This is a genomic window from Yoonia vestfoldensis, from assembly GCF_002158905.1.
Classification (GTDB): domain Bacteria; phylum Pseudomonadota; class Alphaproteobacteria; order Rhodobacterales; family Rhodobacteraceae; genus Yoonia; species Yoonia vestfoldensis_B.
On the sequence record NZ_CP021431.1, the window covers coordinates 1,457,320 to 1,512,014 of the forward strand.

57 protein-coding genes and 1 tRNA gene (2 of these 58 only partly in view) are annotated in these 54,695 nt (G+C 61.5%); 28 read left to right on the plus strand and 30 right to left on the minus strand.

All coding sequences use genetic code 11. The features are described from left to right. Positions 1-231: the 3' end of a heme A synthase gene (ctaA, locus tag LOKVESSMR4R_RS07165; RefSeq protein WP_087212784.1), read on the plus strand. The gene continues 906 nt to the left of window position 1, outside the view; 231 of the gene's 1,137 nt are visible here — the last part of the coding sequence; its start codon lies beyond the left edge, outside the window; it ends in the stop codon at positions 229-231. After that, positions 231-1,700, plus strand: a complete 1,470-nt coding sequence (locus LOKVESSMR4R_RS07170) for a carboxypeptidase M32 (protein ID WP_087212786.1) — start codon at positions 231-233, stop codon at positions 1,698-1,700. Before ctaA ends, LOKVESSMR4R_RS07170 begins: the two co-directional genes overlap by 1 nt. 26 nt (positions 1,701-1,726) lie before the next feature. Here the strand turns inward: LOKVESSMR4R_RS07170 and LOKVESSMR4R_RS07175 are convergent, their stop codons facing one another. After that, on the minus strand, positions 1,727-2,518 hold the full coding sequence (locus tag LOKVESSMR4R_RS07175) for an enoyl-CoA hydratase (protein ID WP_087212789.1): 792 nt from the start codon (positions 2,516-2,518) through the stop codon (positions 1,727-1,729). A gap of 60 nt (positions 2,519-2,578) precedes the next feature. Here LOKVESSMR4R_RS07175 and LOKVESSMR4R_RS07180 point away from each other — a divergent pair, with 60 nt between their 5' ends. Continuing rightward, a complete protein-coding gene (locus LOKVESSMR4R_RS07180; protein WP_087212791.1) occupies positions 2,579-2,998 on the plus strand; it encodes a PaaI family thioesterase in 420 nt (139 codons plus the stop codon). A 47-nt stretch (positions 2,999-3,045) separates the two neighbouring features. On the opposite strand, the gene LOKVESSMR4R_RS07185 is transcribed toward LOKVESSMR4R_RS07180, so the two are convergent. Next, positions 3,046-3,273 carry a DUF1127 domain-containing protein gene (locus tag LOKVESSMR4R_RS07185; RefSeq protein ID WP_087207037.1) on the minus strand — a complete coding sequence of 76 codons (228 nt, stop codon included), beginning with the start codon at positions 3,271-3,273 and terminating at the stop codon, positions 3,046-3,048. 87 nt (positions 3,274-3,360) lie between these two features. Here LOKVESSMR4R_RS07185 and LOKVESSMR4R_RS07190 point away from each other — a divergent pair, with 87 nt between their 5' ends. The 6 genes from LOKVESSMR4R_RS07190 (at position 3,361) to LOKVESSMR4R_RS07215 (ending at position 8,807) form a co-directional block, all read left to right on the plus strand. Further along, complete coding sequence (locus LOKVESSMR4R_RS07190; protein ID WP_087207039.1) at positions 3,361-4,785, plus strand: PLP-dependent aminotransferase family protein; 1,425 nt, start codon at positions 3,361-3,363, stop codon at positions 4,783-4,785. 151 nt (positions 4,786-4,936) lie between these two features. Continuing rightward, positions 4,937-5,398 (plus strand): 50S ribosomal protein L13, encoded by a 462-nt coding sequence (rplM, locus tag LOKVESSMR4R_RS07195; protein WP_007204844.1) that lies wholly within the window; start codon positions 4,937-4,939, stop codon positions 5,396-5,398. Beyond that, positions 5,398-5,889, plus strand: a complete 492-nt coding sequence (gene rpsI / locus LOKVESSMR4R_RS07200; RefSeq protein WP_087207041.1) for a 30S ribosomal protein S9 — start codon at positions 5,398-5,400, stop codon at positions 5,887-5,889. Before rplM ends, rpsI begins: the two co-directional genes overlap by 1 nt. 166 nt (positions 5,890-6,055) lie before the next feature. Continuing rightward, positions 6,056-6,928 (plus strand): ABC transporter permease, encoded by an 873-nt coding sequence (locus LOKVESSMR4R_RS07205; protein WP_087207043.1) that lies wholly within the window; start codon positions 6,056-6,058, stop codon positions 6,926-6,928. Continuing rightward, complete coding sequence (locus LOKVESSMR4R_RS07210) at positions 6,925-7,725, plus strand: ABC transporter permease (RefSeq protein ID WP_087207045.1); 801 nt, start codon at positions 6,925-6,927, stop codon at positions 7,723-7,725. Before LOKVESSMR4R_RS07205 ends, LOKVESSMR4R_RS07210 begins: the two co-directional genes overlap by 4 nt. Beyond that, positions 7,722-8,807 (plus strand): ABC transporter ATP-binding protein, encoded by a 1,086-nt coding sequence (locus tag LOKVESSMR4R_RS07215; protein ID WP_087207047.1) that lies wholly within the window; start codon positions 7,722-7,724, stop codon positions 8,805-8,807. The genes LOKVESSMR4R_RS07210 and LOKVESSMR4R_RS07215 overlap by 4 nt, the downstream gene beginning before the upstream one ends. Positions 8,808-8,882: 75 nt before the next feature. On the opposite strand, the gene LOKVESSMR4R_RS07220 is transcribed toward LOKVESSMR4R_RS07215, so the two are convergent. The 5 genes from LOKVESSMR4R_RS07220 to LOKVESSMR4R_RS07240 all read right to left on the minus strand — a co-directional run bounded on the left by LOKVESSMR4R_RS07220 (position 8,883) and on the right by LOKVESSMR4R_RS07240 (position 12,990). Then, on the minus strand, positions 8,883-9,398 hold the full coding sequence (locus LOKVESSMR4R_RS07220) for an acyloxyacyl hydrolase (protein WP_087207048.1): 516 nt from the start codon (positions 9,396-9,398) through the stop codon (positions 8,883-8,885). A gap of 9 nt (positions 9,399-9,407) precedes the next feature. Continuing rightward, positions 9,408-10,025, minus strand: coding sequence for a TetR/AcrR family transcriptional regulator (locus LOKVESSMR4R_RS07225; protein WP_087207050.1), 618 nt, complete (start codon positions 10,023-10,025; stop codon positions 9,408-9,410). Between the two features lie 165 nt (positions 10,026-10,190). Continuing rightward, the gene (locus LOKVESSMR4R_RS07230; RefSeq protein ID WP_087207052.1) at positions 10,191-11,183 is read right to left on the minus strand and encodes an alpha/beta fold hydrolase; all 993 of its coding nucleotides are present in this window, start codon (positions 11,181-11,183) and stop codon (positions 10,191-10,193) included. Further along, a complete protein-coding gene (metA, locus tag LOKVESSMR4R_RS07235) occupies positions 11,173-12,090 on the minus strand; it encodes a homoserine O-acetyltransferase MetA (protein ID WP_087207054.1) in 918 nt (305 codons plus the stop codon). Before metA ends, LOKVESSMR4R_RS07230 begins: the two co-directional genes overlap by 11 nt. 36 nt (positions 12,091-12,126) lie before the next feature. Next, entirely contained in the window at positions 12,127-12,990 is an 864-nt protein-coding gene (locus LOKVESSMR4R_RS07240; RefSeq protein ID WP_087207056.1) for an ATPase, read from the minus strand. Between the two features lie 122 nt (positions 12,991-13,112). Here LOKVESSMR4R_RS07240 and LOKVESSMR4R_RS07245 point away from each other — a divergent pair, with 122 nt between their 5' ends. Continuing rightward, positions 13,113-13,460, plus strand: coding sequence for a rhodanese-like domain-containing protein (locus LOKVESSMR4R_RS07245; RefSeq protein ID WP_087207058.1), 348 nt, complete (start codon positions 13,113-13,115; stop codon positions 13,458-13,460). Positions 13,461-13,555: 95 nt separating this feature from the next. Here LOKVESSMR4R_RS07245 and mnmA read toward each other — a convergent pair whose 3' ends face one another. Continuing rightward, positions 13,556-14,695: a tRNA 2-thiouridine(34) synthase MnmA gene (gene mnmA, locus LOKVESSMR4R_RS07250; protein WP_087207060.1), complete on the minus strand. Its 1,140-nt coding sequence runs from the start codon at positions 14,693-14,695 to the stop codon at positions 13,556-13,558. 129 nt (positions 14,696-14,824) lie between these two features. On the opposite strand from mnmA, the gene LOKVESSMR4R_RS07255 reads away from it, so the two are divergent. The 5 genes from LOKVESSMR4R_RS07255 to LOKVESSMR4R_RS20705 all read left to right on the plus strand — a co-directional run bounded on the left by LOKVESSMR4R_RS07255 (position 14,825) and on the right by LOKVESSMR4R_RS20705 (position 20,479). After that, complete coding sequence (locus LOKVESSMR4R_RS07255; RefSeq protein WP_087207062.1) at positions 14,825-15,103, plus strand: DUF1153 domain-containing protein; 279 nt, start codon at positions 14,825-14,827, stop codon at positions 15,101-15,103. An 87-nt stretch (positions 15,104-15,190) separates the two neighbouring features. Continuing rightward, on the plus strand, positions 15,191-15,904 hold the full coding sequence (ctrA, locus tag LOKVESSMR4R_RS07260; protein ID WP_087207064.1) for a response regulator transcription factor CtrA: 714 nt from the start codon (positions 15,191-15,193) through the stop codon (positions 15,902-15,904). A gap of 82 nt (positions 15,905-15,986) precedes the next feature. Next, positions 15,987-18,155, plus strand: coding sequence for an NAD-dependent DNA ligase LigA (ligA, locus tag LOKVESSMR4R_RS07265; protein WP_237331927.1), 2,169 nt, complete (start codon positions 15,987-15,989; stop codon positions 18,153-18,155). Next, positions 18,152-20,242, plus strand: coding sequence for an ATP-dependent DNA helicase RecG (gene recG, locus LOKVESSMR4R_RS07270; protein ID WP_087207066.1), 2,091 nt, complete (start codon positions 18,152-18,154; stop codon positions 20,240-20,242). Before ligA ends, recG begins: the two co-directional genes overlap by 4 nt. Before the next feature lie 114 nt (positions 20,243-20,356). Next, a complete protein-coding gene (locus tag LOKVESSMR4R_RS20705; protein WP_257790137.1) occupies positions 20,357-20,479 on the plus strand; it encodes a hypothetical protein in 123 nt (40 codons plus the stop codon). A gap of 151 nt (positions 20,480-20,630) precedes the next feature. Here LOKVESSMR4R_RS20705 and LOKVESSMR4R_RS07275 read toward each other — a convergent pair whose 3' ends face one another. Continuing rightward, the gene (locus LOKVESSMR4R_RS07275; protein ID WP_087207068.1) at positions 20,631-21,077 is read right to left on the minus strand and encodes an iron-sulfur cluster assembly scaffold protein; all 447 of its coding nucleotides are present in this window, start codon (positions 21,075-21,077) and stop codon (positions 20,631-20,633) included. A gap of 67 nt (positions 21,078-21,144) precedes the next feature. Between LOKVESSMR4R_RS07275 and hisI the strand changes: the two genes are divergently transcribed. After that, positions 21,145-21,522 (plus strand): phosphoribosyl-AMP cyclohydrolase, encoded by a 378-nt coding sequence (gene hisI, locus LOKVESSMR4R_RS07280; RefSeq protein WP_087207070.1) that lies wholly within the window; start codon positions 21,145-21,147, stop codon positions 21,520-21,522. Here the strand turns inward: hisI and gluQRS are convergent. The 5 genes from gluQRS to rocF all read right to left on the minus strand — a co-directional run bounded on the left by gluQRS (position 21,494) and on the right by rocF (position 28,555). Beyond that, complete coding sequence (gene gluQRS / locus LOKVESSMR4R_RS07285) at positions 21,494-22,315, minus strand: tRNA glutamyl-Q(34) synthetase GluQRS (RefSeq protein ID WP_087207072.1); 822 nt, start codon at positions 22,313-22,315, stop codon at positions 21,494-21,496. The two genes, hisI and gluQRS, sit on opposite strands and share 29 nt — an antisense overlap. Next, complete coding sequence (gene trmFO, locus LOKVESSMR4R_RS07290; protein ID WP_087212798.1) at positions 22,312-23,667, minus strand: methylenetetrahydrofolate--tRNA-(uracil(54)-C(5))-methyltransferase (FADH(2)-oxidizing) TrmFO; 1,356 nt, start codon at positions 23,665-23,667, stop codon at positions 22,312-22,314. Before trmFO ends, gluQRS begins: the two co-directional genes overlap by 4 nt. An 85-nt stretch (positions 23,668-23,752) precedes the next feature. After that, positions 23,753-26,479 (minus strand): DNA gyrase subunit A, encoded by a 2,727-nt coding sequence (gyrA, locus tag LOKVESSMR4R_RS07295; protein WP_204248739.1) that lies wholly within the window; start codon positions 26,477-26,479, stop codon positions 23,753-23,755. A gap of 103 nt (positions 26,480-26,582) precedes the next feature. Next, on the minus strand, positions 26,583-27,626 hold the full coding sequence (locus LOKVESSMR4R_RS07300; protein ID WP_087207074.1) for an ornithine cyclodeaminase: 1,044 nt from the start codon (positions 27,624-27,626) through the stop codon (positions 26,583-26,585). Continuing rightward, the gene (gene rocF / locus LOKVESSMR4R_RS07305; protein ID WP_087207076.1) at positions 27,626-28,555 is read right to left on the minus strand and encodes an arginase; all 930 of its coding nucleotides are present in this window, start codon (positions 28,553-28,555) and stop codon (positions 27,626-27,628) included. Before rocF ends, LOKVESSMR4R_RS07300 begins: the two co-directional genes overlap by 1 nt. 85 nt (positions 28,556-28,640) lie before the next feature. Between rocF and LOKVESSMR4R_RS07310 the strand changes: the two genes are divergently transcribed. Continuing rightward, complete coding sequence (locus LOKVESSMR4R_RS07310) at positions 28,641-29,060, plus strand: Lrp/AsnC family transcriptional regulator (RefSeq protein WP_087207078.1); 420 nt, start codon at positions 28,641-28,643, stop codon at positions 29,058-29,060. Here the strand turns inward: LOKVESSMR4R_RS07310 and LOKVESSMR4R_RS07315 are convergent. Together LOKVESSMR4R_RS07315 and LOKVESSMR4R_RS07320 are read right to left on the minus strand one after the other, a co-directional pair. Then, on the minus strand, positions 29,017-29,493 hold the full coding sequence (locus tag LOKVESSMR4R_RS07315) for a disulfide bond formation protein B (RefSeq protein ID WP_087207080.1): 477 nt from the start codon (positions 29,491-29,493) through the stop codon (positions 29,017-29,019). The two genes, LOKVESSMR4R_RS07310 and LOKVESSMR4R_RS07315, sit on opposite strands and share 44 nt — an antisense overlap. Further along, a complete protein-coding gene (locus LOKVESSMR4R_RS07320; RefSeq protein WP_087207082.1) occupies positions 29,490-30,068 on the minus strand; it encodes a YqaA family protein in 579 nt (192 codons plus the stop codon). Before LOKVESSMR4R_RS07320 ends, LOKVESSMR4R_RS07315 begins: the two co-directional genes overlap by 4 nt. Positions 30,069-30,176: 108 nt before the next feature. On the opposite strand from LOKVESSMR4R_RS07320, the gene LOKVESSMR4R_RS07325 reads away from it, so the two are divergent. Then, a tRNA-Leu gene (locus LOKVESSMR4R_RS07325) sits at positions 30,177-30,262 on the plus strand. 341 nt (positions 30,263-30,603) lie between these two features. Beyond that, a complete protein-coding gene (locus tag LOKVESSMR4R_RS07330; protein WP_087207084.1) occupies positions 30,604-31,374 on the plus strand; it encodes a Hint domain-containing protein in 771 nt (256 codons plus the stop codon). Here the strand turns inward: LOKVESSMR4R_RS07330 and LOKVESSMR4R_RS07335 are convergent. The 5 genes from LOKVESSMR4R_RS07335 to hemB all read right to left on the minus strand — a co-directional run bounded on the left by LOKVESSMR4R_RS07335 (position 31,371) and on the right by hemB (position 35,296). Next, a complete protein-coding gene (locus LOKVESSMR4R_RS07335; RefSeq protein WP_087207086.1) occupies positions 31,371-31,961 on the minus strand; it encodes a nucleotidyltransferase family protein in 591 nt (196 codons plus the stop codon). The genes LOKVESSMR4R_RS07330 and LOKVESSMR4R_RS07335 overlap by 4 nt on opposite strands. Further along, the gene (locus LOKVESSMR4R_RS07340) at positions 31,958-32,137 is read right to left on the minus strand and encodes a hypothetical protein (protein WP_087207088.1); all 180 of its coding nucleotides are present in this window, start codon (positions 32,135-32,137) and stop codon (positions 31,958-31,960) included. The genes LOKVESSMR4R_RS07335 and LOKVESSMR4R_RS07340 overlap by 4 nt, the downstream gene beginning before the upstream one ends. Before the next feature lie 81 nt (positions 32,138-32,218). Then, positions 32,219-32,776, minus strand: a complete 558-nt coding sequence (locus LOKVESSMR4R_RS07345) for a YSC84-related protein (RefSeq protein ID WP_241389349.1) — start codon at positions 32,774-32,776, stop codon at positions 32,219-32,221. A 135-nt stretch (positions 32,777-32,911) separates the two neighbouring features. Further along, positions 32,912-34,231 (minus strand): methyl-accepting chemotaxis protein, encoded by a 1,320-nt coding sequence (locus LOKVESSMR4R_RS07355; RefSeq protein ID WP_157898153.1) that lies wholly within the window; start codon positions 34,229-34,231, stop codon positions 32,912-32,914. A 66-nt stretch (positions 34,232-34,297) separates the two neighbouring features. Beyond that, positions 34,298-35,296: a porphobilinogen synthase gene (gene hemB, locus LOKVESSMR4R_RS07360; RefSeq protein ID WP_087207094.1), complete on the minus strand. Its 999-nt coding sequence runs from the start codon at positions 35,294-35,296 to the stop codon at positions 34,298-34,300. Between the two features lie 117 nt (positions 35,297-35,413). Between hemB and LOKVESSMR4R_RS07365 the strand changes: the two genes are divergently transcribed. Continuing rightward, entirely contained in the window at positions 35,414-35,935 is a 522-nt protein-coding gene (locus tag LOKVESSMR4R_RS07365) for a hypothetical protein (RefSeq protein ID WP_087212806.1), read from the plus strand. A gap of 41 nt (positions 35,936-35,976) precedes the next feature. Continuing rightward, the gene (gene mfd / locus LOKVESSMR4R_RS07370; protein WP_087207096.1) at positions 35,977-39,423 is read left to right on the plus strand and encodes a transcription-repair coupling factor; all 3,447 of its coding nucleotides are present in this window, start codon (positions 35,977-35,979) and stop codon (positions 39,421-39,423) included. A 53-nt stretch (positions 39,424-39,476) separates the two neighbouring features. On the opposite strand, the gene LOKVESSMR4R_RS07375 is transcribed toward mfd, so the two are convergent. Both LOKVESSMR4R_RS07375 and LOKVESSMR4R_RS07380 read right to left on the minus strand, forming a co-directional pair. Next, entirely contained in the window at positions 39,477-40,685 is a 1,209-nt protein-coding gene (locus LOKVESSMR4R_RS07375) for a multidrug effflux MFS transporter (RefSeq protein WP_087207097.1), read from the minus strand. Then, a complete protein-coding gene (locus tag LOKVESSMR4R_RS07380; RefSeq protein WP_087207100.1) occupies positions 40,682-41,326 on the minus strand; it encodes a DsbA family oxidoreductase in 645 nt (214 codons plus the stop codon). The genes LOKVESSMR4R_RS07375 and LOKVESSMR4R_RS07380 overlap by 4 nt, the downstream gene beginning before the upstream one ends. Before the next feature lie 98 nt (positions 41,327-41,424). Here LOKVESSMR4R_RS07380 and LOKVESSMR4R_RS07385 point away from each other — a divergent pair, with 98 nt between their 5' ends. Then, positions 41,425-42,048 carry a helix-turn-helix domain-containing protein gene (locus LOKVESSMR4R_RS07385; protein ID WP_087207102.1) on the plus strand — a complete coding sequence of 208 codons (624 nt, stop codon included), beginning with the start codon at positions 41,425-41,427 and terminating at the stop codon, positions 42,046-42,048. 98 nt (positions 42,049-42,146) lie between these two features. On the opposite strand, the gene LOKVESSMR4R_RS07390 is transcribed toward LOKVESSMR4R_RS07385, so the two are convergent. After that, the gene (locus LOKVESSMR4R_RS07390; protein ID WP_087207104.1) at positions 42,147-43,961 is read right to left on the minus strand and encodes an extracellular solute-binding protein; all 1,815 of its coding nucleotides are present in this window, start codon (positions 43,959-43,961) and stop codon (positions 42,147-42,149) included. Between the two features lie 293 nt (positions 43,962-44,254). Here LOKVESSMR4R_RS07390 and LOKVESSMR4R_RS07395 point away from each other — a divergent pair, with 293 nt between their 5' ends. Together LOKVESSMR4R_RS07395 and LOKVESSMR4R_RS07400 are read left to right on the plus strand one after the other, a co-directional pair. Next, positions 44,255-45,028: a 3-hydroxybutyrate dehydrogenase gene (locus LOKVESSMR4R_RS07395; protein WP_087207106.1), complete on the plus strand. Its 774-nt coding sequence runs from the start codon at positions 44,255-44,257 to the stop codon at positions 45,026-45,028. Then, positions 45,025-46,056, plus strand: coding sequence for a patatin-like phospholipase family protein (locus LOKVESSMR4R_RS07400; protein ID WP_087207108.1), 1,032 nt, complete (start codon positions 45,025-45,027; stop codon positions 46,054-46,056). Before LOKVESSMR4R_RS07395 ends, LOKVESSMR4R_RS07400 begins: the two co-directional genes overlap by 4 nt. Here the strand turns inward: LOKVESSMR4R_RS07400 and LOKVESSMR4R_RS07405 are convergent. The 5 genes from LOKVESSMR4R_RS07405 to LOKVESSMR4R_RS07425 all read right to left on the minus strand — a co-directional run bounded on the left by LOKVESSMR4R_RS07405 (position 46,049) and on the right by LOKVESSMR4R_RS07425 (position 50,101). Continuing rightward, the gene (locus LOKVESSMR4R_RS07405) at positions 46,049-46,651 is read right to left on the minus strand and encodes a LysE/ArgO family amino acid transporter (RefSeq protein ID WP_087207110.1); all 603 of its coding nucleotides are present in this window, start codon (positions 46,649-46,651) and stop codon (positions 46,049-46,051) included. The genes LOKVESSMR4R_RS07400 and LOKVESSMR4R_RS07405 overlap by 8 nt on opposite strands. Positions 46,652-46,655: 4 nt before the next feature. After that, positions 46,656-47,384 carry a DUF502 domain-containing protein gene (locus tag LOKVESSMR4R_RS07410; protein WP_087207112.1) on the minus strand — a complete coding sequence of 243 codons (729 nt, stop codon included), beginning with the start codon at positions 47,382-47,384 and terminating at the stop codon, positions 46,656-46,658. An 82-nt stretch (positions 47,385-47,466) separates the two neighbouring features. Beyond that, positions 47,467-48,375 carry a pseudouridine-5'-phosphate glycosidase gene (locus tag LOKVESSMR4R_RS07415; protein WP_087207114.1) on the minus strand — a complete coding sequence of 303 codons (909 nt, stop codon included), beginning with the start codon at positions 48,373-48,375 and terminating at the stop codon, positions 47,467-47,469. Further along, entirely contained in the window at positions 48,372-49,262 is an 891-nt protein-coding gene (locus LOKVESSMR4R_RS07420) for a PfkB family carbohydrate kinase (protein WP_087207116.1), read from the minus strand. The genes LOKVESSMR4R_RS07415 and LOKVESSMR4R_RS07420 overlap by 4 nt, the downstream gene beginning before the upstream one ends. A gap of 38 nt (positions 49,263-49,300) precedes the next feature. Next, on the minus strand, positions 49,301-50,101 hold the full coding sequence (locus LOKVESSMR4R_RS07425; RefSeq protein ID WP_237331928.1) for a DUF4198 domain-containing protein: 801 nt from the start codon (positions 50,099-50,101) through the stop codon (positions 49,301-49,303). Here LOKVESSMR4R_RS07425 and LOKVESSMR4R_RS07430 point away from each other — a divergent pair. From LOKVESSMR4R_RS07430 to tsf, 3 genes are all read left to right on the plus strand, one after another. Continuing rightward, a complete protein-coding gene (locus LOKVESSMR4R_RS07430; RefSeq protein WP_237331929.1) occupies positions 50,100-51,440 on the plus strand; it encodes a HupE/UreJ family protein in 1,341 nt (446 codons plus the stop codon). The two genes, LOKVESSMR4R_RS07425 and LOKVESSMR4R_RS07430, sit on opposite strands and share 2 nt — an antisense overlap. Before the next feature lie 195 nt (positions 51,441-51,635). Further along, positions 51,636-52,421 (plus strand): 30S ribosomal protein S2, encoded by a 786-nt coding sequence (rpsB, locus tag LOKVESSMR4R_RS07435; RefSeq protein WP_087207120.1) that lies wholly within the window; start codon positions 51,636-51,638, stop codon positions 52,419-52,421. A 70-nt stretch (positions 52,422-52,491) separates the two neighbouring features. Further along, positions 52,492-53,364 carry a translation elongation factor Ts gene (gene tsf / locus LOKVESSMR4R_RS07440; RefSeq protein WP_087207122.1) on the plus strand — a complete coding sequence of 291 codons (873 nt, stop codon included), beginning with the start codon at positions 52,492-52,494 and terminating at the stop codon, positions 53,362-53,364. A gap of 72 nt (positions 53,365-53,436) precedes the next feature. On the opposite strand, the gene aroQ is transcribed toward tsf, so the two are convergent. Then, the gene (gene aroQ, locus LOKVESSMR4R_RS07445) at positions 53,437-53,883 is read right to left on the minus strand and encodes a type II 3-dehydroquinate dehydratase (protein ID WP_087207124.1); all 447 of its coding nucleotides are present in this window, start codon (positions 53,881-53,883) and stop codon (positions 53,437-53,439) included. Between the two features lie 179 nt (positions 53,884-54,062). Here aroQ and LOKVESSMR4R_RS07450 point away from each other — a divergent pair, with 179 nt between their 5' ends. Next, a protein-coding gene (locus LOKVESSMR4R_RS07450) for a glycosyltransferase family 2 protein (RefSeq protein WP_237331930.1) crosses the window boundary here: on the plus strand, positions 54,063-54,695 show its 5' portion. It continues 426 nt past the right edge of the window; the window shows 633 of its 1,059 coding nt (coding positions 1-633); it begins with the start codon at positions 54,063-54,065; the stop codon falls past the right edge of the window.

Here is a 54,695-nt window from a genome sequence, read left to right on the forward strand (position 1 = left end):
ATCTGGTGGATCGCGCGTAAATCGGCCAATCGCACTATCCGGGCGTCTTTCAACATGATGATGGCGGTGATGGCTTTGCAGGTCGTGCTGGGGATTGTCACGGTGATCTATTCAGCGCCCGTGCATCTGGCGATCACGCATCAATTTCTGGCCGTGATCCTTTGGGCCAGGATCCTGCGGGCGCGGTTCATGGCGCTTTATCCCAAACCCCAATCTGTCAGGATGACATGATGACCGCCTATACCGATCTGATGGCTTTCCAGCGTGACACCGAGGCGCTGGCGCAGGTGGCGGGCCGTTTGGCCTGGGACCAGGAAACCATGATGCCCGAGGGTGCTGGCCCGCAGCGCGCCGAGGAACATGGCGCGATGGCCGGTATCCTGCATGCCCGCCGCATTGATCCGCGTGTGGGCGACTGGCTGGACAAGGCCGAGGCGGTGGATGATGTCGCCGCCGCCAATCTGCGCCATATCCGCCGCAGTTTCGACCGCGCGACCAAAGTGCCTGCACGGCTGGCCACCGCGCTGGCGCAGACCACGTCGCGCGCGCATCGGATCTGGGCCAAGGCCCGCGCAGAAGAGGATGTCGCAGCCTTTCTGCCCGCGCTGCAACAGGTGCTGGACCTGCGCCGCGAAGAGGCCGCCGCCATCGCGGGCAATGCCGATCGTTATGATGCGCTGCTGGATGATTATGAACCGGGCGCCACGGGCGCAAGCCTGAGCGCGATGTTCGCCGCATTGCGCCCGCGTCTGGTCGATCTGCGCGCCGCCGTGCTGGACCGGCCCAAGCCGCCGGTGCTGACCGGCACATTCGATGAGGCCGGACAGCTGGCGCTGTCGCGCAAATTGGCGCTGGCCTTTGGCTATGATCTGGCGACAGGCCGGATCGACAAGGCGGTGCATCCGTTTTCAAGCGGGTCGGGTCTGGATGTGCGGATCACGATGCGCACCAATCCTGCCGATCCGTTCAATTGTTTTTATGCCACGATCCACGAGGTCGGCCATGCCGCCTATGAACAGGGGATCGACCGCGCCCATCTGCTGACCCCGCTGGGCGCAGGTGTGTCGATGGGCGTGCATGAAAGCCAAAGCCGGATTTACGAAAACCAGCTGGGCCGCAGCCGCGCCTTTACCGGCTGGCTCTATGGGCAGATGCGCGACAGTTTCGGCGATTTCGGCATTGCCGATGAGGATGCGTTTTATGCCTGTGTGAACCGCGTCAGCGACGGCTTTATCCGGACCGAGGCCGATGAATTGCAATATAACCTGCATGTCTTGTTGCGCTTTGATCTGGAACGCGCGCTGGTATCGGGCGATCTGGCGGTGCATGATCTGGAGGCGGCCTGGAACGACCGCTTTGCTGCCGATTTCGGTTTTGCGGTGGACCGGCCATCCAACGGTGTCTTGCAGGATGTGCATTGGTCCGAAGGGCTGTTCGGCTATTTCCCGACCTACAGCTTGGGCAATGTCTATGCGGGCTGTCTGCATCAGTCCTTGCGCGCGGCTGTGCCGGATCTCGATGATGATCTGGCGCGCGGGGATACGTCACGCGCGACAGGCTGGCTGCGCAGCAATCTGCAACAATTCGGAGGCCTCAGGACGCCAGTCGAGACGATCACCCATGCGGCAGGCTTTGCCCCGCAAGAGGGGCCGTTGCTGGATTATCTGGAGACGAAGTTCGGGGCGATCTACGGACTTTGACTTTTATGCCTCCGGCGGGGATATTTTTACTCGGAAGATGACCAATCGGGCGCGCGCTTTTCGAGGAAGGCGCTGATCCCTTCATCGGTGTCGCGCAGCATCATGTTTTCGACCATCACGGCGCTGGTATAGGCGTAAGCCTCGGCTGTGGGCAGTTGCGCTTGGTCATAAAAGGCGGATTTGCCGATCTTGACGGCGACGGGGAGTTTGGCGGCGATGCTCCGGGCCAGCGCGCTTGTTTCATCGGCGAGCGTCGCCAGCGGCACGGCGCGGTTGATCAGGCCTAGCTGGAGCGCCTCGTCCGCATGGATGAAACGGCCCGTTGTCAGCATCTCGAAGGCGGCTTTGCGCGGGATATTGCGGGTCAGCGCCACCATCGGGGTGGAACAGAACAGCCCGATATTGACGCCATTGACGCCAAAGCGCGTGTCATCGGCGGCAATCGCCATATCGCAGGTGGCGACCAGCTGGCAGCCCGCCGCGGTGGCGATCCCATGGACCTGCGCGATCACCGGCTGGGGCAGGGATTGGATGCGCTGCATGACCGCCGCACAGCGCCCGAACAGATCCGCGAAATAGGCGGCCCCGCCATCGGCGGCCTGCCGGCCGGCCTGCATCTCGCGCAGGTCATGGCCCGCGCAGAACGCCTTGCCCTGGCCTGCGATGATGACGGCGCTGATATGTCTATCCGCCGCGATCTGGTCCAGCGTGTCTTGCAAGGCCGCAAGCATCGCATCGGACAGCGCGTTCAGCCGGTCGGGCGCGTTCAGCGTCAGATGGGCGATCTTGTCATGGTCTTGGCGCAGCAGGATATCCATCGGCTTGTCCTTTGTCAGATGTCGCCGCATGCTAGGCCAGCAATGGCGCGAGGGAAAGCGATGACAGTGAAAATGACGGCAGACGATCTGCAGGGGTTTCTGGCAGAAACCTTTCCGCAGGTGCAGGGCGATTTTGTCATTGCCGCGCTGGCAGCGCAGAGCATCACCGTACAAATGCCGGTGGCCGACCGCCATCTGCGCCCCGGCGGCACCGTGTCGGGCCCTGCGATGTTCGCGCTGGCCGATGTCACCGCCTATCTGATCATCCTGGCCAATATCGGCCCCAAGGCGCTGGCGGTCACCACCAATTGCAGCATTGATTTCATGCGCAAACCGGCCGCGGGCCAGATGCTGATCTGCGAGGCGCGGCTGTTGAAACTGGGTCGCGCGCTGGCTGTGGTCGATGCGCTGATCTATAGCGCGGGGCAGGCGGCACCGGTGGCCCGCGCCAGCCTGACCTATGCGATCCCGCCGGGGTGAAAAATGGGCCGGGATAGCCCCGGCCCAGTCAGGAAGAGGCGCGGCCGTCAGGCCCGCCAGAAAGGCTTGGACATTTCGGCAAGGGCCGCGGGGTAGTCCAAGCCAATATCATCAAGCAGATGCAGCGGCAGATTGCGCAGATGTTTCCGCGTGCGCCGCCTCTGGTCCCAAGTGGTCACGATCACCGCGAAACGCAGCGCCAGCCCGGCCATGATTGGCAGATGGGACTGGCGGGCCAGAGCCGCGACTTGCTGGGGCTGGATCGCAATAAACATGGGACAATCCCTTCGCATTGTATTGACACAATATAGCGAAACGCTACAATAAGACGATACAATACCCGCTGCGAAGAGGTCTATAAAATGATTGTATCCGATACAATTTTCACAACAGCGCTTGGCGCGGCGGGGAAATCGAAATTCAAGGCCTTGGCGCAGGCGATCCGCGCGGCGATCATCTCGGGCCAATTGGCACCAGAGACGAAATTGCCCCCGGTGCGTGATCTGGCCTATCAGATCGGCGTGACCCCCGGCACCGTCGCGCGGGCCTATCAGCTGCTGATCGAAGAGGGCCGGCTGGTCGCCATGGTCGGGCGCGGCACTTTTGTCGCAGCCGCCCCGCGCAGCCCCGCCGCCCCCAGCCCCGCAACGCTGGCGGCCGATGACCGGATGGCGCAGGCCGCCGAGGTCGCGCATCTGCTGAGCCCCAAGATGCCCGATATGGGGCAGGGGCAGATGATCCGCGACGCGCTGCATCATCTGGCCGAGACGATGCCGACAGAACAATTGTTGCGCTATCCCGACAGGCAAACCGATCTGGCCGCGCGCCTTGCCGTCGCGGGTTATCTGGATGCCGACCGGATCGGGGCCTTCACGGTCGAGGATATCGTGACCGCCCATGGCGGGCAAAGTGCCGTGGTGATGATCTTGCAGACGATCTTGCATGGTGCGCGCCCCGTGGTGGCGGTTGATGCGCTGAGCTATGGCGGGTTTCGTTATGCCGCTGCGATGTGCCGCGCCGATGTGGTGGGCGTGCCTTGGGATGCGGATGGGCCTGACCCTGCCGCCTTTGAAGCGCTGGTCAAGGCGCAGGGCGTGCAGGTCTTTTGCACCGCATCCGAGGTCTGCAACCCGACCGTGCGCCACACGACCCCCGCCCGCAGGACCCAGATCGCCCAGATCGCGCAGCGATACAATGTGCATGTGCTGGATGACGATTGTTACCGGCTGATGCGGACGGCCCATATCGGGCCAAGCTATCGCGCCTTGCTGCCGGATCTGGGCTGGCATGTGGTCTCGCCTGCGAAATCGATCTCGGCGGCCTTGCGGATCGGGTTTGCGCTGGCCCCGCAAGGCTGGACCTCGGCGCTGGTGCGCACGGCGACTTTCAATTCCTTTGGGGTGACGCGGTTGATGACCGATCTTTATGCGCATCTGCTGGCGCAGCCGGGGATCGATGCGGTGCTGGACGGGGTCAGGGACCGGATCGCGCAGGATATCCGCGCCGCGGTCAATGTGCTGGGCATGTATCGGTTGAACTGGTCCGAGGATGTGCCGTTTCTGTGGCTAGAGCTGCCGATGGGCTGGCGCAGTGGCGAATTTCTGCAAGCGGCCGATGCGGCGGGGGTGCTGATCAAATCCGCCGATGATTTTGCCCTGCGCGACGGGCGCAGCGTGCATGCGGTGCGGATCGCGGTGAACGGGCTGGTGCCGCATGACAGTTTTGTCAGCGCCCTTTATGTGCTGCGCGATCTGCTGGCCCAGCCGCCACAGCGGATTTCGGTGTAGAAATATGGGGTATTATAATACCTAATTTGCAAGGCATTGTTTTTGCAGTGTTATTTCGGAAAGAGGCCGCTTGACGCGGGTGATGCGGCGCTTATAAGCCACCCATCCGAATGACCGTGGCCTTGGGCCACCACAAACCTTCTGGTGAGATATGAAAACCTTTACCGCTACCCCGGCGGATATCGACAAGAAATGGATCCTGATCGACGCTGAAGGCGTTGTTCTGGGCCGTCTTGCCTCGATCATCGCCATGCGCTTGCGCGGCAAGCACAAGCCTTCTTTCACACCGCACATGGATATGGGCGACAATGTGATCGTGATCAATGCCGAGAAAATCCAGATGACCGGTAACAAGCGTGACGAGCGTTATTACTGGCACACGGGCCACCCCGGCGGGATCAAATCCAAGACCAAGGCAGAGATCCTCGAAGGCAAGCACCCAGAGCGTGTCATCGAAAAAGCCGTCCAGCGCATGCTGCCCGGCGGCAAGCTGTCGCGCCAGCAAATGACCCATCTGCGCATCTTCGCAGGTGCGGAACATGGCATGGAAGCCCAGAAGCCCGAAGTTCTGGATGTCAAATCCATGAACCCGAAGAACACGAGGACCGCATAATGGCCGATCAAGTCAATTCGCTCGAAGAGCTGGGGCAGGTCGCAGAAGGCGTAGAGGCTGTTGCAGCCCCCGTTGCCGCCCCCCGTGAACCCGTGCGCGATGCGCTGGGTCGGTCCTATGCCACCGGCAAGCGTAAAGATGCGGTCGCCCGCGTCTGGATTCGCCCCGGTTCCGGCAAGGTCACCGTCAACGGCAAGGAAATGAAGACCTATTTCGCACGCCCCGTGTTGCAGATGATCCTCGCCCAGCCGTTTTCCATTGCCGGCGTTGCCGGTCAGTTCGACGTGGTCGCAACTGTCAAAGGTGGCGGTCTGTCCGGTCAGGCCGGTGCGGTCAAGCATGGCGTGTCCAAAGCGTTGCAGCTTTATGATCCCAGCCTGCGCCCCGCGCTGAAAGCTGCCGGTTTCCTGACCCGCGACAGCCGCGTCGTGGAACGCAAGAAATACGGCAAGGCCAAGGCGCGCAAGAGCTTCCAGTTCTCCAAGCGCTAAGCTTTTCACATCCTGCAAAAGGCCCGCAATCTGCGGGCCTTTTTTGCTGTCAGGGCCCGGCGCAAACCGGCTGAAAAAGCGGCGAATGGTAAAATTTCCGACACCGATCGGGCCGTTGACGCGAGTTTCATATTGATCTTTCCCGCATGACAATGAAGATCGCGTCATGTTCAAGAAACTGACATCCAATGAGGGCGCGCGCGGGCTGTTACTGATCAGCCCGCCGTTTTTCTATGCGCTGCTGTTGATGGCCTTTCCCTTGGGGGCGATCATCCTGTTCAGTTTCTGGACGCAGAATTTCATGGATGTCGATACGACATTCACCCTGAACAATTACCGCCAGATCATCGAGCAGCCGATCTATGGCGCGCTGTTGCAGCGCTCGCTTTATGTCTCGGCGGTGGTGACGGCGGTGACGGTGCTGCTGGCCTTTCCGATTGCCTATTTCGTGTCTTTCCATGTGCGCCCTGACCGCAAATCCTTGTGGCTGTTCCTGATCACGATCCCGTTCTGGACCTCCTATCTGATCCGGGTTTTCCTGTGGAAAGTGATCCTTGGCTATAACGGGGTGATCAATACGGGGCTTTTGAACATCGGTCTGATCGATGAGCCGCTGACCTTTATCCTTTATAACGTCAATGCGGTGATCATCACGCTGGCCCATGCTTTCGCGCCGTTTGCGATCCTGCCGATTTTCGTGGCCTTGGAAAAGATCGACCGGTCCTTGCTGGAAGCCTCGCGCGATCTGGGCGAAAACAAGGTGATGACATTTTTCCGCGTGACCTTGCCATTGGCGATGCCGGGGGTGGTGGCGGCGGTCTTGATCGTGTTCATCCCGACGATTGGCGATTATGTCACGCCGGAATTGATGGGCGGGGCCGGGGGCAAGCTGATTGCCAATATGATCCAGACGCAGTTTCTGGCGCTGAACAACGCGCCTTTGGGGGCGGCGCTGGCGGTGGTGGCGATGCTGTCGGTCACAGCGATCAGCCTGATCTTCGTGTTGCTGAACCGGCGCTGGCTGCGGGGCCGGTCATGAGCCTGCGCATCTATGCCATCGCCTATCTGATCTTTCTTTATGCGCCGATCGTGCTGTTGCCGATCTTTGCCTTCAATGATGCGACGATCATCGCCTTTCCGCTATCGGGTTTTACCACCGATTGGTTCGGCGCGCTGATCACCAACCGGTCTTTGCATACGGCGGTGCAGAATTCGCTGTTCATCGCGGTGATGACGGCGATCCTGTCCACCTTGCTGGGAATATGTGCCGCAAGGGCAGGGGCGATGTATCGCTTTCCGGTCAAGGCGGGGATCATGGGCTTTATCATGCTGCCGCTGGTGCTGCCGGAAATCATCGTCGCGGTGTCCTTGCTGGTCGTGGTGGTGCAGATTTTCGACATGGGCCTGTCAAACTGGACCATCATCGCCGCCCATGTGCTGATCTGCACGCCATTCTGCATCGCTATCCTGAACGGCGCGTTCCAGAACCTTGATCCCAGCATGGAAGAGGCGGCGATGGACCTTGGCGAAAGCCGGTTTTCGGCTTTCCGGCTGGTGACGCTGCCCTTGGTGATGCCGGGGGTGATTTCGAGCATGTTGATCGCTTTCACCATTTCGCTGGATGAATTCATCATCGCCTTCTTTCTGTCCGGCACCAGCCCGACAATGCCGGTCTATATCTGGGGGCTGATGCGCTTTCCCGCCAGCCTGCCGGTCGTCATGGCGCTGGGGACGATTCTGGTCGCGCTGTCGATCATCCTGTTGACCATTGCAGAGCTTTTGCGCCGCCGCGGCATGGCCCGCGCGGGCGTGAAAGACAAAGGGGGCTTTCTTTGACAGCTTTGATCACGCTCAAGGGCGTCAATAAATATTACGGCGATTATCATGCTTTGCGTGACATCGACCTGACGATCAACGCGGGCGAGTTTTTCTCGCTTCTTGGCCCCTCGGGCTGTGGCAAGACCACCTTGCTGCGCACCATCGCGGGGCTGGAGGAGGTGTCGGACGGCGTCGTCATGATCGGCGGCAAGGATATGCGCGGTGTGTCCGCCAATCTGCGCCCGACCAATATGGTGTTCCAATCCTATGCGATCTTTCCGCATCTGAGCGTGGCGGACAACGTGGCCTTTGGCCTGCGCAAACGGGCGGATCTGTCCAAGGACGACAAGGCCAAAATGGTGGACGAGGCGCTGAATATGGTCGGCCTTGCGGGCTATGGCAAACGCGCGTCCCATGCCCTGTCGGGCGGGCAGCGCCAGCGGGTCGCGCTTGCGCGCGCGCTGATCCTGAAACCCAAGGTTTTGTTGCTGGATGAGCCGTTGTCCGCGCTGGATAAAAAGATGCGCGAACAGATGCAGGTCGAGCTGATCCGCCTGCAACGCCATGTCGGGATCACCTTTATTCTGGTCACCCATGATCAGGAAGAAGCGCTGGTCATGTCCGACCGCATCGCCGTGATGTTCGAAGGCGAAATCGGGCAATTGGCAGACCCCGAAACGCTGTACCGTCGCCCCAATTCGCGCCGCGTGGCGGAATTCATCGGCAAGATGAATTTCCTGCGCGCCGATGTGCTGGAGATCGGTGATACGCTGGAGGTGGATGTCGCAGGTCTTGGGCGTGTCACGGTCAATGCCGAACAGGCACCCATGGCGCTGCACAAAGGGGCCGCCGTGGCCGGGGTGCGCCCCGAGACGCTCGCGATCCTGTTCGAGGGGGAAACCACCCAGCGCAAGCTGATCGACGGCGTGGTGGATGAGGTCGTTTATTACGGCGATATGACCTATTACGATGTGCGCATCGCGGGGGTGGACCAGCCTTTGAATATCGCGATGAAAAACCTGATCGGCCGGCCGGTGCTGGAGGTGGGCACGCAGACGCAGGTCGTCTGGGACGAACGGTCGCTGGTTATTCTGGCGTAGGGTGGACTGACGTCCACCTTACTTTTCCGGCTGCGCCGGCGCTCCGCGGGGGATATTTAGGCTCGGAAGATGGGATCAGTCGAGCACCATGGCAAAGCGCAGCCCCAGCGTTTCCAGCCCCGGATTAAGATCTTTCAGATCCCCGTTGGACCGGTGATCCGCCAGCAGGCTGAGTGTGGCGCCATTGTCAAAGGCATAGCCGATCCCCAGCGCGCTGCGAAATTCCAGGGGCAGCCCCAGATCCGGCCCGTCGCCCTGGGCGTAAAGGCCGGGCATGAAAGAAGCCTCGACAAAGAATGGCCCGGCGATGACATCTTGCGTGGTCCATTTCGCGCCCGCCCCGACCCAAAGGCTACCGTCGCCCGTGGCGCTGGCCCCGATCACCGGCTGGAACACGCCGTAGCGGCGCGCCAGATCATAGGAGAAATAGATTTCCTGGCTGATGCTGTCGTCCTGAAAGATCACATCGCTGATCTGCAAAGCCGCCCGCGCGGGCGCATCTTGCCGCTGATAACAGCCCGTGGGGCATGTATTCAGATAGGTATCGGTCAGCCCGGTGATGAAGAAGATAAGTGCGAAAGTGCCATCCATGAGGGGATCCTATTGATCGGGGTCAAGCAGGCCAAGCCCGCGCAGATAGATGCCAATGCCGGTTTCCAGCAGGTCATCGGGGGGAAAGGGGCTGGTGCGTCCGGGATTGCCGCGCGCGAATAATTCCACCACCCCATGCGACATCGCCCAGATATGCGCGCTGAACATCTGCGCGGGCGGGCGTTTTTCCGCCGGGATATGCTGGCTAAGGGCGCTGGCGGCTTTTTCCAGCACGCCCATCGCGCGGGTCGCCACGGCATGCAGATCGGGCGAATGGTTGATCGAGACGCCGGATTCGAACATCGCGATATAATGCCCCGGATAGCGCCGCGCAAAGGCCAGATAGGCCCGCCCCGTCGCGCCGAAAGCCGCCAGCGCCGAGGGTTGCCCATCTGCAAAAGCATGGTCCATCAGATCGGCAAAGATGCCATAGCCTTCCTGGGCCGCCGCGGCGATCAGATCCTCGCGCCCCGCGAAATGCCGATAGACTGCGGCCGGGGTGACGCCTGCTTCGCGCGCGGCCTCTGAAAGGGTGAAACCGGTGGGCCCGCGCATTTCGATCAGCCGCAAACAGGCCTCGATCAAGGCGGCGCGCAGATTGCCGTGGTGATAGCCGCGTTTGGTCATGCCGGGGGGTGCGCCCTTTGGCTGTTGCCGCCTTGGGGGCGATCATCGCGCAGGCAGGTCTGCTGCGGTGCCTTTGGTGTGTAAGGGCGGCTGGGTGTGCCGTCGCATGGCGGTTTCATGAAACTCTCTTCAGCTTTGCCGCCTCACTATGAGGGGGCGGGCGGTCTAGCGCAATCCGGCGCGGGCGGCAGCGCGGTCGATGGCGGCAATGGCGGCGGCGGGGCTTGCGTGATGCGGCTGGTGGCCGATTCCCTCTAGCCGGACCAGATTGGCGGTGGGGGCGATCTTGATCAGCTCTTCGGCATGGACCTGGATCGGCACGCTGGTGTCGGCGGTGCCGTGAATGATCTCTATCGGGAGCGTCAGCTGGGGGTAAAGTTCTGCCATTTCAACGATAAAGGGCCGCAGCCTGTTGACCTGGCGCACATTGGCGCGGAAAGTCGCGGGGCGCAAAGCCAGCTCGCCGCCCAGATAGCGGATATAGCCAGCGGGGGGCGTTTGGGGGTCAAAGGTCACGGCCACGACATTATCCACGGTGCTTTGCGGCACAAAGGCGCTGATCAGCGGGATCACCAGCGCGCCGCCCAAGGCGCTGCCGTTCACCGCGTAATAGCTGCCCAGATCCCCCGGCCACGGCATCGCCACACCCGCAAAGGACACGACAGCGGATGCATTGGTCGGATCCGCGCGCCCCAGACCGGTGGTGGCCCAGGCCAAGGCGACGATGCCGCCATAGCTATGCCCCACCACGATCGGGGCGCGAATGTCGAGCGCGCGCGCCGCCGCGCGTAACATGGCGACCTGATCGGCGGGGCTGGCGCCTTGGGTCGCGAATGGCCCTGTCGCCACGCCGGGCACCCGGTCGCTATGGCCAAGGCCGGGCCGGTCAAAGGCGGTCACCCGGTAGCGCGTGGACAGCTGGTCCATCAGCGCAAAGGTGTAATCGCGCAGATTGCCGCCCGCGCCATGCAGCAAGATCACATCCGGCCCTTGGCCTGCCTGCACATAATGCACCCGCCCGCCTGTGACCGTGACGAAATCGCCCAGAGGCGGAAAGGACGCCGTGATCTGGGCGGCCCGCCACGCCGCAAGGCCGCTGGTCAGCACCGCCCCAAGGCCCAGCGCGATGGCGGCGATGATGATCGCTTTAAGTGCCAATTTTGTTCAGGTCGAAATAGGTGGTCTGATAGATCTCGTTGATCCAATTGCCGTAAAGCAGATGCGCATGGCTGCGCCAGCGGTTTTGCGGTGCCTGCGTCGGATCATCACCCGGATAGTAATTGGCCGGGATATTGATCGGCGTGCCATTGGCGATGTCGCGGTCATATTCCTGTTTCAGCGTGCCGGTGTCATATTCGAAATGGTTGAAGATATAAAGCGCGCGGTGGCCTTGATCCTCGACCAATGCGGGGCCGGCCTCGGGGCTGGTGATCAGCGTTTTCAGCCCCGGCACGGCGTCGATTTCGGCCTGGCGCATTTCGGTCCAGCGGCTGACGGGGATCACGCAATCATCCGAAAAGCCGCGCAGATAGGGCGAATTGGCGGCTGTGTTCTGATGCCGCAGGCAGCCGAACAGCTTTTGATCCAGCAGGTGTTTTTCGACACCGTGGAAATAATTGATCATCGCCATCCCGCCCCAGCAGACGCCAAAGGTGGAATGCACATGGGTCTGGGTCCAGTCAAAGACCTGTGTCAGCTCGTCCCAATAGGTGACATCGTGAAATGGCAGATGTTCGATCGGCGCGCCGGTGATGATCAGCCCGTCGAATTTTTCATCGCGCATTTCGGAAAAGGGTTTGTAGAATTCTTCCATATGTTCGGCGGCGGTATTGCGGGTCTGGTGTTCGCTCATCCGGATCAATGAAAACTCGATCTGCAAGGGCGTCGCCCCGATCAGCCGGGCAAATTGGTTTTCGGTCTGGATCTTTTTGGGCATCAGGTTCAGCAGCGCGATCCGCAAGGGGCGGATGTCCTGCCGTGCGGCGGTGACCTCGTCCAGCACCATGACGCCTTCCTTGGACAGGACATCATAGGCGGGCAGGGCGGCGGGCAATTTGATCGGCATGAATGATATCCTTCGCGAAAGGCGCAGATAGGCCTGTCAGCCCCGCTTCTCAAGGGCCTGGGCGATCATCTCGACAAAGCCTTCGGCATCGCGCACCTGTGCCACATCATCCTGCGCTACGGTGATCCCCCAGCGATCCGCCATCGCCTTGTAGCGGGGCTGGCGATGCGCCAAAGCCTTGGCAAAGGCCCAGCGGATGAAATCATCGGGGTCCACCTGGTCCGGCGCTGCGTTGAATTCCGCCAGATAGGCCTGCCATGTCGCGAGCAGAAAGACCGGATCATAGGACATCGGTTTGGGTTCGCGGTCAAAGCGGCGGATCAATTCGGCGGTATGCGCCTCGGTGCCTTCGATCCAGACCATCAGCGTCTTGGAGGCCAGATCGGTCATGATCGGATCATCGGGGTTGGTCACATCGACCCATTCGCAGATCGACCCGCCGGTATCGCAGACGAAATGCGGATATTGATAAAGCTCATGCGAACGGGTGATGAAATGGCCGGTATCATGCAGCGCCGCCACCTCGGCGCGCTGGAACTGGTCTTGCCTGCGGGTATATTCATCCCAAGGCAGCCCGCCCTTGGCCGGATCACCCGGTTTGCCCAGATAAGACGACATCGGCCGCAGGTCGTTGAAGGAAATATTGGACCCGATATAGATCGAATCGCTGCGCAAAAGGTCGCGCAGAAAGGGCACTTTCATCGCCTCGCGCTTGGCATTATCGGCGATATATTCGCCCATATAGCGGGTGCCGATCCGGTAATCGATGGAATAATGGAACCATTCACCGGTCTGGCGCAGCATGCTGGACAGATAGGTCTTGCCCAGCCCCGACATTGCGAAGAACAGCACACGTTTTTGCGGCGCGGCGCGCCATTGGGGGGCGGATGTATAGATCATCCCCCTTGGGTAATGCTGGCGGCGCTGATCTGCCAGCGGTTTTTGCGGCTTGGTGATAATGTCACTGATCCGCGCTGCGGTGCGCGCTATGGCTGGCGCAGCAATATAAAGGATGCAAGCAGATGCAATATACCAGCAAATTCCAGGCGATGGCCGATGCCGCGCGCGCGCAGATCGACGAAGTGCCCGCAAGCGCGGTTGATCAGATGATCGCGGCGGGGGCGGTTGCGCTGGATATCCGCGACAGCGAGGAACATGCCGCCGATCATATCGCCGGATCGCTGCATCTGAGCCGTGGCAAGCTGGAGATGAATATCGAATCCCTGCTGCCCGATCCCGAGACCACGATCCTATGCTATTGCAACGCCAATAACCGTGGCGCGCTATCGGCGGCCAGTCTTAAGGCGATGGGCTATAAGAATGCCAAATTCATCGCGGGCGGATTGAAAGCCTATCGCGGCAAGGCATAAACGCCGGGCTTTTCAGGGGCGCTGCCCCTCGCCCCGGATCAGATCCGGGGCTCACCCCGGAGTATTTTTGGAAAAAAGAAGGTGGGGGGCGATTTTCAGGCGCCCCGCCAGATCCAACCGCCGCCCAGCACCCGCGTGCTGTCAGTGTCATAGAAAACGCAGGCCTGCCCCGGCGAGACGCCCTGTTCGGCGACCAGCAATTCAACCTCGGCCTCGGTGTCGGAGATCGGGCGCAGGATCGCGTCAGTCGGAGGACGGGTCGAGCGGACACGCACCGCGATCTGGCGTTCGGCCATATCGGTCAGGCGGCCACCGCCGATCCAGTTGATTTCGCGCAAGGGCACGCGGCGGGTGGCGAGCATATCCTTGGGCCCGACGATGACCTGTTTTTTATCTACATCCAGCCGTACGACATAAAGCGGATAGGCCAGACCGCCGATGCCCAGCCCGCGCCGCTGGCCCACGGTGTAATGGATCACACCGTTGTGCTGGCCCAGAACCTGGCCGTTGATATCGACGATCTCGCCGGGGCTGGCGGCACCGGGGCGCAGTTTTTCGATCACGGCGGCATAATCGCCATTGGGGACAAAGCAGATATCTTGGCTGTCGGGCTTATCCGCCACGCTCAGCCCGTATTTGGCGGCCAAAGCGCGGGTTTCATCCTTGCTTTGGTGATGGCCCAGCGGGAAGCGCAGGTAATCTAGCTGGTCCTGCGTGGTCGAGAACAGGAAATAGCTTTGATCCTTGGCCGCATCGGCAGCGCTGTGCAATTCCGCACCCTGCGCGCCCATCTTGCGCTGGATGTAATGGCCCGTCGCCATGCAATCGGCGTCCAGATCGCGGGCGGTTTGCAGCAGATCCTTGAATTTCACCCGTTCATTGCAGCGGATACAGGGCACAGGGGTCGCCCCGCCCAGATAGCTGTCGGCGAATTCATCCATCACCGCTTCGCGGAAGGTGTTTTCGTAATCCAGCACATAATGTGGAAAGCCCATATCCTCGGCCACGCGGCGCGCGTCATGGATATCGCGCCCTGCACAGCAAGCGCCTTTTTTCGCCAGCGCCGCCCCGTGGTCATAAAGCTGCAAGGTCACGCCGACCACGTCATAGCCTTCTTCGGCCAGCTTGGCCGCAACGACAGAGGAATCCACACCGCCCGACATGGCAACAACCACGCGGGTATCGGCGGGCGACTTGGCAAAACCAAGCGAGTTAAGCGGCGTGTCAAGGGGCATGGCGGGTCCGTCGCGGCAGGAACAGGTCGAAATATAGGAAAATGCTATGCATTCTCAAGGTGCGGTTACACCTCTCGTTAAGTCTGGGTTGGCATAGCATCTGCGGGAGTTTCCTGAAAGGGGTGCCAGATGTATTTGCGAAAAATCGAAGGGCGACGTGCTGTCACCCTGCCGGACGGAACAACGATGACCAGGGCCGATCTGCCCGACAAGACCACCAGCCGCTGGGTGGCGTCGCGCAAGGCCGCGGTGGTGCGCGCGGTCACCTATGGGTTGATCACCCGCGCCGAAGCCTTGGAAACCTATGATCTATCCGAAGAGGAAATGACCGCCTGGGAAGACGCTGTCAGCGCCCATGGCGAAGCGGCGCTGAAAACCACCGCCTTGCAGCGGTATAGACAGCCCTAGGGCGAGTTCGTAAAGTAAATACCAGTAACGCGTAATTAACCTTTTTTCGCCAAAGGTGAAATGTGCTTGTAAGTGTGGAGAACCCCTATGCGCGTCTTGCTGATTGAAGATGACCCGACAACGGCGAAAAGCATCGAATTGATGCTGACTCATGCGAATTTGAATGTTTATACGACGGATCTTGGCGAGGAAGGGATCGATCTGGCGAAGTTATATGATTACGATCTGATCCTGCTGGATCTGAACCTGCCGGATATGAACGGGCATGAGGTGTTGCGCCAATTGCGCCTAAGCCGGATTGACACGCCGATCCTGATTCTGACCGGTGATGACGGCACCGAAAGCAAGCTGAAAAGTTTCGGCTTTGGCGCGGATGATTACCTGACCAAACCGTTCCACCGCGAAGAATTGGTCGCGCGGATCCATGCCATCATCCGCCGGTCAAAAGGCCATGCGCAATCCATCATCCGCACCGGCCAGATCGCCGTGAACCTGGATGCCAAGACCGTCGAAGTGGCCGGACAGACCGTGCATCTGACCGGCAAGGAATATCAGATGCTGGAACTATTGTCGCTGCGCAAGGGGACGACGCTGACCAAGGAAATGTTTCTGAACCATCTTTATGGCGGCATGGATGAACCCGAGCTGAAGATCATCGATGTCTTCATCTGCAAATTGCGCAAGAAATTATCCGAGGCTGGCGATGGTGAAAACAATATCGAAACCGTCTGGGGGCGTGGTTATGTGCTGCGTGATCCCGAAACGGTGAAACCGGCGGCCAAACTGGCCATCGGCGCATAGATCCCACACCCGCCCTGGCCCCGGTCCGGTTTGCCGGCTGGACCTTGGCCTTTGGCCTGCGTAACACTATCTGGCGCGCAGCATGGCGCGTGTGAAGTGGGGGCAGGCGGTGAGCCGGGCAAGACAGGATCATGACACTGCAACCATCGCGGTTGCAGATTTGGGCCGGGCAGAGGCGCTGGTCGAATTGGCACGGCTGTCGGATATCCTGGGGCAGGCCAATATCGCCTATCACCGCGATGATGCGCCCCAGATCAGCGATGCCGCTTATGATACGCTCAAACAGCGCAATGCCGCGATCGAGGCGCGGTTTCCCGATCTCAAACGTGCCGATAGCGCCAGCGACCAGATCGGCGCGCCAATGGCCGAAGGATTTGGCAAGGTCCAGCATGTGCAGCGGATGCTGTCGCTGGGCAATGCGTTCAGCGATGCCGATGTCGTCGATTTCGACGCGCGGATCCGCAAATACCTTGGGCTGGGTGCGGATCAGCCTTTGCGCTATACCGCCGAGCCCAAGATCGACGGGCTGTCCTTGTCGCTGCGCTATGAAGACGGGGTCTTGGTGCAGGCCGCAACGCGCGGCGACGGGGCGGTGGGCGAAAATGTCACCGCCAATGCCCGCACTATCGCCGATATCCCCCAGCATCTGACCGGCGCGCCCGCCGTGCTGGAGGTCCGCGGCGAGGTTTACATGAGCCATGATGATTTCGCGGCGCTGAATGCGCGGCAGGCGGACAAAGGTGCCAAGACCTTTGCCAATCCGCGCAATGCCGCCGCCGGATCCTTGCGCCAGCTGGACGCCAGCATCACCGCCGCGCGGCCGCTGCGCTTTTTCGCCTATGCCTGGGGCGCGCTGTCGGCGCCTTTGGCCGCCACCCAATCGGGGGCGATTGCACGGCTGGCGGATCTGGGCTTTGCGACCAATCCGCTGACCGCGACCTGCGACAGCCCCGATGATCTGATCGCGATCTATGCCCAGATCGAGGCGCGGCGCGCCAGTCTGGGCTATGATATCGACGGCGTGGTTTACAAGGTCGATGATCTTGCGCTGCAACAGCGGCTGGGGTTCCGGTCCACGACGCCGCGTTGGGCCATCGCGCATAAATTCCCCGCTGAACTGGCCTGGACCCGGCTGGATGCGATTGACATCCAGGTCGGGCGCACGGGTGCGCTGTCGCCGGTCGCGCGGCTGGTGCCGGTCACGGTGGGCGGGGTCGTGGTGTCCAATGCGACCCTGCATAACGAGGATTATATCGCCGGGCGCGGTGGCGATGGTGCGCCGATCCGCGATGGCCGCGATATCCGCGTGGGTGATCTGGTCCAGGTGTACCGCGCCGGGGACGTGATCCCCAAGATCAAGGATGTCGATCTGGCGCGCCGCCCCGCCAGCGCCAGCCCCTATGACTTTCCGCAGATCTGCCCCGAATGCGGATCACCCGCGATCCGCGATGCGGGCGATGCGGTCCGCCGGTGTAGCGGCGGGTTGATCTGTCCCGCGCAAGCCGTTGAAAGGCTGAAACATTTCGTGTCTCGGGCGGCTTTTGATATCGAAGGGCTGGGCGCCAAACAGGTCGAACAATTTTACGCCGATGGCTGGATCACGACGCCGGTCGATATCTTTACCCTGCGCGCGCGTTACGGGCAGGGGTTGCAGCAGCTGAAAAACCGCGAAGGCTGGGGCGCGAAAAGCGCCGATAACCTCTTTGCCGCCATTGATGACAAACGCGCCATCGGGTTGCACCGGCTGATCTATGCGCTGGGGATCCGCCATGTCGGCGAAAGCTCGGCCGCGCTTTTGGCCAGCCATTACGGGTCTTGGGCCGCTTTCGCCGCCGCCATGCAGGATGCGCAGGTCGGCCAAGGCCCCGCATGGGACGCATTGATCAGCATTGATGGCGTCGGTGCCGTGATGGCCAGATCGCTGATCACGACGCTGCAAAACCCGTCGGAATCGGCCTCTATCGCGGCTTTGGTGGCCCAGCTGGACGTGCAGGACGCGCCCAAGATCGCCAGCGACAGCCCGGTGTCGGGCCTGACCATCGTTTTCACCGGCACGCTGGAAAAGATGACACGCGCAGAGGCCAAGGCGCGTGCGGAATCGCTTGGCGCCAAGGTTGCGGGATCGGTCAGCGCCAAGACCGATATCCTGGTCGCGGGGCCGGGGGCCGGGTCCAAGGCCGCCAAGGCCGAGGCGCTTGGCATCCGCACCATGGACGAGGACGGCTGGCTTGCGCTGATCGGAAGCGCATGACCGGCCGGCCAGAGGCTCTTTTCCCGCTTTTCGGCACGCTGACGCGGCTGGACGGGGTCGGTGCCAAGACCGCGCAGGTGATGATTGATGCGGGTATCGCCAAACCCGCCGATCTGTTGCTGACCTTGCCGGTCTCTGGCGTGGACCGCCGCCGCCGCGGCTCTATTCGCGAGGTGATTGCGCCCTGTATCGTCACGGTCGAGGTGACAATCGGGGCGCATCTGCCGCCCAAGACCAAGGGCAAACCTTACCGTGTGACGGTCGAGGATGAGCAGACATCCTTTCAGTTGGTGTTCTTTCATGCGCGCGGCGATTACCTGCAAAAGCTGTTGCCGACAGGCCAGCGGCGGGTGGTATCCGGCAAGCTGGAACTTTTCGACGGGATCGCGCAGATCGTGCATCCCGATCACATGCTGCCCCCCGCCGAGGCAGAGACGATCCCCGCCTTTGAACCTGTCTATCCGCTGCATGCCGGCCTGACGCAAAAGACAATGTGGAAAGCGACACGCTCCGCCCTGGCGCTGCTGCCTGATCTGCCCGATTGGATTGATCCCGCGCAAAAGGCCCGCGAAGGCTGGCCCGATTGGGCGCAGGCGCTGCATCTGGCGCATAATCCGCAATCATCGGTCGATCTGTCGCCGCATCATCCGGCCCGCGCGCGGCTGGCCTATGATGAATTGATGGCGCATCAGATCACGCTGGCCTTGGCGCGGATCACGGCGCGGCGCGCCAAAGGGGTGGCTTCGGCCGGTGACGGGCATTTGCAGACCCGCGTGCTGGCCGATTTGCCCTATCGCCCGACAGGCGCGCAAACCCGTGCGATTGCCGAAATCGGCAGTGATCTGGCGGCGCCTTTGCGGATGAACCGGCTGTTGCAGGGCGATGTCGGGTCCGGCAAGACGCTGGTGGCGATGATGGCGCTGTGTCAGATCGTGGAATCGGGCGGGCAGGGCGTGATGATGGCCCCCACCGAAATCCTGGCGCGCCAGCATTATGCGGGGCTGGAACCTTTGGCCGCCGCCGCCGGTATAAGGCTAGAGGTGCTGACAGGCCGCGACAAGGGCCATGACCGCGCAACCAAACTGGCCGCGCTGGCGCAGGGCGAGATCCAGATCCTTGTCGGCACCCATGCGGTGTTTCAGAAAGATGTGCATTTTCACGATCTGCGGCTGGCGGTGATCGACGAACAACACCGGTTCGGCGTGGCGCAGCGCATGGAATTGGGGGCCAAGGGCCGCGCGGTTGATGTGCTGGTCATGACGGCCACGCCGATCCCGCGATCCTTGGCGCTGGCGCAATATGGCGACATGGATGTTTCGGTGCTGGATGAAAAACCGCCCGGACGCAAACCGGTGCAGACCGCGCTTGTCTCGGCCGCGCGGATGGATGAAATCGTCGCCAAATTGCGCGCCGCTGTCGCGGAAGGGCGGCAGGCCTATTGGGTCTGCCCCTTGGTCGAGGAAAGCGAGGTCGTGGAAATGACCGCCGCCGAAGACCGGTTCAAACGGCTGCGCGCGGCCTTGGGCGAGGGCGTCGTGGGGCTGGTCCATGGCCAGATGCCCGTCGCCGAAAAAGACGCGGCCATGGCGCGCTTTGTGAGCGGCGAAACCCGCGTGCTGGTGGCGACCACGGTGATCGAGGTGGGCGTGAACGTGCCCAATGCCTCGATCATGATGATCGAAGGCGCGGAAAGTTTCGGGCTCGCGCAGCTCCACCAGCTGCGCGGTCGCGTCGGGCGCGGGGCTGCGGCATCCACCTGTCTGCTGATCTATCAACCGCCATTATCGCAAAACGGCCGCAAGCGGCTGGAAATCCTGCGCGAGACCGAGGATGGGTTCCGCATTTCCGAAGAAGACCTGATGATGCGCGGCGCAGGCGATGTGATCGGCACCGCGCAATCGGGCCTGCCCCGGTTCCGCATCGCCGATCTGGAACGGCAGGCCGGGCTGATGGCGGTGGCGCAATCGGATGCGCGCAAGCTGTTGCATGACGATCCCGACCTGCAAATGCCGCGCGGGCAGGCGGCACGCAGCCTGCTATGGCTATTGGAACAGGATCGCGGGATCCGTTTGATTTCAATAGGTTAACCTGCGCGCCCATCCAGCGCTGCAAAATGTTCCCACAATGTTCTTAAAAAACCCTTTACAGGTCCGGTGCGATATGAGAACAAAGTAGCAACAGAACATTAGGGGAACGCTGATATGGCGAAAGACATTAAAACCATTCTGATCCGTTCGCGTCACACGCTGATCGGGGATGCCTTGGGCATTGTTGCCTTGATGGTGCTGTTGTTTGGTGGATTGGCCTTGCCCGGGCCGATCTGACCTGCTGCGCGGCTCTCTGGCCCCGATCATTGCCTGTCCCACCGCGCAATGACACGATCCCGCCTGACATCCGGATTTGCCTCTGCTGATGCCTTGGACCAGAGACCGCAAAACTTGCCGCCGTCATCCTGCCCCGGATGGCGGCGGTTTTTTATGCTTGGGTCTTGGCGGTTTGCAGCGCGTCCAGCGTGGCATCAAAGGCCAGCATGATCGAGGCATGACGGTTCTTGTAATCGCGCGCGGGTTCCAGCACCGCCAGCCCGTCAAAAGGGGCCGCCGGCACCGGCCCCTGCGCTGTCAGCATCGCCTGCAAAGCATCGCGCCCGGCCTGCACCTGCTGTTCGGTCAGCCCAACAATCGCACCGCCAACAACCGCCGCCGCCGCTTGCCCCAAGGCGCAGGCCTTCACATCCTGGCCGTAATCGGTGATCACCCCGTCCTGCACCACGATATCCACCGTCACATTCGACCCGCAAAGCGGCGCACGCTTTTTGGCGCTGGCCGTGGGGGCGGGCAGGCGCGCATTGCGCGGCATATCGGCCGCCAGCGCCAGGATGCGTGCGGAATAAAGCTTGATCATATCGGTTTCGGCTGACATCGCATTTGCCCTTCGGTGCTCTGTTGTCTAATTAGGGCGCTGCACGCCGCTTGCAAAGGGAAACCCGATGGCTTTCGACCCAATGAGCTTGAAATATAACGACGCAGGGCTGATCCCCGCAATCGCCCAAGATGCCGCATCGGGCGAGGTCTTGATGATGGCCTGGATGAATGCGGATGCCGTGGCGCGCACGCTGGACACAGGCCGCGTCACCTATTGGTCGCGCTCGCGCCAGGCCTTTTGGGTCAAGGGCGACACCAGCGGCCATGTGCAGCATTTGGTGGATTTCCGCGTCGATTGCGACCGCGATTGCCTGTTGGTCAGCGTGAACCAGACCGGACCTGCCTGTCATACCGGACGGCGCAGCTGTTTTTACACCGCCGTGCGCGCGGGCGAAGAGGTCGAATTGATGCAGCCTATGGCGCCAATCCCACCATCTGCCTGATCCCTGCGGGGCTGATCCCTTCGGCGCGGAATTTGGCGATGGATTTGGCGTCGTCACGCTTGGCCAGCCTTTTGCCCGCCGCGTCGCGGATCAGGTCGTGATGGTGATAGCGCGGCGTCGGCAGGCCCAGCACGCGCTGCAGAGCCACATGGATCTGCGTCGCCGCAGCCAGATCTGCGCCGCGCACCACATCGGTAATATCCTGCGCCGCATCATCGATGACCACGCTCAGATGATAGGATGTGCCGCTATCCTTGCGCCCGATCACGAAATCGCCCACATCGCGGCGCAGGTCATCAAGCGTCACATCAACGCGCAGCCCGTTGTTCTGAAAAGATATTGCCTGATCCGTGAATGTATCAAGATCAAACCGCAGCACCGCATCGCGCGGCGGGGTCGCTGCTGTGCTGCGCCGCCCCTTGCAGGTGCCGGGATAGATCGGGCCATCGGGGCCGCCTTCTTGCGGCGCGCTTAACGCGGCGTGAATATCGCGCCGCGTGCAGGTGCAAATGTAAAGATGCCCCTTGCGCCACAGATCGTCGATGACGCCGTAATAAAGGCTCATCCTCTGTGATTGCCGCAGGACCGGCCCGTCCCATGTCAGGCCCAGCCAGGCCAGATCATCGGCAATCTGCGCCTCCCATGCGGGGCGGGCGCGGGTCTGGTCGATATCCTCGATCCGCAGCAAAAACTGCCCGCCCGCCGCGCGCGCCATATCATGCGCCAGGATCGCCGAATAAGCGTGCCCCAGATGCAGCGGCCCCGTAGGCGACGGGGCAAAGCGCGTGATCATTCCGCGGCAAGCGCCTGCGGGGTCAGCCAGCCCTGCCAATCCGCCTTGGCGCGGTCGGTATAGGCTTTATAGCGGTCCTTGCGGCCGCGCCGCCCGCCTTTGACACCATCCAGCGGCGGAAACAGCCCGAAATTCACATTCATCGGCTGGAATGTCTTGGCATCGGCCCCGCCGGTGATATGGCTCACCAAAGCGCCCATCGCGGTGGTATCGGGCACCGGCGACAGGCTGCGCCCTTGCAATTCCGCCGCCGCCATCCGCCCCGCCAACAAGCCCATCGCGGCACTTTCAACATAGCCTTCAACACCGGTGATCTGGCCGGCAAAGCGGATATTGGGGCGCGAGCGCAGGCGCATCTGGTCATCCAGCAGCCTGGGCGCATTGATGAATGTATTGCGATGGATGCCGCCCAGACGCGCGAATTCGGCAGTCTCCAGCCCCGGAATCATCGCAAAAACAGTCTTTTGCGCGCCATATTTCATCTTTGTCTGGAAACCCACGATATTGTAAAGCGTGCCCAAGGCATTGTCGCGGCGCAGCTGGACCACGGCATAGGGTTTATTGGCCGGATCATGCGCATTGGTCAGGCCCACGGGTTTCATCGGGCCAAAGCGCAGGGTTTCGCGGCCGCGTTCGGCCATCACCTCGATCGGCAGGCAGCCGTCGAAATAACCCGCCGTTTCGCCTTCCTTGAATTCGGTTTTCTCGGCGGCCAGCAGCGCATCGATGAAATCCTCATATTGCGCCTTGGTCATCGGGCAATTCAGATAGGCGGTCTGTTCTGCAACCGTCTCGCCCTTGTCATAGCGCGATTGCATCCAGGCGACATCCATATTGACCGTGTCGTGATAGACGATGGGCGCGATGGCATCGAAAAACGCCAGCGCCTCGGTCCCGGTCTCGGCGGCAATCGCCGCGGCCAGCGCGCCCGAGGTCAGCGGGCCGGTCGCGATGATCCAATGGCCATCCTCGGGCAGGGTGGTGATTTCATCATAGCTGACGCTGATATTGGGATGCGCCTTTAACGCGGCGGTCACACTTTCGGCAAATGGGTCGCGGTCCACGGCCAAGGCGCCGCCCGCAGGCAGGCGGTGGCGCTGCGCCATTTGCATGATCAGCCCGCCTGCCGCGCGCATTTCCCAATGCAACAGGCCCACGGCATTCTGTTCGTGATCATCCGACCGAAAGGAATTGGAACAGACCATTTCCCCCAGATGGCCGGTGCGATGCGCAAAAGTGCCGACCTTGGGGCGCATTTCATGGATCGTCACCGCGATCCCGGCATTTGCCGCCTGCCAAGCCGCCTCGGACCCGGCCATCCCGCCACCGATAATATGCAAATGCTGTTTCATCGCCATCCTCTTGTCGTGGCTTCTTTTTTCCCCAAATACTCCGGGGTGAGCCCCGGATCCCATCAGGGGCGAGGGGCAGCGCCCCTTACGCCTCGTCCTCGTCTTCGCCCTGATCGGCGATCCAGGCGACGCTGACCACTGTTTCACCCTTGCCTGTGTCAAAGACCTTGACGCCGCCTGCACTGCGCGAGCGGAAGGAAATCCCCTCGACCGGCACGCGGATCGATTGGCCGGTCGATGTCACCAGCATGATCTGATCGGACATATCGACCGGGAAAGAGGTGACCAGCGGGCCGCCGCGCATCGCCTTGTCCATGGCCGCGACGCCCATGCCGCCGCGCCCGCGCACCGGATAATCATGGCTGGACGACAATTTGCCCGAGCCTTTGGCGCTGATCGTCAGGATCAGGTTTTCCGCCGCCGACATTTCGGCATAGCGTTCGGGGCTGATCTGGCCGGGAGTGGCTTCTTCATCCTCGACCTCGGCATCATCGGCCAAGCCCGCCATCGCACGGCGCATTTTCAGATAGGCGGCGCGTTCCTCGGCCTCGGCCTCGAAATGGCGGATGATGCTCATCGACACGACCTTGTCATCGCCCTGCAACCTGATCCCGCGCACACCGGTGCTGTCGCGGCCTTTGAAGACGCGCACATCGGTGGTCGGAAAGCGGATCGCGCGGCCCGAATTGGTGACCAGCATCACGTCATCTTCGGGCGAACAGATCCGCGCATTGACCAAAAGTGTCTTTTCATCAGGCAGTTTCATGGCGATCTTGCCATTCGACTTGACGTTGGTGAAATCCGACAAAGCATTGCGGCGCACATCGCCCGCCGAGGTCGCAAAGACGATCTGCAGATCATCCCATTCCGTTTCCGGCCGGTCCACGGGCATGATGGCGGCGACAGATACGCCCTGCGGGATCGGCAGGATATTGACGATCGCCTTGCCCTTGGCGGTGCGGCTGCCCAGCGGCAGACGCCATGTTTTCAGCTTATAGGCCATGCCATCGGTGGTGAAGAACAACAGCTGCGTATGGGTATTGGCCACGAAAAGGGTGGTGACGACATCCTCTTCCTTGGTGGCCATGGACGACAGGCCCTTGCCGCCACGCCGCTGCGCGCGGAAATCGGCCAAGGCGGTGCGTTTGATATAGCCGCCGGATGTGACGGTCACGACCATGTCTTCTTGCTCGATCAGATCCTCGTCATCCATATCGCCCGACCAATCGACGATCTGGGTGCGGCGCGGCACGGCGAAAAGATCGCGCACCTCGGTCAGCTCGTCGCGGATGATCTGCAAGATACGGTCGCGCGACCCCAGAATTTCCAGATATTCGCGGATCTTGCCCGCCAATTCCTGCAATTCATCGGTCACTTCTTTGACGCCGATCTGGGTCAGGCGTTGCAGGCGCAATTCAAGGATCGCGCGGGCCTGTGCCTCGGACAGGTTATAGGTGCCATCGTCATTGGCGGTATGGGTCGGATCGTCGATCAGCTTGATATATTCAAGGATCGCCGCCGCAGGCCAGCGCCGCGTCATCAGCTTATGGCGCGCAGCGGCGGCATCGGCGGACCCACGGATCGTGGCCACGACCTCGTCGATATTGGTGACCGCGACAGCCAGACCGCAAAGGATATGCGCGCGTTCGCGGGCCTTGCGCAATTCAAACGCCGTGCGCCGGGCGATCACCTCTTCGCGGAAATCGACAAAGGCGGTCAGGAAGGCGCGCAAAGTCAGCTGTTCGGGCTTGCCGCCGTTCAGCGCCAGCATGTTGCAGCCAAAATAGGTTTGCATCGGGGTGAAACGGAACAGCTGGTTCAGCACCACCTCGGCGGTGGCGTCGCGTTTCAGCTCGACCACCACCCGCACACCGTTGCGGTCGCTTTCGTCCTGCACATGGGCGATGCCTTCGATGCGTTTGTCGCGCGCGGCCTCGGCGATGCGGTCGATCATGACCGATTTATTCACCTGATAGGGAATTTCATTGATCACAATGGCATAGCGGTCTTTCCTGATCTCTTCGACGGCGGTTTTCGCGCGCACGATCACCGATCCGCGCCCTTCAAGATAGGCTTTGCGCGCACCAGACCGGCCAAGGATCAACCCGCCGGTGGGGAAATCGGGGCCGGGGATATAATCGATCATTTCCTCGGATGTCATATCGGGGTTGTCGATCAGCGCCAGCGTGGCGTCGATCACCTCGCCCAGATTATGCGGCGGAATATTGGTGGCCATGCCGACAGCGATCCCGCCCGCACCATTGACCAGCATATTGGGAAAACGCGCAGGCAGCACGGTGGGTTCGCGGTCCTTGCCGTCGTAATTGTCTTGAAAATCAACGGTATCCTTGTCGATATCCATCAGCATATAGGCGGCGGGCTTGTCCATCCGGACCTCGGTATAGCGCATGGCGGCGGCGCGGTCGCCATCCATGGACCCGAAATTGCCCTGCCCATCAAGCAACGGCAGCGACATGGAAAAATCCTGCGCCATCCGCACCAAAGCGTCATAGATCGCGCTATCGCCATGGGGGTGGTATTTGCCCATCACATCCCCGACGGACCGCGCGGATTTGCGATAGCTTTTGTCATGGGTATTGCCGGCCTCATACATGCCGTAAAGAATCCGGCGATGCACCGGTTTCAACCCGTCGCGCAGGTCAGGGATCGCGCGCGAGACGATCACGCTCATCGCGTAATCCAGATAGCTGGTTTTCAGCTCATGTTCGATGGTGACGCTTGGCCCGGCATGAGCCATCCGCGTGATCGGCAAATCATCGTTATTTTCAGGGGTTTCTGGGGTATCGCTCACAAAGGCCGCCTGTCTGCTATCTGCTATATCTGGTTCAAGCGACTATAGCAGACACCCGATCTTGGGTGCAATGGCGCAATCCAAAACAGGCCCGAAACCGCGCCTATCCGGCGCGTTTGAGCATGCCGAACAGGTCGCGCGGATCGTCTGGATCGGCGATCAGGTCCAGATCGACGTAATAGGGCGTATCCTTGATGCTTTCATGGACATAGCGCAGGGCGCTGAAATCCTCGATGGCAAAGCCGACACCGTCGAACAGGGTCACTTCGGCGGCGGATTTGCGCCCCTGCGTCTGGCCGGTGATCACCTGCCAAAGCTCTGTCACCGGATGATCGGCGGGCATCTGCTGGATTTCGCCCTCGATCCGGGTCTGGGGCGGATATTCGACAAAGATATTCGCGCGCGCCACGATATCGCGGTGCAATTCGGTCTTGCCGGGGCAATCGCCGCCAATCGCGTTGATATGCACGCCCGCGCCGACCATATTGTCGGTCAGGATCGTCTGCATATCCTTGTCGGCCGTTGCGGTGGTGATGACCTGCGCGCCCTCGACCGCCTGTTCGGGGCTGGTGCATTGCGTCACATGCAGCCCCAAACCATCCAGATTGCGCGCGCATTTGGCACTGGCGGCAGGGTCCAGATCATAAAGCCGCACATGGCTGATCCCGCAGACGGCCTTGACCGCCAGACATTGGAATTCCGATTGCGCGCCATTGCCGATCATCGCCATCGTGGTCGCACCCGGCGCAGCCAGATGCTTGGTCGCCACCGCCGTCATCGCCGCCGTGCGCAAAGCGGTCAGCAGGGTCATTTCACTCATCAGCCGCGGATAGCCCGAATAGACATCGGACAAGACGCCAAAGGCCGTGACCGTCTGAAGCCCTTCGCCCATGTTCTTGGGATGGCCGTTGACATATTTGAACCCATAGAACACCCCGTCAGAGGTCGGCATCAGCTCGATCACGCCGACATCCGAATGCGAACCGACGCGCGGGGTTTTGTCAAACTGGTCCCATTTGGCGAAATCTTCGGTGATATTGCGGGCAAGATCCGCGATAAAGGTCTCGATCCCGATGTGATGGACCAGCCGCATCATGTTATCGACGCTGACAAAAGGCACCAGCGCGCGCGGGGAAGCTTTGAGCATTACTTGTAACTCCGGGTGGGGCGATCAAACACGCGACGGCCCAGAAGCGATGCGGTCAGATCGACCATCAGATTGGCGGTCTTGCCGCGATCGTCCAGAAACGGGTTCAGTTCCACCAGATCAAGCGAGGTGACCAGCCCGGAATCGGATAGCATTTCCATCACCAGATGGCCTTCGCGCACGGTGGCCCCACCCGGCACGGTGGTGCCCACGGCCGGGGCGACGGACGGATCAAGGAAATCGACGTCCAGCGAGACATGCAGCATCCCACCCACCGCCGCCACCCGGTCAAGGAAGGCCTGCAAGGGCGCGCTGATGCCTTCCTCGTCGATCCGGCGCATATCGACCAATTCCACATCGCCGCGCGCCAGGATTTCATGTTCCGCCGCATCGACCGACCGCAGGCCGATCATGCAGATATTGGCAGGGTCCACGCGCACGGGCAGGGGTGGAAAGGCATCAAAGCCGCGCCGCCCGGTGACGTAACCCACGGGCGTGCCGTGCAAATTCCCGCTGTCACTGGTGTCTGGCGTGTGGATATCGCTATGCGCATCCAGCCAAAGCGCGAAAAACGGCCGCCCCGCAGCCTGCGCATGGGCCGCCATGCCTGCCACACTGCCCGCGGCCAGCGCATGATCGCCACCCATGAAGATGGGAAACCCTTGGGGGGCGGCCTTTTGCGCGGCATCCATCAATGTCTGGGTCCAGCCCACGTTTTCGGCCAGCTTGTAAACCAGCGGATTGCGGGGTTCGGCGACCGTCACCTGCGCCGGGGTCAGGTTGCCCCAATCCGCGACGCTATGGCCCAGGGCGGTGATCGCCTCGGCCAGCCCGGCGGTGCGATAGGCATCCGGCCCCATCAAACAGCCCCGGCGGCGTTTGCCACAATCCACGGGCGCACCGATCAATATGCAATGTTTCTGTGTCATGCCAGCAGATTAGCCAAAACACCGCTTGGCGGAACCGTGCAAAAGGTGCAAAACGGTCAGGAATTGATCAAATTGAGCAGTCATCATGGACGAAACGGATAGCGCCATCATCCGCGCCCTGCGCCAGAACGGGCGGGCGACATTATCCGACCTTGCGGCCATTGTCGGCGTCACGCGGACGACCCTGCGCACAAGGCTGGACCGGCTGATCGCGGGGGGCGAAATCGCAGGTTTCACCGTGCTGACCCGGTCTGACGTGCGCCCCGATGCGGTGCGCGGGCTGATGATGCTGGAAATCGCAGGGCGCGCGGCGGAAAAGGTGATGAAACGCCTGACCGCCATGCCAGAGGTGATCGTGGTCCATTCCACCAATGGCACATGGGATCTGATCGCCGAAATCGGCACCAAAAGCCTGGAAGATTTCGATCAGGCGCTGTTTGCCATCCGCCGGATGGACGGGGTCACACGGTCCGAGACGAATCTTTTGCTGTCATCACGGCGCTGATCCAGACCGCCATCAGGCCAAAGGAGGCCAGCGCATTCCAGCTGGCCATCGACAGCGACAGCAATTCCCAGGACACCTGATCGCACATCACCACACGCGGCCCGGCGATGGATAAAAGATCTGCGCCCGACAGACCCTCTAGGCTGCTGACACCGGAACAGGATGACGGGCCTTCCCACCAGCCGCGTTCAACACCGGTGTGAAACACGCCAATCGCGCCGGTCGTGCCCGCCGCCAAAGCCCCCAGCACCGGCAAGCTGCGCCCGCCGAACCGCAGCGCGAGGGCCGCAATCGCGATTGCTGCGAAATGCGGCCAGCGTTGCCACAGGCACATCGCACAGGGCGGATAGCCCAAAGCCTGAAACAGATAGGCCCCCGCCAGCAGGGCGAAAGACCCCGATCCGGCGAGAAAAACCAATAAATTGCGTGTCACATGACCCCCAAAACGGCGAAACCGCCAATCAACAGAATACAGAACAAGACGAACATCAACCCCAGCCGCCGCTCGATGAAATCACGGATTGGTGCGCCGTATTTCCACAGCAAAACCGCCACCAGGAAAAACCGCAGCGCCCGCGCCGCGACAGAGGCCGCGATAAACACCGGCAGCGATAATTGCGTCACACCCGATGCGATGGTGATCACCTTATAGGGAAAGGGCGTCACCCCCGCGACCAGCACGGCCCAGGCGCCATAGCTGTTATAGGTGACGGCAAATTCGGCGAAATAAGCCTCTTTGCCATAGAATTGCAGGATCTGGACGCCGATCGTTTCGTAAAGCGCGAAACCGATATAATAGCCGAACAATCCCCCCAGCACCGAGGCCAGCGTCGCCACCGCCGCGATCACGAAAGCCCGCGACGGGCGCGCGATGATCATCGGGATCATCAGAACATCGGGCGGGATCGGAAAGAAGGACGATTCGACAAAGGCCACCACCGCCAGCGCCCAAAGCGCGTAACGCGTCTGCGCCAACGAAATCGTCCAATCGTAAAGAGCGCGCAGCATCGCATGGCCTTTGTTTGATGGGCTGCTTAGGCCATGCCGCCGCTGTCGCGTCAAGCGATTGCAAATCCGATTGACGCCGCAGGACAGCCGGATTAGGAAACGCGCAGTGCCGATGTGGCGGAATGGTAGACGCAGGGGATTCAAAATCCCCCGGTGGTAACATCGTGTGGGTTCGAGTCCCTCCATCGGCACCAATCGCGTCTCTGACGCGGCCTTCCCCCAAGACCCGCCAGCAACAGATTGCCCGCTGTGGGCCATTTTGATGCCATGTTTGACCGATAGGACGAAAGGCAGCTCGCGGTTGCGGCCAGATCAGGCCGGCGGCCAAAATGGTAGCCAGAATGGCGGCAAAAACGGCGGCCGGAAAGATAGTCTGAGCAGGTGCCAGAACGGCGACCAAGACGGCGACCAAGACGGTGGCCAGACTGCTTGGGCGCGGGGCAATCGGGGCAGGATGTGTTAACCACCGGTTAGGCCCGGTATGGTGTAGTGTAATCGGGCGCATGTTGCGCCACATGGTAAAGAACGTAAATCTGTGGCTGGGTTTTTGACTGCATCTTCTGACCGGGACATCTGCTATGGCCGGTCTGATTTCCTGAACCTGACAGGCCCGCAGGTCCGCCGTATTGATCAGGCATCCGCTGATCTTGATGCCAGCCGCGTGACCTATGGCTGCGGGACGCGGCTTAGCTTTGCGCAGATCGCGGCGATCATTCCCTGTTTCACCCCCGGCACCAGAATTGCCACCCCCAAGGGCGAAAAACTGGCCACCGATCTGAAAATCGGCGACCGGGTCGTGACCCGCGACAATGGGATCCGGCATATCACTTGGGCCGGCCAAAAGACGATGAACATGCAAGACCTGCAAATCAGCGCCAGCATGCGGCCGGTGCTGATCCGGCAGGGCGCGCTGGGGCAGGGGCTGCCGGAACGCGATATGGTGGTGTCACCCAATCACCGCGTGCTGGTGGTGTCTGAAATGGCCAAATTATATTTCGGCGAATCCGAGGTATTGATCGCCGCCAAACATCTGACCCAGATGCCGGGCGTTTCTGCCACCAATCAGCCGCAGGCGACCTATATCCATTTCATGTGCGAAACCCATGAAATCGTCCTGTCGGATGGGGCCTGGACCGAAACATTCCAGCCGGGCGATTATTCCTTGCAAGGGATCGACGCCGATCAGCGCGACGAATTATTCCTGCTGTTCCCCGAATTGGCCACCCGCGAAGGCCTGCGCCGTTACCGTGCCGCGCGCAAAACCCTGCACCAAAGCGAGGCTGGATTGATCACCACCTCTGGCTAAAGCGCGGTGCGCCGCCAGGCGTCCCATTGTTCGGGCGTGTCCAGATCCAGCCTGGCGCGTTGGCCGGGCAGGGGCACCAGACAGGTCTGCCCCTGATGCGCCCGCACGATCCGGTCGGCCCCGCTATCACCCGCCAGATCCGCGAATTGTGGCCGCAAACTGGCGTCGAAAATCACCGGATGGCCGGGCTTGCCCTCTGCCGTGGCGCCGCGCCAGACCAGATGATCAGGCTGCATTTGCCGCGCGGCAAAGACCGAAAGCAGATCCGCCGTGCACAGCGCGACCAGATCGCCCAACAGGATCATAAAGGCCTTTGACGGGGGCAATTGCGCCACCGCATCGCGCATCGTGACGCCCATGCCCTGCGCGGCCTCTGGCACGATCAGTATGGTTGCGGCCAGATCGCGGATTGTTGCGGCGCGCGGATGATCCGCCGCAGGCAGGGCGACATAGACCGGATGGCCCGTGTCCTGCGCCATCAGCACCTGTCGGCGCAGCAAGGGCTGTCCCGCGACCGGCTGCAACAGTTTGTCCTGTCCGCGCATCCGCCGCGACCCGCCTGCGGCCAAGATCAGGATCGGAATCATCCGCGCGGCCCCCGGTGATCGGGGTTGCAACGCGCCTTGATCCGGCGTGCCGGGGGGTGCTGGCCGATGAAGGCGACAGTCATATCATCGGTGACGGCGGCCCGCATGTCGCGGCGGACCTGATGATCCGCCCTTGTGACGCTGATGATCACGAAACTTGCGCTGGTTTTCATCATCCTGCTCCTGCAATTTCGCACATCATGGCAGGGGCAGGCGGGACTGGCGTTCTGTTTGCGACCTTGGCTGGTGCGGCGGCGTTACGGGATGATCCGCGTGTATTTGCTGCCTTCCAGCGTCGCGCCGACCCGCAGCCCCGTCTGGCCAAAGACAACCGCGATCACCGGCGACAAAGATGTCGTCGTTTCGGCGCGCAGCATATCGCTTTGGCTGCTCAGCGCGTAATCGATGCTGGCGCCAGCGGCCCAGCCCGGCGATTGACGAAACTCCATCAGTGCCTCGGGTGTCATGAAAAACAGCACATAGCTGAATTGCTGCGCCCCGATCTGTAGCCCCGCGCTGCCGGTGGTGGTGGAATAATAATCGACGGTCGATGGCCCGACACGCAGCGCGCCGCGCCCGAAAGAGCCGCCAAACCCAAACCCCGCATTGGTGATCAGTGGCATCACCAACAGCCCCGAGGCCCGCGTGGCCAGATCGCGGGTGCCGGGAAATTCGTTATACATCTGTTCCAATGTCGCATCGACGCGCGCGTCGATTGTCGCAGCGGCCCCGCTGCCGACACCGTTGTTACAAGCGGCAAGGCCGCCTGCGGCCATCAGTCCAAGCGTGAAGCCGCGCCGAGAAAAACTGCTCATATCAATCTGCCTTTTGCCCAATCGGGGCGTTCGCCGCCCTTCGCCGCGCAAAGATAGGCGATTGTGACCAAAGTGTCACGCGTTTGCTGCGCCTGCGCGGCTTTTTCGCGCAGGGGTTTGGCGCCGCCTCTGGCCTTATCCGGCGCGGCGCAGCGGGGCCGCGCGGTTTTCGGTCGCATCAAGGCGCGACATCTGGTCGATCAAGGCCCCGACATTGCCCACCAGCGAGGTGTTGGATTGCGCCATCTGATCCACCATGCCCGCATTCTGCTGGGTGACGACATCAAGATGGCCGACGCCAATGTTCAATTCATCAAGCGCGATGGATTGCTGGCGCGCGCTTTCGCTGATCGCGCCCATCGTGTCGCTGATCGTGCCGATGCTCTTGACGATGCTTTTCAGCTCGTCACCGGTGTTATTGACCTGATCGACACCCGCCGAGACCTGTGTCGCACTGCGGCTGATCAGCGATTTGATTTCGCCCGCCGCGTCCTGCGCACGATGGGCAAGGCCGCGCACCTCTGATGCGACAACGGCAAAACCGCGCCCGGCATCGCCTGCGCGCGCGGCCTCGACCCCGGCGTTCAGCGCCAAAAGATTGGTCTGAAAGGCGATATCGTCGATCACGGCGATGATCTTTGAAATCTCGCCCGAGGAATGCGCGATCTGCGACATCGCATCAATCGCGCGCTGCACCACAGCATCGCTTTTGCGCGCGCCGGCGACGGTTTGCGTGGCCAGATCCTCGGCGTCCGTCAGGCTTTTGGTGGAGGATCGCACCGTCGCGGTCAATTCTTCCAGTGCTGCGGCTGTCTGTTCCAGCGTGGCCGCCTGCGCCGTGGTGCGCGTGGATAATTCCGAAGAGGCATTTTCCAGATCGCCGGTGATAGTGCGGACCTGCTGGGCGATCTGCGACACATTGCGCAAGATATCGGCCAGCCGCCCGCTGGCCTGATTATAGGCCGTGCCGATGGCATCCACATCCTCGAGGCCGAAATGCGGCAAGCGATAGGTCAGATTGCCCAGGCTCAGCGCATCCAGCCCTTTGGCGATTTCGACAAAGGCGTCATTGCGTTGGGTCACATCGGTGGCAACCTTGATCACGGTGCTGAACTGGCCTGTCGCATCGCGCACCCCCGCATAGGTCGCCTGGATCCAGATCATCCGCCCGCTTTTGCAGCGGCGCTGATAGCGGTCGGTAAAGGGTTCACCCTGCGCCAACCGGTCCCAGAAATCGCGGTATTCCGCCGAATTGGCATAATCGGGGTCAACGAATATCCGGTGATGTTTGCCCTGAATTTCGGACAGCGGATATTCAAGCGCCTTGCAGAAATTGTCATTGGCAGAAATGATCGTTCCATTGGCGTCAAACCGGATCACGGCCTGCGTCTGGTCGATCATCTTGATCAGAGGATCGGGCGGCAGCACGTCTTTTTTGAAAAATGTGAATGGCAATGGCTTGGCTTTCTGGCATTTCAATCTGCCCTCACCCTTGCATGAACACCTTACCAAATGATTTATTCAGCCCCGCAGCACCCGCGCTGCATCCATGGCGAAATATGTCAGCACCCCGTCGCAACCTGAACGTTTAAAGGCCAAAAGGCTTTCCATCATCACGCGTTCGCCGTCCAGCCAGCCGTTCTGGACCGCAGCCTGTATCATCGCATATTCGCCGCTGACCTGATAGGCATAGGTCGGCACGCCAAAGCTGTCTTTGACCCGCCGGCAGATATCCAGATAGGGCATGCCGGGCTTGACCATGACCATATCGGCCCCTTCGGCCAGATCGCGCGCAACCAGGCGCAGCGCCTCGTCGCTATTGCCGGGGTCCATCTGATAGGTCTTTTTATCGCCGGTCAGGGCGGCCGATGCCCCCACCGCATCGCGGAACGGGCCGTAAAAGGCCGAGGCATATTTGGCCGCATAGCTCAGGATCGTGACATTGGCATGCCCGTCCGCCTCTAGCGCGGCACGGATCGCGCCGATCCGGCCATCCATCATATCCGAGGGGCCAAGGATATCGGCCCCTGCCTCGGCCTGGGCCAGCGCCATTTTCACCAAGGCATCAACAGTGCGGTCATTGACGATCTCGCCATTTTCGACAAAGCCGTCATGGCCGTTGATATTATAAGGGTCGAGCGCGATATCGGTCATCACGGCGATATCGGGGGCGGCATCCTTGATCGCGCGGATCGCCTGATTGGTCAGATTGTTGGCATCCCAGGCCATGGCGCAATCCTCGGTCCGCGCCTCCATCCCGGTATAAGGAAAGATGCAGATCGCGGGGATGCCAAGATTCTGCGCCTCGACCGCGGCCTTGGCGATCCGGTCCACGCTGCGCCGCATCACGCCGGGCATCGAGGCCACGGGGGTTTCCGCATCGCGCCCTTCCATCACGAAGACCGGCCAGATCAGATCATCCACCGTCAGCGTATTCTGCCGCGCCAGCGCGCGCAGGGCCGGGGTCCGGCGCATCCGGCGCAGGCGGGTGACGGGAAAGGCGGGGGTGATCGGGGACATGGGATGGCCTTTGCTGCTAACTGCCTGTTGGTCGCATGGATTTTACAGCATCACAAGTCTGGGCAATCGGCAGAGCCGCCGCTATCCTTGGCCTGACATCTCTTGCCGGATATTGCCTTGACCCTGATCGACATCATCCCCAGCCTGATCGACTTTCGGACTTTTTCCAATATCTGGTATTGGTTGGCGGTCATGATGACCTGGGCCATGACCTGCCATTGGGTGATCGGGGTGCCTTTTGACATGATCGCGCGGGCGCGCAGGCAGGGCGGGCAGGCGGCGCAGGATCTTGCAACGCAGGTCGCGATCAATCTGCGCCGGGTGATGATGATCTCGGGCAATGCGGCGGTCCTGCTGGTCGGGCTGGGCACATTCGTCATCACCGTGACGGCGATGCTGGGTTTCGTCTATGGGCTGGAACTGGCGCAGGGGCTGTTCTGCCTGGCCTTTCCGCTGGTCTTGGTCGCAGCGCTGACATGGCGCAGCTGCCAGCGGCTGGCGCTGGACGAACCAAGCGGCCCTGCCTTGATCCAGGCCCTTGTGCGGCTGCGGTTCTGGATCCAGCTGATCGCGATTGCGGCGCTGTTCTGCACCGCGCTTTTGGGGATCTCGGTGACGCTACAACAGCGCTTTGGCTGAACAGCGGTTGACACGGCCCCGGTGCAGGATATCTCGGCGCAATGTCTGAGCGCACCCATATCACCGTCAGCGGCGCGCCCGAAGGGTTTGACGCGCAATTGATCCTCGCGGAATTGGCCAAGGGCCAGCCCGTTTGCCATGTCGCGCGCGATGACAAAAGGCTGGCGGCGCTGCAATCGGCGCTGGCTTTCTTTGCGCCTGCCGTGCCGGTTTTCGTGTTTCCGGCCTGGGATTGTCTGCCCTATGACCGCGTGTCACCCAATACCGATATTTCCGCCGCGCGGATGGCCACATTGGCCGCCCTTGTCCACGGGATGCCCGGCCAGTTCATCCTGCTGACAACGCTGTCAGCCGCCACCCAGCGCGTGCCTGCGCGCGCCACATTGCGCGAGGCCGCTTTCACCGCCACCGTCGGCAAAAGGCTGGACGAAGCCGCCTTGCGCGCCTTTCTGGTGCGGATGGGATTCACGCAAAGCCCCAATGTGATGGAACCGGGCGATTACGCCGTGCGCGGCGGGATCATCGACATTTTCCCACCCGGCCAATCCGGCCCTGTGCGGCTGGACCTGTTCGGCGATGTGCTGGATGCCGCGCGCCGGTTTGACCCTGCCAGCCAGCGCACCGTTGAAAAACTGACCGAGGTGGAATTGGCGCCCGTGTCCGAGGTGATCCTTGACGAGGCGGCGATCACCCGGTTCCGGCAGAATTACCGGATCGAATTTGGCGCAGCCGGCACCGATGACCCGCTTTACGAGGCGGTAAGCGCGGGGCGCAAACATGCCGGTGTCGAACATTGGCTGGGCTTCTTTCAGGACGATCTGGAAACACTGTTCGATTATCTGCCCCGCGCCACGATCACGCTGGACGACCAGATCGGGCCGCAGCGGATTGCGCGCTGGGACAGCATCGCCGACCAATACGGCACGCGGATGCATGCGCTAACGCAAAAGGGGCGGATGGATTCGGTCTATAAACCGGCCCCGCCGCAGCTGTTATATCTTGACGATGCGGCATGGGCGCGGGCTGTGGCCGACCGCCGTGTGCTGCAATTCTCGCCGCATAAACAGGCGACCGGCCCCGGTGTGATCGACGCAGGCGGGCGCATGGGGCGCAGTTTCGCGCCTGAGCGGCAACAGGAAAACCTAAGCCTTTTCGGCGCTTTGGCCGCCCATATCAAGGCGCGCAGCGCCAATGGCCCGGTGATCATCGCCTCTTATTCCGAAGGCGCGCGCGAAAGGCTGGAAGGCTTGATCGAAGATGAAGGTGTGGGCGAGACGATTGCCATCACCGATTTCTCTCGTGTGGGCAAAACCGGTGTCTATCTGGCGGTCTGGCCCTTGGATCAGGGGTTTGAATCCCCCGGCCTGAGTGTGATTTCCGAACAGGACGTGCTGGGCGATAGGCTGATCCGCCAGACCAAGCGCAAACGCCGCGCCGAAAACTTTCTGTCCGAGGCCAATAGCCTGTCGCCCGGTGATCTGGTGGTCCATGTCGATCACGGCGTCGGGCGCTTCATGGGGATGGAGGTCGTCACCGCCCTGGGGGCGGCGCATGAATGCCTGCTGATCGAATATGCCGAAGAAACAAAGCTTTATCTGCCGGTCGAGAATATCGAACTGCTGTCGAAATACGGCCATGAGGCCGGTTTGCTGGACAAGCTGGGCGGCGGTGCCTGGCAGGCGAAAAAGGCGCGGCTGAAAGAACGCATCCGCCAGATCGCCGAACGGCTGATCCGTGTCGCCGCCGAACGTGCCCTGCGCAAAGCCCCCGTGCTGGAACCGGAATCAGGGCTATGGGATCAATTCCTCGCCCGCTTTCCCTATGCCGAAACCGATGACCAGTTGTCCGCCATCGATGATGTGCTCACTGATCTGGGGTCCGGCCAGCCGATGGATAGGCTGATCTGCGGCGATGTGGGCTTTGGCAAGACCGAGGTGGCGATCCGCGCTGCCTTTGTTGCGGCGATGGCGGGGGTGCAGGTGGCGATCATCGCGCCAACAACCTTGCTGGCGCGGCAACATTACCAAAGCTTTGCCGAAAGGTTCCGTGGCTTTCCCGTGAACGTGCGGCCCTTGTCGCGGTTCGTGTCACCGCGCGATGCGGCGCTGACCCGCGACGGCATCAACAAAGGCAGCGTTGATATCGTCATCGGCACCCATGCGCTGCTGGCCAAGGGGGTGAATTTCCAGAACCTTGGCCTGTTGATCATCGACGAGGAACAAAAATTCGGCGTCCAGCACAAGGAACGGCTGAAACAATTGCGCACCGATGTGCATGTGCTGACCCTGACCGCCACGCCGATTCCGCGCACTTTGCAATTGTCGCTGTCGGGCGTGCGCGATCTGTCGGTGATCGGCACGCCGCCCATCGACCGTCTGGCGATCCGCACCTATGTCAGCGAATTTGATACGATCACCGTGCGCGAGGCGCTTTTGCGCGAACATTATCGCGGCGGGCAAAGTTTCATCGTCGTCCCCCGCATCAGCGATATGGACGAGATGGAGGCGTTTTTGCGCGATGAAGTCCCCGAGGTCAGCTTTATCAGTGCCACGGGCCAGATGGCGGCGGGCGAACTCGACGACCGGATGAATGCCTTTTACGACGGCAAATATGACGTACTACTGGCGACAACCATCGTGGAATCGGGGCTGGATATTCCCACCGCGAATACGATGATCGTCTGGCGCGCGGATATGTTCGGGCTGTCGCAATTGTATCAGATCCGGGGCAGGGTGGGTCGGTCCAAGACCCGCGCCTATGCCTATCTGACCACCAAACCGCGCCAAAAACTGACCGATACTGCGCAGAAACGCCTGCGGGTGCTGGGGTCTATCGACAGTCTGGGGGCAGGGTTTACGCTGGCGTCCCAAGACCTTGATATTCGCGGTGCGGGCAACCTGCTGGGCGAGGAACAATCCGGCCAGATGCGCGAAGTGGGCTATGAGCTGTATCAGCAGATGCTGGAAGACCAGATCACTGCGATCCGGTCAGGCGCTGCCGAAGGCATCATTGATGATGGCCAATGGGCGCCGCAGATCAATCTGGGCGTGCCGGTCTTGATCCCCGAAGATTACGTCCCCGATCTGGATGTGCGCCTGGGGCTTTACCGCCGCCTGTCGAACCTGACCACCAAGGTGGAACTGGAAGGTTTCGCCGCCGAGCTGATCGACCGTTTCGGTGCGCTGCCGCGCGAGGTCAACACGCTGCTATTGGTCGTGCGGATCAAGGCGATGTGCAAAAAGGCCGGTATCAGCCAGCTGGATGCGGGGCCCAAGGGGGCCACGATCCGGTTTCACAATGACAAATTCGCCTCGCCTGCGGGGCTGGTGGATTTCATCAATGACCAGCGCGGACAGGCCAAGGTCAAGGACAACCGCATCGTCGTGCTGCGCGATTGGACCAAGGAACGCGACAAGATCCAGGGTGCGTTCAATATCGCGCGGGACCTGGCGGGAAAGCTTGCCGAAGAAACGAAAAAAGCAGGGTAAGGACCCTGCTTTTTCCGGTCTCCGACGGGGATATTTAGGCTCGGAAGATGGGGTTATGCGTCACCCGGCCGCTTTATCTTGGTTGTCAGCCAGAGGGCGAGTGCCGCCGCCACCAGCGCACCAATCGCCATCGGCATCGGCGTGCCGTCGAACAACAGCGCGATCGGGGCGGCGATCAGGACCGCGCCAATCGTTGAAATCGCCGCAATGATCGAGGCGGCCAGACCCGCGATATGGCCCATATCTTCCATCGCCAGCGCGTTCAGATTGCCGATGGTCAGCCCGGCCTGAAAGAAATTCCCCGTCACCCAGATCACATAGGTGCCAAAGGCCAGCAGATAGGGCCCGTCAATCGCCGTGATCACGATCATCGCGAGTGTCAGCCCGATCTGCACGATCAGCATCGCCTTGATAATCGCGCGCATGCCCAGCCGCATCACCAGACGCGCGTTCAGCAGGCTGGCGCTGGCGGCCAGGATCGCGATGCCGCCAAACCAGTAATGGAAATAAGCGCCTTGCCCGAAAGTGACGTCAAAGACCTGCTGGGTCGAGGACAGCACGATGAACAACATGCCAAAGACCAATGTCTGCACCAGGATCGACAGCCGGGCCGTGCGATGGGCGCACATCTGCGCCGTGGCGGCGTAAAGCGCGCCCAGGCTGAGCGGGCGGCGATTGGCAGGCATCAGCGTCTCGGGCTGCCGGATCACCAGCCACAGCAATATGACCACCGAGAACAGCATGAAAGCCGCAAAGATCGCCCGCCAGCCAAAGCCCAGGATGATGAAATGCCCCAGGCTGGGCGCCAATGCGGGCACCAGGGCGAAAACCGCCATGACAAAGGACATGATCCGCGCCATGTCGCGCCCCTCATAGATGTCGCGCACCAAGGCCACCGCCACCACGCGCGGCCCCGAGGCGCCCAGCCCCATCAGCACCCGCGCCGCCAGCATCATTTCCAGCGATTGCGCCGCCCAGGCCAGCCCGCAGGCGATGACATAGATCATTGCGCCGGCAACCATCACCGGTTTGCGCCCGTAAGCATCCGACAAAGGCCCGGTGAACAGCGTGCCGATCCCCATGCCCAGCACGAAACTGGTGATGATCAGCTGCGCATTATTGAGATTGTCAGGGCTGAGTGCCGCCCCGATCTCGGGCAGGGCGGGCAGCATGGCGTCGATCGAAAAGGCGACAGTGGCCACCACCATGGCCATCAAGGCGATGAATTCGCTTTGGCCCAGCCGTTGCGACGGGGCGTTCATGCCGCGTCACCGATTTGGGCGATGATATCGCCGATCACCTTGACCCAGAGATCGGGCGGCTGCGCCCCCGGCACCGCATGTTGATTGGCCACGACAAAGGTCGGCACGGCGGAAATCCCCATTTCGCGGCTATGCGCATCACGCGCGCGGATATCGGCAATATCCGCGTCAGAGGCCAAAAGCCGCGCGACCAAGGCTGCGTCCATCTCGGCGCTATCGGCGATATCGGCCAGCACCTCGTGGCGCCCGATATCGCGGCCTTCGACGAAATAGGCTTTGAAAAGCAGATCGACGATCAAGGTCTGGCGCGCCTCGATCCCGGCCCAATGGATCAGGCGATGCGCGTCAATCGTATTGGGGGTGATTTGCATCGCCTCGAAATTGATCGCAAGGCCTGCTTTTTCAGCATGCTCCAGCACCGGCGCATAGGCCTTGGCCGCCGCGGCCTTGCCGCCGAATTTTGATTCGAGATAGGTTTTGCGGTCCATCCCGCCTGCCGGCATCTCGGGGTTGAGCTGGAACGGGTGCCATTCAATGGTAAAGGGATGTTCGGGGAATTGCGCCAAGGCCGCGTCCAGATTGGCCTTTCCGATATAGCACCAGGGGCAGATCGGGTCGGAAATGATATCGAGCTTGACCATGCTGGTCCCCCTGATGTCTGTCGGATGAGAATATGTCACAGGCCTATCGGCCGCCGTGGTGAGTTGCAAGATTATGCGCCCCTGCTTAAAGAAAGGCCATGACCGATTTCGACCCCAAGCACCTGATCCGCATCGCGCATGAAAATGGTTCTGCCAGCGTGGCGCAGCCTTTGGACCTGGGCGCGCGGGTGCGCGAATTGCGCAAGGCGCGGGACTGGACGCTGGAACAGGCGGCCCGTCAGGCGGGGCTGGCGCGCTCGACCCTGTCCAAGATCGAGAATGGCCAGATGTCGCCCACCTATGATGCGCTCAAAAAGCTGGCGGTGGGGCTGGATATTTCTGTGCCGCAGCTGTTTACCCCGGCCAGCAAGGGCCAGGTCACCGGGCGCATGGCGGTGACGCGCGGCGGCGAAGAGGCGGTCCAGATCACCACCACCTATGAACATGCGCTGCTGGCCGAAACGCTGAGTGCCAAGAAGATGCTGCCCTACCGCGCCCGTGTGCGCGCCCGCAGCATGGCGGAATTCGACGGCTGGGTGCGTCATGACGGCGAAGAATTTCTGTATGTGCTGACCGGCCAGGTCCAGCTTTATACCGAATTTTACGAGCCGATCGCGCTGAAACGCGGCGACAGCGCCTATTACGATGCCGCGATGGGCCATAATGTCGTGTCGATCAGCCCCGAGGATGCGACGATCCTTTGGGTGACCTCGCTTTGCTGAGTTTTCTGCGCTCCGCGCGGGGAGTATTTTTGGAAAAAAGAAGTTGAAAAAGGCCCGAAGAGGTTGAAAAGGCCCGGTGTGATCCGGGCCTTTGTCTTTTATTCTTCATACCACCAGACATCGGGCTGCCAGCCCGGCCAATCGCCAAAGAGCGGCAGATCCTGCGGGAAATGCAATTGCCGGGCATGGGCGATGCGGCTGATGTTCCATTGATAGATCGGGATCACATAGCGCCCTGCTGTCAGGATCCGGTCAAGCGCCTGGACGGCGGCGACAAAATCATCCTGGCTTTCCGAGGTCAGCAGCCGCGTGATCATCGCATCCACCGCAGCTGATTGCACGCCCATCACATTGCGCCCGCCGGGCTGGTCGGCGGCGGCGCTGCCGAAATAGTTGAATTGTTCATTGCCGGGCGAGAGCGACAGGCCGACCCGGTAATAGGTCATGTCGAAATCATAGCCATCGATGCGTTGTTTATATTGCGCGCCATCGGCCAGGGCCACGCGCGGCGTGATCCCGATCCGCCCCAGCGCCTGCACATAGATATCGATGATCGCCTGGTTTTCGGAACTGCCCTGTTCCAGCAGAATCTCGAAGCTGAAGGGGGTTCCGGCGCTGTCGCGCAAAACGCCGTTCTGCACGGTCCAGCCGGCCTGTTGCATCAGATCAAGCGCTGCCGCCGTGCCCGCGCGGTTACGTTCGGTGCCGTCCCCGACAGGCAGGCTATAGCCTTCCAGCGTGCCGGGGACCAGGTCGGCGGCAAATGGTTCGAGGAATGCCGCAACACGGCCCGTTGCGGGGCCATGGCCCATGCCCAAGGGCGAGTTTGACCAATAGGATGTGATCCGTGGCTGCGCGCCGCCGGTCATGGCCTCGTTGATGAATTCGAAATTGAACGCATGGATCAGCGCCTCGCGCACGCGCCAATCGGCGAATTGCGCGCGGCGCGTGTTCATCACGAAACCGGTCATGCCAGAGGGGCGTTCATGGCCCAGCACCGACAGCACCACATCGCCATTGCGCACGGCGGGGAAATCATATTGCCCGTCCCAGCGCGCCACGTTGAATTCGCGGTTGGTGGTCACTTCGAGCGTTTTGAAAGCCTCGAAAGCGGCGGTTTCATCGCCGAAGAATTCGATCCGGACCTCGTCGAAATTATGCAATCCTTGCTGGAACGGCACATTGACGCCCCAGTAATCGGGGTTGCGCCGCAGCGCGATGAAACGCCCGGCCTCGAAATCGTCGATCACATAGGGGGCAGAGGTGATCGGCACCACATCAAGCGTGCTTTCGGCGAAATCGACGCCGTCCCATTGCGCCTTTTTCAGGATCGGGCGCAGCCCCGCCAGCAGCGCCAATTCACGGTCGGGCTGGTTGAAGGTCAGCCGGACCCTGCGTTCGCCGGTCTGTGCGATATGATCCACGCGCGACCAAAAGCCCAGATAGCGGGGGTGGCCGATCGTGCCCAGGGTTTCGAAGGACCAGATCACGTCTTCGACCGTGACCGGGCTGCCATCGGAAAACCGCGCCTCGGGCCGCAGGGTGAATTCGACCCAGCTGCGGTCGGGATCGGTTTCAACCGATTCGGCCAGCAGCCCGTAGAGCGTGAAAGGTTCGTCCAGTGACCGCGCCATCAGGCTTTCGCCGACGAAATAGCGCAATTGCCAAGAGACAGAGCCTTTGCGGATGAACGGGTTGAGGCTGTCAAAGCCGCCGACCTCGGATGTGACGATGCGCCCGCCTTTGGGGGCAACGGGGTTGGCATAGGGCAGGGACACAAAATCCGGTGGCAAGGCGGGGTCGCCATACATAGCTATGCCATGTTGCGGCTCTGCACAGGCCATGCTGGCCAATGCCATGATCGCCGCCCCCATGCGCCATGCCGCGATCATGCGTCCAAAGTGAAATGCCATTTTCGTGATCTTCCCCTGCCTGATGCCGTGCCCGATGCCGTGCCTGATGCCCGGCTTGCGGCCACCGTAATGGCGGTTTTGTGCATTTTCAAACTTTTAGCTTGGAGCCGCTGGGGGAATTGCTTATATAGAGGGCACTGCTCGATAGGTTTCTTGCCTGTATGAAACCTGCCTCAATAACTTAGCGCCCGCCTTGTGCGGGCGTTTTTTTATGGGCCTTGCCGGAGCGCAGGTGACCTTTGCCCAGCCCCCATGTAGAGTGAGTCGCAATCGCAACCACCGGAGAGCATGCCATGAATCTGCAAGGAAAAACCGCCATCATCACCGGGTCCACCTCGGGGATCGGGTTGGGGATCGCGCGGGCCATGGCCCAGGCGGGGGCGGATGTGGTGCTGAATTCGTTCAGCGACACCGAGGCTGACCATGCCTGCGCCGCTGATATCGCGGCGGCCACCGGGGTCTCGGCGCGCTATATCCAGGCCGATATGTCCAAGGGTGATGAATGTCGGCGCCTGATCACCCAGGCGGGCGGATGTGATATCCTGGTCAATAATGCGGGTATCCAGCATGTCGCCCCGATCCAGGATTTCGACCCTGCCAAATGGGATGCGATCATCGCGATCAACCTGTCCTCGGCCTTTCATACCACTGCCGCGGCGGTGACCGGCATGCGCGCGCGCGGCTGGGGCCGGATCATCAATCTGGCTTCGGCGCATGGGTTGACGGCCTCGCCCTATAAATCGGCCTATGTCGCGGCCAAACACGGGATCGTCGGGCTGACCAAGACGGTGGGGCTGGAAACCGCGCGCGACCCGATCACCTGCAATGCGATCTGCCCCGGCTATGTGCTGACACCGCTGGTCGAGGCACAGATCCCCGATACGATGAAAGAATACGGCATGTCGCGCGAGGAGGTGATCGACAAGGTCATGCTTGCACGCCAGCCGTCCAAGCAATTCGCCACGGTCGAGGAATTGGGCGGCACGGCGGTGTTTTTATGCTCGGATGCCGCCGCCCAGATCACCGGCACGGCGATCAGCGTCGATGGCGGCTGGACCGCGCAATGAAACGCATCAACCTTGCCCTGCAAGGTGGCGGCGCGCATGGAGCCTTTACCTGGGGCGTGCTGGACCGGCTGTTGCAGGACGAGCAGATCGAGATTGCCGCGATTTCCGCCACATCGGCGGGGGCGCTGAATGCGGCGGCGCTGAAATCGGGCTGGGTGCGCGATGGCCGCGCGGGGGCGCGTGAAAACCTGGAATGGCTGTGGGGGCAGGTGGGGGCGGTCACCGATGATCGGTTGACCGATTGGATATCCTCTATGGCCCCCGCCGCGCATGTGCTGGCGCAGGCGATGAAATATTCGCCCGCCTATGCGGCGCTGGATATGACATCGCGGATGATGTCGCCCTATGTTTACGGCCCTTTGCTGCGCAACCCGCTGGAAAAGATCATCACCCAATTCGCCTATGATGCGGTCTGCGGCGATCAGGGGCCGCAGCTGCATATCTGCGCGACCAATGTGCGCAGCGGCAAGATCCGGGTCTTTAGCGGGGATGAGATTTCCAGCGATGTGATCATGGCGTCGGCCTGTTTGCCGACCCTGTTTCAGGCGGTGGAATTCACCGATCCGCGCAGCGGCAGGTCCGAGGCGTTCTGGGATGGCGGCTATAGTGGAAACCCTGCGCTTTATCCCTTGTTTGCCAAGGGTTTGCCGGATGATATTCTGGTGGTGAATATCAATCCTTTATACCGTGCAGAATTGCCCACCGATGTGCAGGCGATCCAGAACCGGATCAATGAGATCAGCTTTAATTCGTCCTTGCTGCGCGAATTGCGCGCCATCGCCTTTGTCAAACGGCTCTTGGCGGATGGGGCGATGAAGCAGGGCAGCATGAAGGATGTGATCGTGCATATGATCGCCGATGACGTGTTGATGAATGAATTGAACGTCGCCACCAAGACGATGCCGCAGCCCGTGGTCCTGGCCCGGCTGAAAGAGGCGGGGCAGGCCGCGGCCGAGGCGTTTCTGACCAATCACAAAGCCGATCTGAATATCCGCAGCACGGTTGATCTTGAGATGATGTTCAACTGATCAGCTTGACCGCCAGCGCCCACATCACCAGCCCGATCAGCACATCAAGCCGCCGCCAGGCCCGCGCCGATTGCATGACAGGCGCCAGCAGCCGCGCGCCGTAACCAAGGCTGAAAAAGAACGTATAGGACGCCAGCACCGCCCCGACACCAAAGGCGGTTTTCAGCGCGGTATCGGTGAATTGTGTCGATACCGCCCCCACCAGCCCCAGCGTGTCCAGATAGACATGCGGGTTCAGCCAGGTAAAGGCCGCCCCCGTCGCCAGCACCCGCCACAGGCTGCCCGATGTGCCTGCGACCTGTAGCGCGTAATCGCCCTGATACGCCGCCCAGAACCGCAAGCCGCCGTAAACGGCCAGAAAAGCCGCGCCACCCCAGGCCATGATCTGCGGAAAGGCCGGATAGAGCGTCACCAGATAGCCAAAACCCAGCACGCCCGCCGTGATCAGCACCGCATCGGATGTGGCGCATAGCAGGCACAGCCAGAACACATGCGCCCGCGCAAGCCCCTGACGCAGCACAAAGGCATTCTGCGCCCCGATCGCCAGGATCAGCGCGAAACCGGTCGCAAAACCGGTGATCCCCGCGGTCAGCAAATTTTCATTCCGCGGCGTCCGCCAGATCGGTCACGGGCTTATTATTGGGATAGACCAGCCCCGCCGAGATCACCAGCTTGGCGGCATCCTCGACGCTCATATCCAATGGGATGATGTCGCGCCTTGGCAGGAACAGCAAGAAACCCGATGTCGGGTTCGGCGTTGTCGGCAGAAAGACGGTGACGATCACCTCGCCTTGCAGCAGCTTGGCGTCGATTTCACCCTTTGCATCGGTCGAGATAAAGGCGATGGCCCAGATCCCCTTGCGCGGATATTCGACCAGACAGGCCTTGTCGAACGAGGTCTCGCGCTGGGAAAACACGGTTTCGGCGATTTGTTTGGCGGCATTATAGATCGACCGCACCACCGGCATCCGGTCGACAAAACGTTCACCGATCCCGATGAAGGACCGCCCGATCAGCCCTTTGCCCAGCCAGCCGACGATGATCGTGAAGATCAGGAAGATCACCACGCCGACGCCGCGCACATTGATGGCGATCTCATCCCCCGGTTCGCGCCCCAACAGCCGGTTCACCAGCGGTTCGGGGTGGTAATAATCCGGCACGAAAGGCCAGACCCAGCTATCGACCCAGCCCACCACCGTCCAGATCAGCCAAAGCGTCAGCCCGATGGGCGCGATGATGATCAGCCCGGCCAGAAAATTCCCGCGCAGCCGCGCGATGACCCCGCGCGACGCACGGCGTTTGGGGTCAAGGTTCAAAGGATCGGCCATGGCGCTATCGGGCTCTCGTTACGCCGACATACCTAAGGACAGCCGCGCCCAGCGGCAAGCCAAAGCGCGGCGGGGCCCCGCTTTATTTCAGCATCGCTTGCGCGATCTCGGATGCCAGCCGCGCATTGTTGCGCACCAGCGCGATATTGGCCGCCAATGACCGGCCGTCGGTCAGCGCGAAAATCCGGTCCAGCAAAAACGGCGTGACCGCCTTGGCGCTGATGTTTTGCGCGGTGGCATCAGCCAGCGCCGTGGCAATGATCGGGGCCAGCGTGGCGGCGGGGATTTCATCGCCTGCGGGGATCGGATTGGTGACCAATTGCCCGCCCGCCAGCCCCATTGCCGCGCGCATCCGGTGGCTGGCGGCGATACTGGCCGCATCATCCATCCGCAAAGGGGCCGCCATATCCGATGTGGCCGACCAGAAAGCGGGGATACTGTCCTGCCCATAGACAATCACCGGCACGCCCAAGGTTTCCAGCACTTCGAATGTCTTGGGCAGATCAAGGATCGCCTTGGCCCCGGCTGCGACCACGGTGACCGGCGTCAGCGCCAGTTCCTGCAGATCGGCGGAAATGTCGAAACTCTGCTCTGCGCCGCGATGCACACCGCCGATGCCGCCGGTGGCAAAAACAGCGATCCCCGCCAGATGCGCCGCGATCATTGTCGCGGCCACCGTCGTGGCGCCGGTGCCGCCGGTGGCAATGCAGGCCGCAAGATCGGCGCGCGACAATTTGGCGACATGCTGCGCCTGACCCAGCGCGTCCAGTTCGGCGGCTTCGAGCCCGATATGCAATCGCCCGTCGATCACGGCGATGGTCGCAGGCACGGCCCCTGCGTCGCGCACATCCTGTTCGACCAGCCGCGCGGTTTGCACATTCTGCGGAAAGGGCATGCCATGGGTGATGATCGTGCTTTCCAGCGCGACAATCGCGCCGCCGGTGTCCAAGGCTTTGGCCACTTCGGCGGAATAGGTCAGCGGGATTGTCATGGGATCTCTCCTGAAACATAGGTGGCGGCGGCCTGACAGGCGCGCGCAAGGGCTGCATCGCGGGCCATGCCCTGCGCCTCTGACGCGATATGGGCGGCCATGAATGTATCGCCCGCGCCGGTCACCCGTGTGACCATGACGGCGGGGGGCGTCTGGGTGATGATATCCGTCCCTGTCGCCTCTGACGCGGAATTACTGCCATCGGTGACCAGCACGCGCCGCGCGCCGCGCGCGATCAGCCCGGCGGCGGCAGCGGCAGAGGAGGCGAATGTGGTCTGGCACAAAAGCCCCGCCTCTTCGAGATTGACGTATAATGTGGCGGATGGATGCCCCAGCAGCGCCAATAGCCGTTCGGCCTTGCCCGGCGAGGCGGGGGCGACGCGCAGATCGGCCTTGCCAAACAGCGCCGAGGTCGCGATCTCGCGCAGCAATTCCGCCGTCAGATTGCCATCCAGCGCCACCGGACCCGCCCAAGGCGCAGCAGGCATGGCCAGCGCGCCATTGGCCAAAGGGCGCAGGATCTTGTCGCCCGCCGCCTCGAGCGAATGGGCATCGGCGATGGCGGCGATCAGGCCATTGGCCCCCTCGATGGCCATATAGACATCGGTGGGCAGATCGTCAGAGCGGTAAAGATGGTCGCAGACCAGCCCCATGCCCTGCGCCGCTGCAATCAGCGCATCGCCTTCGGCATCGCGGCCCACATTGCTAAGCAGCGCAGGCCGCATGCCAAAGCGGCGCAGGGTCATCGCGATATTCATAGCCACGCCGCCCGGCAACCGCGTGATCCGGCCGGGCACGTCGGATCCGACGCGCATATGGCTGGGCGCACGCCCGATCACGTCCCACAGGACCGATCCGATGCAAAGAATATCCGGCTGTTGCGTCATGCCCGGCTTGTGCCGCGCCGGCGCGCAAAGGGCAAGCGCTACTGCGGCACCGCAAAGGTCAGATTGGCCCAAAGCGTTTGCCAGACCGCGCCCGAAGCCTCTTGCAAATTGGCGCTGGCGGGGCGGATCAAGACCGCATCCAGCATATATTCATGCGCAGGCAGCACCGCGATCTGGCCGATCCCCGCCGCATCGGTGCGGATATAGCTGGTCGTGACCGCGCCTTCGGGGGATCTGGCGAAAACCTCGATCTGGGCATCGGCGCGCGGGTCATTGCGATAGAAAAGCTGCACGGTAAAGCCCCCGGCAGGGTCGGCGGTATAGGGGTTGGTCAGCGCGACCAGTTCGGTTTCCAGCCCGACGCGCTGGTCAGCACCTGCGCCCGCGCCCACGCTGACCAAGGATTTGGCATAGCGCGTGTAGGTTTCGGTAAATCCCACATCTGGCAGGCCGCGCGCCTGATGCAGGGCGCGCAGATCGCCCAGATCCTTGTGATCCACGAAGGTCTGGAACTTGTCCCATGTGGCATAATCAAGCGTGGCTGGCGCCGATTGATAGGCCAGAATAGCCAGACCATCGCCGATCGGGTCCATCTGCAAGGCCGGCAAATCGCCGGGTCTGCCGGTGATGCCTGCGGCGGTTTCACCCGAAAACTGCAAGGCATTGACGATGCCGCGCGGCAGGTAAGGCACGGTCACCCCGGCAAAGTCTTCGCCATTGACAAGGTTGGCCTGCAACCTATCGTCCGACGACACTTGATAGGCCAAAGGCGCTATCCAGAATTCATGGGCGGTCGCCGGTGCCGCCAGCAGACAGAAAATGACAGAAAGTGCGCGCATGATCGTTTCCTTATTCCATCTTGCTAGGGTGTTGCGCCTGCGCATATTGTCAAGCGCTCTGCTGTCGCTGCTGCTGGGGCTCAGCGTCGCCAGCGCGCATGAGGTGATCCCCACCATCGCCGATATGCGCGTGGATGGCGACCGGATCGTGTTCGATCTGCGCGCCAATCTGGAAAGCTTCGTGGCCGGTGTGGACCTGTCGGAAACGACCGATACCGATCTGTCGGCCGAGGCGGCGAGCTATGACAGCCTGCGCGCGCTGGACCCCGACGCATTGCAGGCGCGGTTTGACGCGTTCTGGCCGCAGATGGCCGCCGCGATCACACTGCGCGCGGATGATATGGCGCTGGTGCCGGAACTGGACAGCGTCAGGGTGCCGCCTGTCGGCAATCCAGAGCTTTTGCGCAGCTCCGAGCTGCGCTTTAGCGCGGCTTTGCCTGCGGGGGCGACGGCGGTCGATTTCGGCTGGACGCCCGCGCTGGGGGCCATCGTGCTGCGCCAGATGGATGTGCCGGAACCCTATGATGGCTATCTGGACAATGGCGCCACATCCGGCCCCATCGCCTTGGCAGGGGGCGACCGTGCGACCGGCTGGCAGACATTCGTCAATTACATCCCCGTGGGCTTTGACCATATCCTGCCCAAGGGGCTGGATCATATCCTGTTCGTGCTGGGGCTGTTCTTTCTGGCCGCGCGCGCCGGTCCGCTGATCTTGCAGGTCTCGCTGTTCACGCTGGCGCATACGATCACGCTGGCGCTGGCAGCGCTTGGCTATGTCAATATTCCGGGCGAAATCGTGGAACCGCTGATCGCGGCATCAATCGTTTTTGTCGCGGTCGAGAATATCTTTACCAAGCGGGTCAGCCGCTGGCGGCCCTATGTGATCTTTGGCTTCGGGCTGCTGCACGGGCTGGGCTTTGCCTCGGTGCTGGGGGAATTCGGGCTGCCGCAAGAGACATTTGTCGCCGCGCTGATTGGGTTCAACGTGGGGGTCGAGGTCGGCCAGCTGGCGGTGATCGCGGTCATGTTCCTGTTTGTCTGGCAGGCGATCCGCATCGACCGGGGCGCGAATGAGGCAGCACAGGGCTTTGCGCTTTATGGCGTCTTGTTTGCGCTGGCCATCGGACTGATCGCGCTGAACCCACCCATGCTGGTGGCATTGCTGGAAAACCCGGTCTGGGTCTTTGCTGCACCGCTGGCGGCGATCTGTGCGCTATCGGCGCTGTCCATCGCGCTGCGCGACCGGATCGACGCGTACCGGCGGATCGTGACGATCCCGGCCTCGGGGGCGATTGCGGCGGTGGGGGCGTTTTGGGTCGTGGAACGGGTGTTTTTGTGAAAAACAGCGGCCTGCGGCCAAAAACGCGGGCCGCAGCGGTTGCAGGCACTTGCACAGGGCAGGGGGGGCGGCTATAGCCGCGGCACTTAATCCCGCAAGCGGGGGCGGGTGTCTTGGGGAGAAATCCCAAGCCATCCACCGGTTGGGCATCTGCCTGATCCCCTGCTGAGGCTGAAACCGGAAAAGGAAACGACCATGGCTCTTCCAGAGTTCTCTATGCGTCAGCTGCTTGAAGCTGGCGTTCACTTTGGCCACCAGACCGCGCGCTGGAACCCCAAGATGGGTCAATACATCTATGGGTCGCGCAACGGCATCCATATCATGGACCTGACACAGACCGTCCCCATGCTGGACCGCGCGCTGCAGGTTATCCGTGACACTGTCGCCAAGGGGGGCCGCGTGCTGTTTGTCGGCACCAAGCGTCAGGCACAGACACCTGTCATGGAAGCCGCGGAAAAATCCGCACAATTCTATATGAACCACCGCTGGCTGGGCGGCACGCTGACCAATTGGCAGACCGTGTCGCAGTCGATCAGCCGCCTCAAGGCGATTGACGAAGCCTCGGGTAATGGTTTTGCCGGCCTGACCAAGAAAGAACGTCTTGGCATGGAACGCGAGCAGGGCAAATTGCAGGCATCGCTTGGCGGTATCCGCGAAATGGGCGGCGTGCCTGACCTGTTGTTCGTCATCGACGTCAACAAAGAAGCGCTGGCCATCGCCGAAGCCAACAAGCTGGGCATTCCTGTCGTGGCCGTGGTTGACACCAATTGTTCGCCCGCTGGCATTGATTATGTCATCCCCGGCAATGACGACGCGGCGCGTGCCATCGCGCTTTACACCGATCTGGCCGCCCGCGCGGCGCTGGACGGCATGACCGCCCAATTGGGTGCGGCCGGTGTCGATATGGGTGCGATGGAAAACTACGCCGAGGAAACGCTGGCCCAAGAAGCGGCAGATGCCGCTGAATCCGCCAGCGCCTGATCGCGTCACAAAACTTTAGGGCAGGGGCGTTATGCCCCGCCCGACCCATTCCCTTTCAAGGAGAAATAACATGGCAATCACCGCTGCAATGGTGAAAGACCTGCGCGACAGCACAGGCGCAGGCATGATGGACGCCAAGAAGGCGCTGACCGAAACCGATGGCAACATGGAAGCCGCCGTTGACTGGCTGCGCACCAAGGGTCTGGCCAAAGCCGCCAAAAAGGCCGGTCGCACCGCCGCCGAAGGTCTGGTCGCTGTCGCCGTATCCGGTGGCAAGGGCATCGCCGTCGAGGTGAATTCCGAAACCGATTTCGTCGCCAAGAATAGCGATTTCCAGAAAATGGTGCAGGGCATCGCCGATGTCGCGCTGACCGTGGATGACGTGGACGCGCTGAAAGCGGCCGATATGGGCGGCAAGACTGTCGAACAGACTGTCACCGACACCGTCGCCGTGATCGGCGAAAACATGTCCGTGCGCCGTATGGCAACCCTGACCGGTGGTCAGGTTGTGACCTATGTCCACAATGCGGCCGCCCCCGGCATGGGCAATATCGGTGTGCTGGTTGCCATGACCGGCGATAACGAAGCCTTTGGCCGTCAGGTCGCGATGCATATCGCCGCTGCCAATCCATCCGCCTTGTCCGAGGCCGATCTTGACCCCGCAATGGTCGAGAAGGAAAAGCAGGTCCAGATCGATATCGCCCGCGAATCCGGCAAGCCCGAAGCGGTGATCGAAAAGATGATCGTCGGCCGGATGCAGAAATACATGGCCGAAGTCACTTTGCTGAACCAGCAATTCGTGGTGAACCCCGATCTGACCGTCGCTGCCGCCGCCGCCGAGGCCGGTGTCACGATCACCGGTTATATCCGTCTCGAAGTCGGTGAAGGCATCGAAGTCGAGAAAGAGGATTTCGCCGCCGAAGTGGCCAAGCTGAACGGCTAATCCCCTGATCTAATACGACAAAGGCCCGCAGCGATGCGGGCCTTTTGTTATCTGACGCAGGATCACGCAAGATCAGCCATGCGTGCCCAGATAGCCGACCAAAGCCTCTATCGCCAAAGCATAGCCCGCCGCCCCAAAGCCGCAGATCTGCCCGACCGCGACCGGCGCGATATAGGAATGGTGGCGAAAAGCCTCGCGCGCATGAATATTGGACAGGTGCAATTCGACCAATGGCAGCATGATCGAAGAGACCGCATCCATCAGCGCGATCGAGCTATGCGTATAGGCCCCCGCATTCAGGATGATCCCGTCAAAGCGGCCACGTGCGGCATGCAGATGGTCGATCAGCACGCCTTCATGGTTGGATTGGACAAAGTCCATCGTCACATTCAGCGCCGCCGCTTTGGCCGCGCAAAGCGCTTCGATATCTTGCAAGGTGGTGGGGCCGTAAACCTCTGGCTGGCGGGTGCCAAGCAGGTTCAGGTTCGGACCATTCAGGATCAGGATCGCATGTTGCATGACAGGTCTCTAGCATCATTGCCGCAGCCGTCAAAAGAGAAATGCAGCCCCCGGCACCGGCCACCCAATCTAAAGTCGTTAACCAATCCATAACAGTCGCGTCATACGGGTACTGGATCACTGCGCCGTGATCGGCTAGACCACAGCAGGTGACCATCCGCTGACAGAAAGACCCCACAGTGCCGCATGCGAAAGTCATCATCACCACGATGAAGAACGAAGCGCCCTATATCCTGGAATGGGTGGCGCATCATCTGGTGATCGGCTTTGATCATATCGTCGTGCTGACCAATGATTGCACCGATACGACCAATGCGATCCTCAAGCGGCTGGATGTGCTGGGATATGTGACCTTCCGGCCGAACAAGCCCGGGCAGGGCGGGGTGCATCGCACCGCGATCCGGCGGGCGCTGCGGCTGGATGTCGTGCGCAAGGCCGAATGGCTCTATGTCACCGATGCGGATGAATTCCTCAATATCCATTGCGGCGATCATTCCGTGGATGCGCTGATCGCGGCCAGCGGCGGCGATGCGGTCGATGTGATCATGGTGCCTTGGCGGATCTTTTCATTCAACAAACGCGTCATCCTGCGCGACAGCCTGGTAACCCAGCAATTCACCGATGCCGAACCAACCTATGAAGACGGCGGCGCCGGGCGGCGTTTCGTGAAATCCTTGTTCCGCAACAAGGATGTCTATCACCGCGTCGGGCTGCATAATCCGCATGTCCGCGCCGAACATGCCACCGCGCTGACCTGGGCGCTGCCGGGCGGGCTGCAAGCCTCGCAGCTGCAAGGGGGCAACCATGCCCAG

Excerpts from the sequence above, each read along its gene's own strand:
- LOKVESSMR4R_RS07380 (WP_087207100.1), bottom strand. The coding sequence starts at position 41,326 with ATGGTCAAGCTCGATATCATTTCCGACCCGATCTGCCCCTGGTGCTAT.
- LOKVESSMR4R_RS07205 (WP_087207043.1), top strand. The coding sequence starts at position 6,056 with ATGTTCAAGAAACTGACATCCAATGAGGGCGCGCGCGGGCTGTTACTG.
- LOKVESSMR4R_RS07210 (WP_087207045.1), top strand. The coding sequence starts at position 6,925 with ATGAGCCTGCGCATCTATGCCATCGCCTATCTGATCTTTCTTTATGCG.
- LOKVESSMR4R_RS07170 (WP_087212786.1), top strand. The coding sequence starts at position 231 with ATGACCGCCTATACCGATCTGATGGCTTTCCAGCGTGACACCGAGGCG.
- tsf (WP_087207122.1), top strand. The coding sequence starts at position 52,492 with ATGGCAATCACCGCTGCAATGGTGAAAGACCTGCGCGACAGCACAGGC.
- metA (WP_087207054.1), bottom strand. The coding sequence starts at position 12,090 with ATGCCGATCAAATTGCCCGCCGCCCTGCCCGCCTATGATGTCCTGTCC.
- rplM (WP_007204844.1), top strand. The coding sequence starts at position 4,937 with ATGAAAACCTTTACCGCTACCCCGGCGGATATCGACAAGAAATGGATC.
- hemB (WP_087207094.1), bottom strand. The coding sequence starts at position 35,296 with ATGTCCCCGATCACCCCCGCCTTTCCCGTCACCCGCCTGCGCCGGATG.
- LOKVESSMR4R_RS07310 (WP_087207078.1), top strand. The coding sequence starts at position 28,641 with ATGGACGAAACGGATAGCGCCATCATCCGCGCCCTGCGCCAGAACGGG.
- LOKVESSMR4R_RS07225 (WP_087207050.1), bottom strand. The coding sequence starts at position 10,025 with ATGACCAAACGCGGCTATCACCACGGCAATCTGCGCGCCGCCTTGATC.
- LOKVESSMR4R_RS07400 (WP_087207108.1), top strand. The coding sequence starts at position 45,025 with ATGAAACGCATCAACCTTGCCCTGCAAGGTGGCGGCGCGCATGGAGCC.
- mfd (WP_087207096.1), top strand. The coding sequence starts at position 35,977 with ATGTCTGAGCGCACCCATATCACCGTCAGCGGCGCGCCCGAAGGGTTT.
- LOKVESSMR4R_RS07385 (WP_087207102.1), top strand. The coding sequence starts at position 41,425 with ATGACCGATTTCGACCCCAAGCACCTGATCCGCATCGCGCATGAAAAT.
- LOKVESSMR4R_RS07340 (WP_087207088.1), bottom strand. The coding sequence starts at position 32,137 with ATGATGAAAACCAGCGCAAGTTTCGTGATCATCAGCGTCACAAGGGCG.
- LOKVESSMR4R_RS07390 (WP_087207104.1), bottom strand. The coding sequence starts at position 43,961 with ATGGCATTTCACTTTGGACGCATGATCGCGGCATGGCGCATGGGGGCG.
- aroQ (WP_087207124.1), bottom strand. The coding sequence starts at position 53,883 with ATGCAACATGCGATCCTGATCCTGAATGGTCCGAACCTGAACCTGCTT.
- LOKVESSMR4R_RS07190 (WP_087207039.1), top strand. The coding sequence starts at position 3,361 with ATGATTGTATCCGATACAATTTTCACAACAGCGCTTGGCGCGGCGGGG.
- LOKVESSMR4R_RS07425 (WP_237331928.1), bottom strand. The coding sequence starts at position 50,101 with ATGCGCGCACTTTCTGTCATTTTCTGTCTGCTGGCGGCACCGGCGACC.
- LOKVESSMR4R_RS07395 (WP_087207106.1), top strand. The coding sequence starts at position 44,255 with ATGAATCTGCAAGGAAAAACCGCCATCATCACCGGGTCCACCTCGGGG.
- gluQRS (WP_087207072.1), bottom strand. The coding sequence starts at position 22,315 with ATGATCACGCGCTTTGCCCCGTCGCCTACGGGGCCGCTGCATCTGGGG.
- hisI (WP_087207070.1), top strand. The coding sequence starts at position 21,145 with ATGGCTTTCGACCCAATGAGCTTGAAATATAACGACGCAGGGCTGATC.
- LOKVESSMR4R_RS07430 (WP_237331929.1), top strand. The coding sequence starts at position 50,100 with ATGATCGTTTCCTTATTCCATCTTGCTAGGGTGTTGCGCCTGCGCATA.
- ctrA (WP_087207064.1), top strand. The coding sequence starts at position 15,191 with ATGCGCGTCTTGCTGATTGAAGATGACCCGACAACGGCGAAAAGCATC.
- LOKVESSMR4R_RS07320 (WP_087207082.1), bottom strand. The coding sequence starts at position 30,068 with ATGCTGCGCGCTCTTTACGATTGGACGATTTCGTTGGCGCAGACGCGT.
- LOKVESSMR4R_RS07410 (WP_087207112.1), bottom strand. The coding sequence starts at position 47,384 with ATGGCCGATCCTTTGAACCTTGACCCCAAACGCCGTGCGTCGCGCGGG.
- LOKVESSMR4R_RS07335 (WP_087207086.1), bottom strand. The coding sequence starts at position 31,961 with ATGATTCCGATCCTGATCTTGGCCGCAGGCGGGTCGCGGCGGATGCGC.
- LOKVESSMR4R_RS07245 (WP_087207058.1), top strand. The coding sequence starts at position 13,113 with ATGCAATATACCAGCAAATTCCAGGCGATGGCCGATGCCGCGCGCGCG.
- recG (WP_087207066.1), top strand. The coding sequence starts at position 18,152 with ATGACCGGCCGGCCAGAGGCTCTTTTCCCGCTTTTCGGCACGCTGACG.
- LOKVESSMR4R_RS07220 (WP_087207048.1), bottom strand. The coding sequence starts at position 9,398 with ATGGATGGCACTTTCGCACTTATCTTCTTCATCACCGGGCTGACCGAT.
- LOKVESSMR4R_RS07275 (WP_087207068.1), bottom strand. The coding sequence starts at position 21,077 with ATGTCAGCCGAAACCGATATGATCAAGCTTTATTCCGCACGCATCCTG.
- LOKVESSMR4R_RS07175 (WP_087212789.1), bottom strand. The coding sequence starts at position 2,518 with ATGGATATCCTGCTGCGCCAAGACCATGACAAGATCGCCCATCTGACG.
- trmFO (WP_087212798.1), bottom strand. The coding sequence starts at position 23,667 with ATGAAACAGCATTTGCATATTATCGGTGGCGGGATGGCCGGGTCCGAG.
- LOKVESSMR4R_RS07240 (WP_087207056.1), bottom strand. The coding sequence starts at position 12,990 with ATGATCTATACATCCGCCCCCCAATGGCGCGCCGCGCCGCAAAAACGT.
- rpsB (WP_087207120.1), top strand. The coding sequence starts at position 51,636 with ATGGCTCTTCCAGAGTTCTCTATGCGTCAGCTGCTTGAAGCTGGCGTT.
- LOKVESSMR4R_RS07345 (WP_241389349.1), bottom strand. The coding sequence starts at position 32,776 with ATGAGCAGTTTTTCTCGGCGCGGCTTCACGCTTGGACTGATGGCCGCA.
- LOKVESSMR4R_RS07375 (WP_087207097.1), bottom strand. The coding sequence starts at position 40,685 with ATGAACGCCCCGTCGCAACGGCTGGGCCAAAGCGAATTCATCGCCTTG.
- ligA (WP_237331927.1), top strand. The coding sequence starts at position 15,987 with ATGGCGCGTGTGAAGTGGGGGCAGGCGGTGAGCCGGGCAAGACAGGAT.
- LOKVESSMR4R_RS07180 (WP_087212791.1), top strand. The coding sequence starts at position 2,579 with ATGACAGTGAAAATGACGGCAGACGATCTGCAGGGGTTTCTGGCAGAA.
- rpsI (WP_087207041.1), top strand. The coding sequence starts at position 5,398 with ATGGCCGATCAAGTCAATTCGCTCGAAGAGCTGGGGCAGGTCGCAGAA.
- mnmA (WP_087207060.1), bottom strand. The coding sequence starts at position 14,695 with ATGCCCCTTGACACGCCGCTTAACTCGCTTGGTTTTGCCAAGTCGCCC.
- LOKVESSMR4R_RS07415 (WP_087207114.1), bottom strand. The coding sequence starts at position 48,375 with ATGACAATCCCGCTGACCTATTCCGCCGAAGTGGCCAAAGCCTTGGAC.
- LOKVESSMR4R_RS20705 (WP_257790137.1), top strand. The coding sequence starts at position 20,357 with ATGGCGAAAGACATTAAAACCATTCTGATCCGTTCGCGTCACACGCTG.
- rocF (WP_087207076.1), bottom strand. The coding sequence starts at position 28,555 with ATGACACAGAAACATTGCATATTGATCGGTGCGCCCGTGGATTGTGGC.
- LOKVESSMR4R_RS07300 (WP_087207074.1), bottom strand. The coding sequence starts at position 27,626 with ATGCTCAAAGCTTCCCCGCGCGCGCTGGTGCCTTTTGTCAGCGTCGAT.
- LOKVESSMR4R_RS07185 (WP_087207037.1), bottom strand. The coding sequence starts at position 3,273 with ATGTTTATTGCGATCCAGCCCCAGCAAGTCGCGGCTCTGGCCCGCCAG.
- LOKVESSMR4R_RS07255 (WP_087207062.1), top strand. The coding sequence starts at position 14,825 with ATGTATTTGCGAAAAATCGAAGGGCGACGTGCTGTCACCCTGCCGGAC.
- LOKVESSMR4R_RS07420 (WP_087207116.1), bottom strand. The coding sequence starts at position 49,262 with ATGACGCAACAGCCGGATATTCTTTGCATCGGATCGGTCCTGTGGGAC.